Source organism: Rhodonellum psychrophilum GCM71 = DSM 17998, from assembly GCF_000381545.1.
GTDB lineage: Bacteria > Bacteroidota > Bacteroidia > Cytophagales > Cyclobacteriaceae > Rhodonellum > Rhodonellum psychrophilum.
This window is the reverse complement of sequence record NZ_KB906694.1, coordinates 1-57671: the sequence shown is the minus strand read 5'-3', so window position 1 is coordinate 57671 and position 57671 is coordinate 1. Positions and strand designations below refer to the sequence as shown.

The 57671-nt window shown below is 40.1% G+C and carries 42 protein-coding genes and 2 pseudogenes (1 of these 44 running past the window's edge); 24 read left to right on the top strand and 20 right to left on the bottom strand.

The features are described from left to right. Positions 1–312, bottom strand: the 5' end (the start) of a protein-coding gene (locus F824_RS0122630) for an ArnT family glycosyltransferase (protein ID WP_019600228.1). The gene continues 1257 nt to the left of window position 1, outside the view; 312 of the gene's 1569 nt are visible here — the first part of the coding sequence; it begins with the start codon at positions 310–312; the stop codon falls past the left edge of the window. Between the two features lie 174 nt (positions 313–486). Here F824_RS0122630 and F824_RS0122625 point away from each other — a divergent pair, with 174 nt between their 5' ends. Next, the gene (locus F824_RS0122625) at positions 487–1398 is read left to right on the top strand and encodes a helix-turn-helix transcriptional regulator (RefSeq protein ID WP_019600227.1); all 912 of its coding nucleotides are present in this window, start codon (positions 487–489) and stop codon (positions 1396–1398) included. A gap of 1 nt (position 1399) precedes the next feature. After that, the gene (locus F824_RS0122620; protein ID WP_019600226.1) at positions 1400–2767 is read left to right on the top strand and encodes an ATP-binding protein; all 1368 of its coding nucleotides are present in this window, start codon (positions 1400–1402) and stop codon (positions 2765–2767) included. On the opposite strand, the gene F824_RS0122615 is transcribed toward F824_RS0122620, so the two are convergent. Continuing rightward, positions 2764–3138 (bottom strand): hypothetical protein, encoded by a 375-nt coding sequence (locus tag F824_RS0122615; protein ID WP_139189913.1) that lies wholly within the window; start codon positions 3136–3138, stop codon positions 2764–2766. The two genes, F824_RS0122620 and F824_RS0122615, sit on opposite strands and share 4 nt — an antisense overlap. Positions 3139–3351: 213 nt before the next feature. Between F824_RS0122615 and F824_RS0122610 the strand changes: the two genes are divergently transcribed. The 15 genes from F824_RS0122610 to F824_RS0122540 are packed head-to-tail and all read left to right on the top strand — an operon-like array spanning position 3352 to position 25221. Beyond that, positions 3352–3927 (top strand): DUF4255 domain-containing protein, encoded by a 576-nt coding sequence (locus tag F824_RS0122610; protein ID WP_019600224.1) that lies wholly within the window; start codon positions 3352–3354, stop codon positions 3925–3927. Continuing rightward, on the top strand, positions 3928–4920 hold the full coding sequence (locus F824_RS0122605) for a hypothetical protein (protein WP_019600223.1): 993 nt from the start codon (positions 3928–3930) through the stop codon (positions 4918–4920). It abuts the gene before it with no gap. Between the two features lie 26 nt (positions 4921–4946). After that, positions 4947–6593: a phage tail sheath family protein gene (locus F824_RS0122600; protein WP_019600222.1), complete on the top strand. Its 1647-nt coding sequence runs from the start codon at positions 4947–4949 to the stop codon at positions 6591–6593. Between the two features lie 43 nt (positions 6594–6636). Further along, on the top strand, positions 6637–7089 hold the full coding sequence (locus tag F824_RS0122595; protein ID WP_019600221.1) for a phage tail protein: 453 nt from the start codon (positions 6637–6639) through the stop codon (positions 7087–7089). A gap of 5 nt (positions 7090–7094) precedes the next feature. Then, complete coding sequence (locus F824_RS0122590) at positions 7095–7553, top strand: phage tail protein (protein WP_019600220.1); 459 nt, start codon at positions 7095–7097, stop codon at positions 7551–7553. Between the two features lie 4 nt (positions 7554–7557). Continuing rightward, positions 7558–7740 (top strand): DUF5908 family protein, encoded by a 183-nt coding sequence (locus tag F824_RS0122585; protein ID WP_019600219.1) that lies wholly within the window; start codon positions 7558–7560, stop codon positions 7738–7740. Positions 7741–7747: 7 nt separating this feature from the next. After that, the gene (locus tag F824_RS0122580) at positions 7748–8410 is read left to right on the top strand and encodes a CIS tube protein (RefSeq protein WP_019600218.1); all 663 of its coding nucleotides are present in this window, start codon (positions 7748–7750) and stop codon (positions 8408–8410) included. A gap of 4 nt (positions 8411–8414) precedes the next feature. Next, positions 8415–10211: a type VI secretion system tip protein VgrG gene (gene vgrG / locus F824_RS0122575; protein WP_019600217.1), complete on the top strand. Its 1797-nt coding sequence runs from the start codon at positions 8415–8417 to the stop codon at positions 10209–10211. A 12-nt stretch (positions 10212–10223) separates the two neighbouring features. Further along, positions 10224–10523 (top strand): PAAR domain-containing protein, encoded by a 300-nt coding sequence (locus tag F824_RS27365; protein WP_026333869.1) that lies wholly within the window; start codon positions 10224–10226, stop codon positions 10521–10523. 1 nt (position 10524) lies between these two features. Further along, positions 10525–10938, top strand: coding sequence for a GPW/gp25 family protein (locus F824_RS0122565; protein WP_031327240.1), 414 nt, complete (start codon positions 10525–10527; stop codon positions 10936–10938). 18 nt (positions 10939–10956) lie between these two features. Then, on the top strand, positions 10957–14616 hold the full coding sequence (locus F824_RS0122560; protein ID WP_019600214.1) for a hypothetical protein: 3660 nt from the start codon (positions 10957–10959) through the stop codon (positions 14614–14616). A 36-nt stretch (positions 14617–14652) separates the two neighbouring features. Continuing rightward, on the top strand, positions 14653–15414 hold the full coding sequence (locus F824_RS26450; protein ID WP_019600213.1) for a hypothetical protein: 762 nt from the start codon (positions 14653–14655) through the stop codon (positions 15412–15414). After that, positions 15411–18317, top strand: a complete 2907-nt coding sequence (locus tag F824_RS0122550) for a hypothetical protein (protein ID WP_019600212.1) — start codon at positions 15411–15413, stop codon at positions 18315–18317. The genes F824_RS26450 and F824_RS0122550 overlap by 4 nt, the downstream gene beginning before the upstream one ends. Further along, positions 18314–22714: a contractile injection system tape measure protein gene (locus tag F824_RS27030; RefSeq protein ID WP_019600211.1), complete on the top strand. Its 4401-nt coding sequence runs from the start codon at positions 18314–18316 to the stop codon at positions 22712–22714. Before F824_RS0122550 ends, F824_RS27030 begins: the two co-directional genes overlap by 4 nt. A gap of 35 nt (positions 22715–22749) precedes the next feature. After that, positions 22750–25221, top strand: a complete 2472-nt coding sequence (locus F824_RS0122540; protein ID WP_211218925.1) for a glycosyl hydrolase family 18 protein — start codon at positions 22750–22752, stop codon at positions 25219–25221. A gap of 110 nt (positions 25222–25331) precedes the next feature. Here F824_RS0122540 and F824_RS27360 read toward each other — a convergent pair whose 3' ends face one another. After that, positions 25332–26672, bottom strand: coding sequence for an eCIS core domain-containing protein (locus F824_RS27360; RefSeq protein WP_019600208.1), 1341 nt, complete (start codon positions 26670–26672; stop codon positions 25332–25334). A gap of 328 nt (positions 26673–27000) precedes the next feature. Between F824_RS27360 and F824_RS0122530 the strand changes: the two genes are divergently transcribed. Next, the gene (locus F824_RS0122530) at positions 27001–27591 is read left to right on the top strand and encodes a porin family protein (protein ID WP_019600207.1); all 591 of its coding nucleotides are present in this window, start codon (positions 27001–27003) and stop codon (positions 27589–27591) included. A gap of 54 nt (positions 27592–27645) precedes the next feature. Here the strand turns inward: F824_RS0122530 and F824_RS0122525 are convergent, their stop codons facing one another. The 4 genes from F824_RS0122525 to F824_RS0122505 all read right to left on the bottom strand — a co-directional run bounded on the left by F824_RS0122525 (position 27646) and on the right by F824_RS0122505 (position 31729). After that, positions 27646–29157: a DUF4301 family protein gene (locus tag F824_RS0122525; RefSeq protein WP_022582346.1), complete on the bottom strand. Its 1512-nt coding sequence runs from the start codon at positions 29155–29157 to the stop codon at positions 27646–27648. A 273-nt stretch (positions 29158–29430) separates the two neighbouring features. After that, the gene (locus tag F824_RS0122515; protein WP_019600204.1) at positions 29431–30294 is read right to left on the bottom strand and encodes a 5-oxoprolinase subunit C family protein; all 864 of its coding nucleotides are present in this window, start codon (positions 30292–30294) and stop codon (positions 29431–29433) included. After that, the gene (pxpB, locus tag F824_RS0122510) at positions 30287–30997 is read right to left on the bottom strand and encodes a 5-oxoprolinase subunit PxpB (protein ID WP_019600203.1); all 711 of its coding nucleotides are present in this window, start codon (positions 30995–30997) and stop codon (positions 30287–30289) included. Before pxpB ends, F824_RS0122515 begins: the two co-directional genes overlap by 8 nt. 3 nt (positions 30998–31000) lie before the next feature. Further along, positions 31001–31729 carry a LamB/YcsF family protein gene (locus F824_RS0122505; RefSeq protein ID WP_019600202.1) on the bottom strand — a complete coding sequence of 243 codons (729 nt, stop codon included), beginning with the start codon at positions 31727–31729 and terminating at the stop codon, positions 31001–31003. 621 nt (positions 31730–32350) lie between these two features. Here F824_RS0122505 and F824_RS0122500 point away from each other — a divergent pair. Continuing rightward, the gene (locus tag F824_RS0122500; protein WP_031327275.1) at positions 32351–33397 is read left to right on the top strand and encodes a LacI family DNA-binding transcriptional regulator; all 1047 of its coding nucleotides are present in this window, start codon (positions 32351–32353) and stop codon (positions 33395–33397) included. Between the two features lie 413 nt (positions 33398–33810). Next, positions 33811–35820, top strand: coding sequence for an alpha-amylase family glycosyl hydrolase (locus tag F824_RS0122490; RefSeq protein ID WP_019600199.1), 2010 nt, complete (start codon positions 33811–33813; stop codon positions 35818–35820). 608 nt (positions 35821–36428) lie between these two features. Here F824_RS0122490 and F824_RS0122485 read toward each other — a convergent pair. Beyond that, on the bottom strand, positions 36429–37301 hold the full coding sequence (locus tag F824_RS0122485; RefSeq protein WP_019600198.1) for a sugar phosphate isomerase/epimerase family protein: 873 nt from the start codon (positions 37299–37301) through the stop codon (positions 36429–36431). 492 nt (positions 37302–37793) lie between these two features. Here F824_RS0122485 and F824_RS0122480 point away from each other — a divergent pair, with 492 nt between their 5' ends. From F824_RS0122480 to F824_RS0122470, 3 genes are read left to right on the top strand one after another with little or no spacing between them, the layout of a single operon-like run. After that, positions 37794–37991 (top strand): hypothetical protein, encoded by a 198-nt coding sequence (locus tag F824_RS0122480; RefSeq protein WP_019600197.1) that lies wholly within the window; start codon positions 37794–37796, stop codon positions 37989–37991. A gap of 14 nt (positions 37992–38005) precedes the next feature. Beyond that, positions 38006–38320 (top strand): hypothetical protein, encoded by a 315-nt coding sequence (locus F824_RS0122475; protein WP_019600196.1) that lies wholly within the window; start codon positions 38006–38008, stop codon positions 38318–38320. 36 nt (positions 38321–38356) lie between these two features. Then, complete coding sequence (locus tag F824_RS0122470) at positions 38357–39658, top strand: hypothetical protein (protein ID WP_019600195.1); 1302 nt, start codon at positions 38357–38359, stop codon at positions 39656–39658. Positions 39659–40177: 519 nt separating this feature from the next. Here F824_RS0122470 and F824_RS26740 read toward each other — a convergent pair. The 11 genes and pseudogenes from F824_RS26740 to uxaC form a co-directional block, all read right to left on the bottom strand. Beyond that, positions 40178–40873 (bottom strand): annotated as a pseudogene (locus F824_RS26740) (Nmad2 family putative nucleotide modification protein). A 443-nt stretch (positions 40874–41316) separates the two neighbouring features. Next, positions 41317–44421, bottom strand: a complete 3105-nt coding sequence (locus tag F824_RS27025; RefSeq protein WP_019600192.1) for a GAP1-N1 domain-containing protein — start codon at positions 44419–44421, stop codon at positions 41317–41319. Beyond that, positions 44414–45271 (bottom strand): TRAFAC clade GTPase domain-containing protein, encoded by an 858-nt coding sequence (locus F824_RS0122445; protein ID WP_019600191.1) that lies wholly within the window; start codon positions 45269–45271, stop codon positions 44414–44416. The genes F824_RS27025 and F824_RS0122445 overlap by 8 nt, the downstream gene beginning before the upstream one ends. After that, positions 45264–46235 (bottom strand): TRAFAC clade GTPase domain-containing protein, encoded by a 972-nt coding sequence (locus tag F824_RS27020; protein ID WP_019600190.1) that lies wholly within the window; start codon positions 46233–46235, stop codon positions 45264–45266. The genes F824_RS0122445 and F824_RS27020 overlap by 8 nt, the downstream gene beginning before the upstream one ends. Position 46236: 1 nt before the next feature. Further along, positions 46237–47502 (bottom strand): GTPase-associated system all-helical protein GASH, encoded by a 1266-nt coding sequence (locus F824_RS0122435; RefSeq protein ID WP_019600189.1) that lies wholly within the window; start codon positions 47500–47502, stop codon positions 46237–46239. 437 nt (positions 47503–47939) lie between these two features. Next, on the bottom strand, positions 47940–49577 hold the full coding sequence (locus tag F824_RS0122425; protein ID WP_081625039.1) for a phospholipase D-like domain-containing protein: 1638 nt from the start codon (positions 49575–49577) through the stop codon (positions 47940–47942). Positions 49578–49747: 170 nt separating this feature from the next. Beyond that, the gene (locus F824_RS0122420) at positions 49748–51007 is read right to left on the bottom strand and encodes an adenylate/guanylate cyclase domain-containing protein (protein ID WP_019600186.1); all 1260 of its coding nucleotides are present in this window, start codon (positions 51005–51007) and stop codon (positions 49748–49750) included. 114 nt (positions 51008–51121) lie between these two features. Beyond that, complete coding sequence (gene xerA, locus F824_RS0122415) at positions 51122–52228, bottom strand: site-specific tyrosine recombinase/integron integrase (protein ID WP_019600185.1); 1107 nt, start codon at positions 52226–52228, stop codon at positions 51122–51124. Between the two features lie 107 nt (positions 52229–52335). Then, on the bottom strand, positions 52336–53514 hold the full coding sequence (uxuA, locus tag F824_RS0122410; protein WP_019600184.1) for a mannonate dehydratase: 1179 nt from the start codon (positions 53512–53514) through the stop codon (positions 52336–52338). A gap of 183 nt (positions 53515–53697) precedes the next feature. Continuing rightward, positions 53698–54510: an SDR family oxidoreductase gene (locus tag F824_RS0122405; RefSeq protein WP_019600183.1), complete on the bottom strand. Its 813-nt coding sequence runs from the start codon at positions 54508–54510 to the stop codon at positions 53698–53700. Positions 54511–54522: 12 nt separating this feature from the next. Further along, positions 54523–55956: a glucuronate isomerase gene (uxaC, locus tag F824_RS0122400; RefSeq protein WP_019600182.1), complete on the bottom strand. Its 1434-nt coding sequence runs from the start codon at positions 55954–55956 to the stop codon at positions 54523–54525. A 342-nt stretch (positions 55957–56298) separates the two neighbouring features. Here uxaC and F824_RS0122395 point away from each other — a divergent pair, with 342 nt between their 5' ends. Then, positions 56299–57315, top strand: a complete 1017-nt coding sequence (locus F824_RS0122395) for a LacI family DNA-binding transcriptional regulator (RefSeq protein WP_026333866.1) — start codon at positions 56299–56301, stop codon at positions 57313–57315. A 196-nt stretch (positions 57316–57511) separates the two neighbouring features. Here F824_RS0122395 and F824_RS27355 read toward each other — a convergent pair. Beyond that, positions 57512–57671: pseudogene (locus F824_RS27355) on the bottom strand (IS5/IS1182 family transposase); the annotation flags it as partial.

Below are 57671 nucleotides of genomic sequence, written 5' to 3'. Positions count from 1 at the left end.
AGTATTTTGCTTGGACAAACGCCACAGCAGGTAAAACGAAATCAAGTAGCTAAAAAGAGAAGCCAGTGCTGCCAAATGATCGTTGAGACCAAATAAATGGCTGAAAAACCCAGAAAAAACATAAGCCCCAAAACGGGAACTGAAGTGATAGTCATCGGAAATCGGAATGCCCTCCCAAAATTTTTTGCCCGTCAATAAATAATAGACATCGTCACTAAAAGTGATCCCATCATACCCCAACCAAAAATAAAGGGATAGAAAAAGAAACCCTACAAAAAGGCTGAGATATTGTCGGGGAAGCTTTAAGGGCATGAATTCATTTGAAAGATAAACTTAAATTGAAATAAGGTAATTTAAACTAGAATCCAGCTTTTCTTCCTTAGATTTTCAGAAATACGACTTCATTCAATCACTGAAACTGACAATATGTGTCAATGAGCGTTTTATTTTACTTTTAAGCATTATCTTTCTTTTTTAAACAATGTCATGGCAAAATCTAACCAAATAGAGCAACAGAAAATTCTCAGGATCTTTAAGCTAATCAATTTGCTCAGGGGCAATATCGGGAAGCCTGTCCATAAATTGGCCGAAACGCTGGGGACCGATCCAAGGACCATCTACCGGTATTTCAAGCTCCTCGAGGCTTTGGGCTTTGAAATCGAAAAAGAACATTCCAAATTCAAAATCCTGGACAGGGTTGAGCATCCCAACGACCATTCCTTTGGGACTTTTTCGGATGATGAAATCCTGTTTTTGAATGACTTGATCAGCGGGAGCAGCAAAAAAAACCTCTTGAAAGATTCCATTCTCCAAAAGATCAGCATCCGTTCGGATTTTAAACAAAGCGTGACCAAGCTTTTCAACGCCAATTTGGGAATTTTTGTGGATCTTGTTTCCCAAGCCATCAAGGACAAAAACCAGGTGATTCTTCGGGATTATTATTCTGTCAGCAGCGATTCGGTGGCTGACAGACTGTTGGAACCGGTGGTTTTTTCAAAAAATTTCGATTCCATTTATGCTTTGGAGGTCGAAAGCAAGAAAATGAAAATTTTCAAAATAGAGAGAATTGGTGAGGTTTTGGTCACATCCAAACCTTTTAAATTCCAAGAATTGCATGAGCCTTTAGAGCAAGGTTTATTTGGTTTTTCTGGTAAAAACCAATTTCTTGTCCATCTCAAAATGACCAAGAAAGCCTTTCAACTGATGATAGAGGAGCATCCGGATACCAAACCATTCACTTACACCAAAAACAGAAACCAATATTATTTCAAGGCTGAACTCCCACATTTGCATGGAATAGCAAGATTTATCTTGGGGCTTCCAGGCGAAATTAAGGTGCTGGAAGGAGAAGAACTGATTGTCAATCTTAGGGAACAATTGAATAAAATGAGTATTTAGGATGAAGGAAGAAACCAAAAAAGAGCTAACATCAAATGCAGCCTGCTTGGAGATGGAATTGCAGTGGTTCCAATCCATTATGGTCCTCAGGGGAAAAATAACCTTTGAGGAGTCGGTTCCAGAAAGTGAAATGGGAAGAACCGCACTGCCTGATTTCAGCGGACAGGAATCCAATTATGCAAAGCTTGTCCAAAAACACAATATGGGTTTAGAGGAAAGATTGGTTTTGATTCTTTCCTTGATCCCGGATATCCGACCCTCCTTACTTGATTTGTTGCATGTGAAAAACCAAAATTTTGATACCCCATTCGCTGAGTTTGGTGGGCTCAAAGCCGAAAAACACAAAGGTTTTCTTCCAACGGGCGAAACGGCCATTTTTTTGTTGGCGGGAAGCAATATCAAAAGGCGGTTTGAGCTGATGGCACTTTTCAGTCAAAACCATTTTTTTGCAAAGGAAAAAATCATATTCCTGGACAAATCCTTACCAGGAGAGCCTCTTCTGAGTGGTCAGTTGAGGATCAGTAAAGAATATCTTTTGTATTTAACCACCGGTGAACCTTATAAACCGGATGCAGATATTGATTTCCCAGCCCAAAGAATCATCACCGAACAAAAATGGGAGGATCTGATCCTTTCCGATCCAATCTTGGATGGGATTTCTGAAATAAAAAACTGGTTGAAACACGGCAAGGAACTGAAGGAACAATTTGATTTTGGGAGGAGGATAAAAAAAGGGTTCAAAGTCTTGTTTACGGGACCTCCGGGGACTGGGAAAACCTTCACGGCAAGCGTCCTTGGCCAATCCTGCAATATGGATGTCTATAGAATCGATCTTTCCATGGTGGTTTCCAAGTATATCGGGGAGACCGAAAAAAACCTATCCAAAATTTTTGACCTCGGGGAAAATAAAGGGTGGATTTTGTTTTTTGATGAGGCGGATGCATTGTTTGGGAAGAGAAGTCAGACTTCAGATTCGCACGACAGGTATGCCAATCAGGAAGTTTCTTATTTGCTCCAAAGAATCGAGGATTTTGACGGCTTGGTAATTCTCAGCTCCAATTTCAAAAACAACATCGATGAGGCATTTTTCAGGCGCTTTCAGTTGGTCTTGGATTTTGAGCTACCCGACTTTTCACAACGGATGCAATTTTGGGAAAATTCAGTATCGGATCAATTTCACTACCATCCGGAGGTTTCCGTGGAAAAACTCGCCGAAAGACATGAGTTGTCAGGTTCATCCATCATCAATGTCCTGCATTTTTGCCTTTTGAAATGTTTGGAAAGAGGCGATAGGGAGATCATCAACGTGGATATTCTATCTGGGATTAGGATTGAAAAAATAAAGCAGGGAAAGAGTATCCTGCATTAATCCTGTTTCTTTTTCACAAAGTATTCAATGGTGACATCATCGTCAATCTTGGCGTTTTTGTTTTTGAGTTCATCGATAAGGATCAGCAGATTTTTGTTCTCCCTGATTTGCGCCAAAAGCTTCTCTTTTTTTTCACGGAATTTGATCTCCATTTTTTGATTCTCCTCCGTCATTCTCCCTACTTTTTTCTCAAGTGCTTCAATGGATTCTTCATTTCTTTTCAATTGGTATTCGTTTTTCTTCAATTCCTCGAGGAGGAAGATGTTTTGCATCTTATTTCTCAAATACATGATATACAATGCAATGGAAAAGAGTACAACCAAAGCCACGATAATATAAATATATTGAGATGTATATATTGAAGTGTTCAAAATAAATTGCCTATTTATAGTATTAAATACTTTTTTAATTTTAATTTTTTTATAATTATAAACGCTAATTAAATCGTGAATTGGATTTAAAAGTAGCACATCTTTCTTTAAAATATTTTTTTACCTCAATAATATTTTTAAATTTGGATAATCACAAAAGTAAATATCATTTTTGTGTTTTTGCCTAAAGCGTAAATAACAATAGTTTTAAGAATGATTGATATTACTTTAGTTTACATAAGAGACTTGCTTAATCAACATTTTAAGAATCATTTCTCCATTTCTGACAATAAGGTTGTTCTTTCAAATTTGGTTGAAAGCGATGGTTCTTTTGCCAAAGAGGTAGACGATAAAGTAGTTTTTTTTCTTTTGGGATTTGAAGAAGAATCTTCCTTAAAAAATACAAACAGTCGGGGAGGCAGTATCGCCAATGGTTCCTTTTCGGATAAGCATCCTCCGCTTTACTTAAACTTGAATTTGTTTTTTTGCGCAAATTTCAGAAATCAAAATTATACCGAAGGCCTCCATTACCTTTCATTCATTATCAGTTATTTCCAGCAACACAAAACGCTGGTGCCCATCAATTCCCTGGGATTGTCAAAAAGGGTCCAAAAGCTGAGTTTTGAACTGTGTAAGTTGGATTACGATCAACTCAGCCATATTTGGTCGTCGATAGGGTCAAAACTTCTCCCCTCGGCACTTTATAAGGTGGGTATTGTCGTGTTTGACGAATCGCCGATAACAAAGATCACTCCAGTCATTACCCGCAGCGAAGAAGACCGGAACTAGATGCAATTTTCATTCACCCATATCGCAACTTTAACTTTTAAACACGGATATTTTTCTCAGGGAGAATGCAATACCTTCCAATTGGGGCTTTCAGAGGAAACCAAGAAATGCCTTTTGGATTTAAATCTTTTGATCAAACCATTTGATTCAGGCTTTCACCTTTTGAGTGGAGCACCGGAATTGTTGGAAGGAGAGTGGAGATCTTTGTCCATTCAATTGAACCTGAAAGATTCATTTTTTTTGAATTTTACCGATTTACCCGATTTCAATCCAAGTAACTCCCTTTTGTATTTTAACAACATAACGGTCAGTAAATCTAATAATTCCGATGTTTGTTATTTACATCCTTCCCCGACTGTGGATCGGGGATCTCTCGTCAGGCTTTGTACAGATGTTTTTCCATTAGAGGGTTTTGGTTCGGAGGAAAAAATTTCCATCGTTGATGCTTTGGGAAATACCATTCGAAAAGGATTGAAAGCCGATATTCAAGGCCCCAGTGAACTCGGATATTGTGCTATTCATGGTGAAACCGAAAAATTTGGATGTTATTTTTTTCCAAATAGCGTGTTCAAGAAACCCATCGGGATCATTGAGCTTTTTCCAGCCAGGTTATTTGAAGAAATGGATCATACTAGAACCCTGTCTTTCAATATTTCATTTCAAAGCCAAAAAACAAAGTGGCGTTACCTTCTTACCGATTCACTATTTTGGAAATTTGACAAGCTTTCGATCATAGATTCAAAGAAAAAAGAGGTGTTTTTCACTGAAAAGGAAATTTTCCTAAACGGAGTTGGTGCCATTAGGTGTTTTGAGTCCTTGGAAAAAATCCAGATGCAGGACAGTCATTTTGGTGATTTCCAGATGGTGGAAAATTATGGGGGAGATCGAAGGACCGGAAAAATCATCATCAAAAACCTTCCTCGGGCCTCTCCCGAAATGCTTTACCACGACCCATCATTCAAAGATGCCTTGTACTCACATATTTTCATTTAAACAATCCACTTAAAATCAAAACAACTATGGCTCAAAATCTAATGACACCGGGAGTTTACATTGAAGAGAAAAACGCCTTCCCTGGGTCCGTCGTCGAAGTTGCCACTGCCATACCCGCATTTATTGGGTACACAGAAACGGCTTCCCGAAACGGGAAATCTCTTGTCAACCAACCCACAAGGATTACCTCCTTTGCGGATTATCTCGCCCTATTTGGCGGGCCTTTTCTTGCTAAATTCGATGTTCAGGGTCCCGAACCGATACCGGCAGCTCAGGAAGGCGCGACAGTGGAGCCGGAGGCGGAAGCTGCAACCGCTGATGGCAGCGTTACAGAGCCGAAAGGGGAACCCTTTTCCATCGGAACTAAAGAATTTAACATCATCTATCCCGACAACAATAAACTTCTTTTTTATAACAGCATCCGGTTGTTTTATTCCAATGGCGGTGGGACTTGTTACATTGTTTCGGTTGGGACCTATAAGGGAAAAGATTCCATTGAAGTCGACAAGGACGAACTCGAGGGAGGATTACTCAAGCTGATCAAGGTACAGGAACCCACCATCATCGTCATGCCGGAAGCTGTAATTTTAAAGAAGGTTTCCTATGATATTTATGCCACTATCCTCAGACATTGTAGAAAAATGCAGAGCAGGGTGGGGATTTTTGATATTTATGATGGATATGAAGAAAGAAAGGAAGGTGACGAGGATGACATCATTACAGTTTTCAGGGAGAAAATCGGCACTGAAAACCTAAGTTATGGAGCTGCATACTACCCTTGGCTCAATACCAGCATTGTCCAAAAAGGAGATGTTACTTATAAAAATGTCAAAGAATGGGACAAATTGATTCCTCAGCTTTCGGAGAAGGACATCATTGAAAAATTCAAAGCCGGCTTTGTGAAGAAACACCTCAGTGACAAACTTGCCGAAATAAAACCCGAAGAAGGGACTGAAGCTGTACTCACTGATGCCCAAAAAAAGCAATTCACCGACGAATACATTGAGGCCAACTCAAAGAATTACCATTTGGGATTGATAGCGGTAAGTCCAAGCTATGCATCGCTAATGGATGAATTGCGGGCAAAACTTAATTTGTTGCCAGCTTCGGCGGCTATGGCGGGCATCTACACGATGGTTGATAATGGGCGGGGCGTCTGGAAAGCACCTGCCAATGTAGGATTGAATTCAGTCGTGCAGCCAGCCGTAAATATCACCCATGACCAACAGGAGGACTTGAATGTCAATGCTATATCGGGTAAATCAGTCAATGCCATCAGAACCTTTCAAGGTGTAGGCACTTTGGTTTGGGGGGCGCGGACCTTGGACGGCAATAGCTTGGACTGGAAATACATCAATGTAAGAAGAACCATGATCATGTTGGAGCAATCCATCAAATTGGCGCTTCGTGCCTATGTTTTTGAACCCAACGATGCCAATACCTGGATCACGGTGAAAAGTCTCATTGTCAATTTCCTCACCGAAAAATGGAAGCAAGGGGCATTGGCAGGATCTTCTCCGGAGGATGCATTCGATGTTCAGATTGGTTTGGGAGCCACCATGACGGCTTTGGATATACTAGAAGGCAAAATGCTTATTTCCGTCAAACTGGCGATTGTCAGACCAGCAGAATTCATTGTGGTCACATTTGAGCAACAAATGCAAAAATCATAAGCAAACCAAAAAACCATTCAAAATCATTTAAAATAGCAATATCATGGCAGGAGAAGCACAAGACAGTAATTGGCCATTACCAAAATTTTATTTCAAAGTGGATTGGGGAAGTACCACTGATATTCCTTTTCAGGAAGTGAGTGGCTTGGAGGTTCAGGCACAACAAATTGAGTACAGACATGGAAACAGTCCCGTGTTTTCTACCATAAACATGCCCGGAATCATCAAAAACAACAACATCACCATGAAAAAGGGGGTGTTTGCCAAGGACAATAAATTCTGGGATTGGTATACCAAGATCAAAATGAATACCATTGAAAGGCAAAATGTGGTTATCAAGCTTTGCGATGAGGGAGGCAATCCCACGATGACTTGGACGCTGAACAACGCCTGGCCAACCAAAATCAGTTCGACGGATATGAAGTCGGATGCCAATGAGGTGGCCGTAGAAAGTATCGAAATTGCCCACGAGGGCCTTACGATTAGCAATGGTTAATTGATATGGAAACAGTTAGTTTCTTCCAACCCGGCTACGTCCCGCCAACCGCTTTCTATTTTGCTGTAAAATTTCCAAGAAGCAAACCATTGGATAGCAGTTTTCAGGAGGTGTCCGGGTTAAAAGTTACCGTTGAAACCATGGAAATGAAGGAGGGAGGGGACAATCTCTTCGTCCATCATTTGCCACAATCCATCAAATATGAAAATTTGGTTTTGAAAAGATGTTTACTTCCCGGATCAGACCTGGAAAAGTGGTGCAGGAATGCCATTGAGAATTTCAAGTTTGAACCAAAGGACATCTTCTTGCACCTTTTGGCTCCCAAATCCAATATTTTGGCATCATGGTCGATTGTGCAAGCATTCCCAGTTTCTTGGGAACTGGGTAGTCTCAGCAGTACAAAAAATGAATTGGCCATAGAAACGCTTACTTTAAAATACCGGTATTTCAAAAAACTCAGATAAGCATATGACATTGATTATTAAAGAGCTTGTGATCAAAGGGGAGGTAATGGACCGGAATTTCCCGTTTTCCGAATCCCAAGTGGATGAGAAGGTACTGATGGAGTATTTGGCACAGATGAAGAAGGAAATCGAACAAGACTGTTTCGAAAAGTTGCTGGAAAAATTGGAAAACCGCAGCAGGAGGTAGAAATTTCATGTCAGAAGGGAAAATAAACAAAGTAAAGATTGTTGCTTATAGTGATCCTGATTACAGCGATCAGTTGGGGGATTATGAAGTCTTGGTTAATCCAAGTAAAACCTCAAAGAAAGGTCAACTGGAGTACACCAATAATTCCTCTCCAATTGGAGGAAGTGCAGAAACTATAAAATTCAAAGGTGCGGGCCCCGAAAAGTATGAGTTCAATTTTTTTTTCGACGGCACAGGCATCATTACCAGCAAAAAAGTCGACGATCAGGTTGAGGAACTTATAAAATTGATGTATTCCTATAATGGAGATATCCATGAACCGAATTACATCAAGATTTATTGGGGTACCCAATCCGAATTCCAAGGTCGGTTGACCTCATTTGAGCAAGTCAATACGATGATGGATACGGACGGAACCCCGCTTCGTGCCGAGATCAAAGCCTCATTTATTGGATCCAAATCACCTGAGAAAAAGGCATTGGAAGCTGGTAAAAACTCTGCTGATCTCACGCATATCCGGACTGTATTTGCCGGAGATACGCTCCCCTTGATGTGTTTTCGGATCTATGGTGACAGTGGATTTTACATGAAGGTTGCCGAGTTTAACCAGCTGGATAATTTCAGGGACATTTCTCCAGGTGATCAAATAATATTCCCCCCAGTAATCTAAAAGTATGGCCACACTTATTCAAGAGAATCCTCTACCGATATCTTTTTCCATTGCTATAAATGGATCCCCCATAAACGATAGCATAGAGGTTGTCTCCATCCGGATTTCCCAAGAAATCAATAGGATTGCCACTGCCAACATCCGGATTTTGGATGGCGGTGCTTTTGGGGTGGGTAATGAGGATTTTGATAACAGCAATGGTCCCGATTTTATTCCCGGAAACCAAATCGATATTTCTCTGGGTTATGGGGATGATAGAAACAAGGTCTATTCCGGTATTGTCCTTTCCCAGAAGATGGTCGTTAAAAGGAACAATTCCTTCATTGAGGTCGAGTGTCGTGACAAAGCCTTTAAGCTGACCAAGGGCAGGTTCAACGGAATTTATGTAGATAGTAAAGACAGTGATGTTTTCAAGAAAATCCTGAATGACAATGGTTTGGCAAATGAGGTGGCCCCCACCGATCAGATGTATGGACAATTGGTACAACACAGTTCCTCATATTGGGATTATATCCTGATCCGGGCAGAGGTCAACAATATGTTTGTATTGACAGAGAACAACACCCTGAAAATAAAGCTTTTTGATTTAAGTGTGTCACCTGACTTCAAAATCGGAGCAGATACTTTGGCTCTCGATGTGGACTTGGAGCTGAGCGCCGAAAATATCCATAAAAATTTCACAACCGTATCTTGGGATGAAGATTCACAAGCCATAAATGAAAGTACTGCAAGTTTAAGTGATTCTCTGAATCTTGGAAATCTCTCAGCGGTCAAGCTTTCGGGAGTCAATGAAGAAGTAGTGATCAGCAGGGCAAGTGCTGCATCTCTGGAAAAAACTGAGCTTGAAAATTTTGCAAAGAGTGCAGTGAGTCGGAGTGTGCTCAGCAAAATTAAGGGGAGAATCCAAATCCCCGGAACAGCCGAAATAAAAGCTGGCGATCTCCTAGAACTTTCAGGTTTTGGTGACCGGTTCAGTGGAAATGCTTTTGTTTCTAAAGTGAACCATGATTTGGAAGAAGGGAATTGGATTACCTCTATTTTCATTGGGCTTTCATCAAGATGGCATTCGTCCCTTCCCGAAGTGGAGGAGCATGAAGCTTCGGGTTTATTGCCTGCGGCAAAGGGCATGTATATAGGTATAGTCAAAGCCATTCATGAGGATCCAGACGATAATTTCAGGGTGAAAATATCCCTTCCGAGTTTAAAAAGTGAAACCCCAGATACTTTCTTATGGGCCAGGATTTCCTTTAACTATGCTTCCGCAAATTGTGGGATGTTTTTCTTTCCTGAAATAGACGATGAAGTCTTGGTGAGTTTCGTCAATAATGATCCAAGGTTTCCCGTGGTGGTGGGTGGTCTTTACAGCAAAAAGAACAGTCCAAAAGAGGTTCCCGATGAAAAAAATCAATTTAAATCCATCATCACCAAATCGGGCATTTCCATCAGATTTGATGATGAAGAAAAAATTCTCACCATTTCGACTCCCGGGGGAAACACCTTTGTTTTGGATGATAAAAATAAGCAAATCCTTGTCCAAGATCTCAATAACAACAAGTTGACGATGAATGACAAAGGGATTTCTTTGGATAGCCCAAAGGATATTGTCCTCAGCGCCAAAGGGAAAATCACTTTGGATGCAATGGATGAGATTGGGATATCTTCCAAAGCGGACCTGAAATCAAAGGCCCTCAACATCGCAATGGAGGCACAAGTGGGCTTCAAAGCAGCAGGAAATGCCTCTGCAGAAATATCCGCTTCCGGGCAAACCACCGTCAAAGGAGCGATGGTGATGATCAATTAAACTTAAAAAAAGATGCCACTAGCAGCCAGATTGACCGATATGCACGTTTGTCCCATGCAAACACCCGGTTTGCCCCCCATTCCTCACGTGGGTGGACCTATAGTAGGTCCGGGAACTCCCACTGTATTGATAGGAAAACTACCCGCAGCAGTTTTAGGAGATTCATTGGTATGTGTTGGCCCACCGGATTCCATCGTCAAAGGCTCTGCTACGGTCATGATCGGTGGAAAACCCGCTGCCAGAATGGGAGATTCCACTGCCCATGGAGGCTCGATCGTGCTGGGATGTCCTACAGTCATGATCGGTGGTTGATATGGAGGGTTCTGATAAATCATTTTTGGGAAAAGGATGGTCATTCCCTCCGGCATTTGACATAGAGTCAAAGAAGGTCAATATGGTGACAGAGGAAGAAGATATCGAACAAAGCATCCGCATTGTTTTGGGTACCGTGCCTGGTGAAAGGATCATGAACCCAAAGTTTGGCTGCAATATCATCAAGCATGTCTTTGAGACCTCTGATGCCACGCATTTGACTATGCTCAAGGATCTGGTTTATGATGCCATCCTTTATTTCGAACCAAGGGTGAAGATTCAAAAGATCAGCATTATCACTGACCGGATAGGAGATGGGGTTCTTTTGATCCACCTTTCTTATACGGTAATCATTACCAATACGCGAAGCAATATGGTCTTCCCTTTCTATTTCAGGGAAGGAACCAGTCTTTGATAAAATAAAATTCCGAAAATGAATAAAGGAATCAGTCAGAATGGACGCTTACCCAAAGCCCTGGAAAGTTCTTATTTTTCAGTGGATGAGCATACCATTTTGGATATGGTCCAATTTACCCTGAAGTTCTCGGAGAGTATCCATTATTTTTCCTTTGACAACAAGCCTAGCGCCAATTGGAAACCGTTTTTTCTCAATGACCCGGTTTTTGTCATCGGATTGATTGCGGGTGCTGAAATCCAGCATTTTAAATCAACAATAGACTCCATCCAATACAAGCTTGACCAGGGCAACGGCTATCAAAAAAAGGAACTGGAAGAAGAAGTCTGCACCCATATTCTGAGCTTGGCTGCCCATATCGTCAGGTGGAGCGATTTATTGGAGGAATCAAATTTCTCGGGTCCTTTGCTTCAAGAAATCAATAACATTCTTAAATTCCTCGAAGGCGAGATTGTTGCTGTTTTGCCTCTCCAGAAAAAATTCAGTGCTGGGTTTTTTGGGTTTGAGGAATCGATTGTACCCGAAAAGAGAACGAATATTGTCTTTTCAGAAACCTTTAAAACAGTCTATAAAAATATTTTATTTATCAAGGAAAAAGCAGCAATCAAGTTTGAAACCGAACTGTTTGATTCAAAAAACCACCATCCCCATATCGGGCTTCTGATTGCATTTTTCAAACTCTTCCAAGAAATCCAAAACGATACCAACAATTTCACCAAGAAACATCTCGATTTCTATTACAAAAAGCTCCTGTCCCAAAATGAAAAACCAGTTTCTTCCAGTTTTGCCCTTATAGGTATCCACCCAAACACTTCTTCCCCACAAGACTCTTTTATCCCAGCAGGCCAAAAAGTGAGGTTTACTTTTTCCAACAAATTGGAGGTGGATTTTGAAACCCTTTTTGACACCCAACTCAGTCAGGCAAACATTTCGGAAATAAGGACTTTATACCAAAGTGTTTATGATCCTTTTTCAGGGTCCAAAATGGGAGATGGGACTTTTCTGAATGTGGTTTATGATTCCTTGCTATACAAGGATGTGAAAACCAAACAAGTCAGTTTTCCCAATAAATTTTCCTCGAATCTCCCCGTCATTTTGGGTGAGGGACAATCCGATAAAGGATTCTCCGAAAGGACCATGTGGGAGAGTTCTCTTGGCTTGGCGGTCAGTTCACCGGTTTTGATAGTGGAGCAGGGAGGCCTGCGAGTGGTGGTTTCCTTGAGTTTTTCAGCCAATTCCCTATTAAAATTCAAAAGTGAATTGCTCAATCTCCAAATCCTAAAGGAAAGTGGAACCAGTGGCAAAAACCAAGGAGCAGCCATCAGTGAAAGAGAACGCATTGCCTATATCAAGACCTTTCTGAGGGAAGCTTTTCAAATTTCCTTTACGGGACAAAGTGGATGGAAAGATTTGGACTCATTTTATCCAAATTACCTGGATACGGAAAAGGTTTTGGAATTTTCCTTTGAACTGGATCGGGAGGAGGAAAAGCCAGTTCCCTACCAAAAAGAAATACATGGAGAGGATTTTGACACGGAATGGCCTTTGCTGAAAATTGTACTCAACAATCAAGCGCAATTGCATCCTTACAAGCCTCTTCGGTTGCTGGAAATCGAGGAGGTTTCCATTGAGGCCCAGGTCACAGGAGTGGAAAAAATGAATCTTTCCAATCAATTTGGAGATCTTGACCAAAGCAATCCCTTCCAAGCCTTTGGCCCCTTGCCAAGCCAAGGATCTTATTTGCGAATGCGGAACCCATTGATTTTCCAAAAATTCCTTTCGGAGCTGGTCATAAACTATAAATGGAGCGCACTGCCCCAAGACCGTTTGGGATTCAAATCCTATTACAGTTCCTACCCCTATGGGATTGACAATGCCTCTTTTGTCGCGGACATCACCCTTCAAAAAGGGAAAAAGCAAGTGGTGAATTCTGTCAACAATCAAAAATTCCAACTTTTTGAGTCGGAGGAAAGAGAGGATGGCACCTATCTAAATCCCTATACGACCCGGGAGGTAAACCTGATTTGTTTTGATTTGGCGGAAGGGACGGGCTTAACGGAAGCAGAGCGAAACAGAAATGAACTTTCCATGCTGATCACGCTGATAGAACCGTCCCAAGCTTTTGGGCATCACGCCTTTCCCGAGCTCTATGCGAATGCCTCCATCGAAAACAGCCGTTTCAAAAGAAAGAATATTGACTTGCCAAAGCAGCCCTATACTCCAGTTTTGGAACATCTCCTGGTAGATTACAAGAACCAAGCAAAAGAAAATCTCTCGAGGGAAAATGCCGGTAAAAATCAATCGATAAAGCTTTTCCATCTTCACCCATTTGGCCATGTTTTGGTCTATCCAGCATCTCTGGAGTCATTTTCCTTTCTCTTGCCACAACTGGATCCGGAGGAAAAAAAACCAAGGGATATGGCCAATAAATTCGGATTGAAAGGTAATTTATTTATTGGATTGGAGGATGTGAGGCCGAATGAAAACATCAATTTGGGCTTTGAACTTGAGTCAGCCGTCTTCCAGATTACCGCCATTCATGCACCTAAAATGCAATGGGCCTATTTGGATAAAAACAAATGGCTACCCATGGGGAATTTGCTGATGGAGGACAGTACGGTGGGATTTTTACAATCGGGAGTGGTCAAAATCAAAATCCCAAATGTCTTGACCACAGACAATACCCGCTTGCCGAAGGGGAAATTTTGGTTGCGGATATTTTATGAAGGTGAGACGGATTTGAAATCCAGAATCAAGAATATCCTGATCAATGCCCTGATTGTAAGGAGTGTAATCCCAACCCAATCCATAAAAACCGGAGAGGTTCCCCCAATCCGTGTGGAAAAAACCGCCATTCTCCATACCAATTCCAGCCTGCTTTCCTTTGGACCGTTTCATTTGGACATCGGTCAGGATGCGGAGAATGAAGATCAGTTTTATCTTCGGACAAGTGAATTGCTCAGACACAAAAACAGGGCGTCTTCGACTTGGGATTTTGAGCGATTGGTCTTGGAAAAATTTCCTGAAATCGGGACTATACTGGTTTACGGAAGGAGTTCCTTTCCCAACCAAATGATAAAGGGGACCAAAGTACAGGTGTTGGTGACACCCAAAACCCTGGGTCCCAAAAATGAAAGTGAGGGCCCCCAAATGGTTCCTTTTGTCACCTTGCTAAAGATCAAGGACTATCTCTCCAGCAAAGTATCTCCTTATGCGCGGTTCGAAGTTTCGAATCCCGTATTTGAAAAACTGAAAGTGAGATGCAGTGTCAAATTCAATATGGAACAGCAATCCGGATACTTCAGGGATCTTTTGGTGAAGGAGTTGATTGATTTTCTTTCCTCGGACTCGGCAAACAAGCAGGGGCAATCAGGATTCCTTCAATCCATTTACAAATCCGAGATCCTGAATTTTATGGAAGCCAGGAATTATGTGGCTTTCGTGAGGCAGTTTTCAGTATTGCAAATCGTCGAAGCCCAGGGCGCTTACAATGTCATCGATACGGCCGTTCAGCATCAAGGCAGGGAAATCGAATTGTTGAGAACAATTTCACCTTACGCCATTCTCACCTCTGCCAAAGACCACCACATCGAAGTCATTTATGATGATGTTTCCAGAAGCCCTGTAATGTCCAGCATTGGAGATTTATCCATTGATTCCGACTTCGTGTTGAAATAAACCATTTAGAAATAAAATTATTCCAAAACATCCAATATGGAAGAAATTGACCGTCAAAACAAAATCATCATCAATAATAGGGAGCAACTGAAAAAGTTCTTCAAAAAGGGGATGCTTCCCACGGAGAATCATTTTGCGATCTTAATTGATTCCATGTTCAACAAAGCAGAGGACGGAATCAACAAAAATGAAACCGATGGATTGATGGTGTTCCCCGCTGGTGATGAACAGAAATTGCTGAGTTTTTATGATTACATCAAGGATAAAAAGGCTTCTTGGGTCATTGTCAGCAAGACCGGGGAAAGCAAAGGCTTAATCATCAAGGAAGATAAAAACGAATGGCCCACCATTTTCTTTGAACAAGGAGGGAAGGTTGGGATAGGGACCTTGCTGCCAAAACAGAAACTCGAAGTCCAAGGCATCATCGCCTCCCAGGGAAGGATGGGGACATTTAAAGAGGGTAATATACCCGCAGACGGGCAGTGGCACGACATTCTCGTAAATCTTAAAGGTTGCAATGCATTCGAAATAATGGCATTGGCAGGCCAAAAAAATAAAGGGAAATATGCCCTGATGCACGCCACTGCCATCAGTACTTTTGGAAAATCCCATTCCAAAATCTCGAAAACCTGTGCCTATTATGGTTTTTGGTGGAATAGAATCACTTGTCGCTGGCAGGGGGATACTTTTGAATACAAACTCCAAATGAAGACATGGAGCAATTATGGCAAAGAGGCAAAGATCAATTACAAGATTTCAAAGTTATGGGACAATAGCTTTAACCTGGAAGAGGGATGATGGCTGACAGTACAAAAGGGTTTTCCAAAAATGAGCCGTTGAAAGGCACTATGGATTTCAATTATTTGAAAAACAAAGGGCTGCATTACGTGCAACAACTCAGTGGTGGGATTTGGACAGATTATAATGCCCATGATCCCGGACTGACAATCTTGGAGCAACTCTGCTTTGCGCTTACCGATTTGGCTTACCGCTCGGCCTATGATGTGGAGGAGCTGCTGACGACCTCTAAGGATAATCCCATTGATGCCAAAAACAACGGGTTTTCTTCACCACGTATGGTATTCAGCAGGCATCCCGTCACTTCCAATGACTTCAGGAAATTGCTGATCGATGGCTTCTGGCAAATCCAGAATGTATGGATCAATCCGGTCATGCCATACGACAGGGAGGAGGGACTCTGTGGTCTGAACAATCTTGAAATTCTTCCTTCACTGGCTTTTCAAAAACAACTTCGGAAGGATCCAAATCTGGAAAATGATTTCCTAAAAAGCTTGCGTACTTTCCTCAATCGTCACAGGAATTTAGGCGAATATTTTGGTGAAATTACGCTTCTGAAATCACAACCATTCAAGTTGGAAGCCAATATCAATATCCATCGCGACGAAGATCCTGACCAAATCCTGGCAGCGATCCTCTTTGGTCTCGAGAAATTTCTTTACCATCCGGTTGCTTTTTCGAGTTTTGAGGAATTGAAGGGGGAGAAAATGGACATGAGCGATATCTTTTCCGGTCCAAGGTTAAACTCTGGTTTTATCAAGGATTCGGCTCTCAAAGACAGAAAATACGAATTGCATTTGGAGCATTTTCAGAAGATTTTTACCAGTGTTTCCGGAGTGGAAAAGTGTTGGGAAATCAAAATTGATTCCCAGCCTGAAAGGAAATTTTTAAAGATCAAGCCAGGTACCTATGTCAATTTGAACATTGACGATTCGGAGGATGGGGTTTTTAGGACCATCAGGATTTTTTCCAACGGAAACCCAATGAGGACAGACAAAAACAAGGTGAACAACCTGCTGCTTGAATTGTGGTCAAAAAACTTCCGGAGCTACCAATTGGATCATTATCAAGAAGACTATTTTGAAAAAAACTTAAAAGGAAATTTTCGAAATCCAGGAAAATACAGTTCCATCCAGCATCAGTTTCCCTTGATTTATGGGATTGGTAAAGAGGGAATTTCAACACGGGAAACCGATGGTAGAAAGGCGATGGTGATGCAACTTCGTGCCTATTTGGTATTTTTCGAACAGCACATGGCCAATCACCTGGCCCAGCTCGCCAATCTCAACAATATTTTCAGTATCTCTTATCAAGAAAAGTCAACCACTTACCATTCCCAAAGACTGACCTCTGTGGTCGGATATGAGGATTTGGAAATAAAAACAAAAAGCGATTCCGGATATGTTGATGTCAATATAGGTTTTGATTCCAATCCATACACCAGTGAAAGCGAATCTGAATTTCTTGACCGAAAAAACAGGCTATTTGATCATCTTCTGGCCAGGTTTGGAGAAAAAATCGATGATCTGCCTTTTTTAATTGCCTTGAAGCTGAATTTGATCCCAAATGAAACAGAGTTCCGAAAGGTATTGCTCAAGCGGAAATCCTCTTTTCTGATCGCGCTGGAAAACATCAATTATTACCAAAACAAAGGTGAATTTTTTGACCAAGAGAAGAATTCATTTGAGTGGCTTTCGGGCATTGAGCAGATTCTGCTTGTCAAAACAGGCATTCAGAAGAAAAACAGCTCTTTGGTTTCAAAGATGATCACCAAAAGGGAAGGGGAGATCTTCACAGATACTGACTATGACTACCAAAATCCCAAAGTGAAACAGCAAGATTTTTTGGAAGGATTTAGATTGATCACGGAATCTGAAAAAAAATGGGCCATCAACCAAAAGATAGAAGGGGGGATTCCGAATATCCATTTTGGTCCAATTGGCTTGAAAAGACTGATGAAAAATGCAGTGGATTTCAGAAAGTATATGCTTTCCAAGATAAAATCCAAAACCGATTCTGTGGAGGTGATTTTCCAAAAAGAACCCAATACATGGGTCGGTCTGTTGAAAGCACCCAATGAATCGGAAGCCATCCGAAAAATCTCAGAAACCATCCACTATTTCCGGCAATCCAACTTGGATGCGGAGGGGTTTTACTTGATCGATCATATTCTCTTGAAGGATTTTTTGGATAAATGTCTGTTGGGTTTTTATGTCGTGGACCATGAAGGGAAAAAAACCTTTCAGTCCGAATGGGCAAAAACCGAAGAGGAAAGACGTACCCTGCTGGCAGAATTTTACCACTTTGGAAAGGAAAGAGCATTCTATTTCCGTGAAGAAAAGTCAGTGGTGTTGAAAAATAGTTTACGACAGGTTTTGGCCATTTATACATTGGAGGAAGGAGAGACTTTCAATGAGCAAGAATTTGAATCCCTTGTCCAAAGCAATAGGGAGCTGTCCATGTTGATGGTCGGGACCGACGAGGAAAAAGGGAATCTTGGCTTGTCGGAGGTCGAAATGATCCGATTGAAAGGCACAATTCAAGGAAAGAATTTTCGACAAAGGAGGGTAGTCCTCAACAGAAAACAGAGTACAGGGACTGTTTTTTCAGAAGATTTTTTTGACCAAAAAATCAGTATTTGTCTTCCGGATTGGCCTGCCAGATTTCAGGACAACAATTTCAGGGACTATTTTGAAAGTTTGGTCAGGGAGCGCATTCCCGCTCACCTTCGGGTAGAATTATATTGGTTGGGATTTCAGGAAATGGAGGTTTTCGAAGCAGCGTATTCTGATTGGTTGGAGCTCAAAAAAGTTGGATCAAAGGCCAATGAAGAAGAATTTGTCAAATCTTCCTTGGCAATACACAATTTGATTGTTGGCTGGAAGGGGGGAGCAAGAAAATGAGTATGCGATCCAATATCATCCAAAAATCAACTATACAGTTTCGCTATCAGGGCAAAGCCCAAGCCAACCGCTGTAACAATGTTTTGGAGCAAATCTTTGGCCTTCATCTGTTGCCGGAAATGGACAAAGCCATCACGGCTGTCTCCCCGGAAGCCGTTTCCATAGAGATGGAGCGTTTGGAGATTGATTTGGGTCAGATAAATGAGGAGGATCTTTTGACAAGATTGGGTCCCATGATTAGGGAAGCGATGGAAAAAGCACTCTCCAAAGCGATGGAAGATCAATTTGATTTCTTGAAACAAAGAAAATCCAACGATATGAGTCGAGATCAAGATCTTGATCTTGATCTTGAAGCCTTGACTTTTTATTTTCTTAAAGGCTATTTTCCTTATTGGTACGAAAAGAAATTGGAACTGATCGATTCCATGGAAAAACTATTGCTCTCCAATCCACTTGGGATATCCAGGATGATGATCCAAAATGCAAGAAATTTGGAGTTTACAAAAAGAATTGCTTTTGGATTGCCTTTGGAGAATTTTGACAATCTGTTGGGTGTATTGAGACCTAATGAGGCCACTTGGATTTTGGAGTACCGTGGTGAAATGCTAAATGCACTTCAGGAGGAAAAAGTGTTCAAATCAAAACCATTTGGGCTCGAAAAATCCATTAATTTATTCATTCTCCGGTTTAACTTGGAGGATACCGGTGGCAGTTTTAACAAACTAAAATTTTCCGAAAGAATACTCAAACAGACTGCCGCACATTATAATATGGATTTTGGATCTTTGATCAACCAGATGGTGAAGGCTTTGGAAATCCTAGAAAAAGACACGTTATCCTCTAGACATTTGGGAAATGTGCTGAAAGCAATCCAAAACCAGAATCAGATGGTAAGGGATGATTTTGAAGTTCCCACACCAGCACCGAAAATCAGCTGGCTGAAATTGCTCAACAACAATACCTGGGAGGCTTTTAAATATCAGGTTTCCCCAGTGGAAAGAGAAAAAATCAGTTTGTTTTTTATTCGGGAAAGCGGTGGTACCAATATCCTTGATAACCTGAAAATCAAAGGTCTTTACAATTTGATCCAATTGTTATCCGGCCAGACATCTGCTCAGATAAAGGAGATGATTCAGCGATTTTTTACCTCGGAAAGGATTGGTCTAAGTGGCTTCTCGGAAGAAAATGAGTTGCGGGTCCTGCTAAAGGAAGGCGTTTGGGCCATCACGGAGTCAGGATCAAAAGCCAATCCGATGGGATTTTGGTTTGGACTCCTGGTAAGATCTGCGCTGAAGGTTAAACCCGCGACGGGTACACTTATCAAAGCGCTTGAAGAATTTGGCGAAAATGAAATAGTCGGACATTCAAAAGCCATTCTTTCGAAAGAAATCACTCAAAGTGCAATTGATTCAGACGTCAGATGGCAGGACGGGAAGTTTGAAATGAAATCAACCGGTGGACTTGGCATTGATGAAAAACAGATAAAAAACAAAATCATCCGCCATTATCTTGTGTCAGGTATTTTATCCCCATCCCAGCAGGACTTGGGAAAGCAAGACATCAGGCGTATTTTTGAAGATTTGTTGCAAGAAGGGGAGGTTTTGATCTCAAAACTGATTGAGGATGCGGTCGACCCATCTGAGTTGTTGTACAGGTTGAATCAACTGATAAACAGAAAAAACCAAGCGCTATTTTTGAACTATCTGAACAAACAATTTGAGCATTTGATTTTTGATTTTTTGGAGGTGGATGACCATTCGGTTCCCGCAACCCAATCGGTTTTGGCAACTGTTGCATTTAGAAAGAACCTTTTGTCTGCATTGATTTTGGGAAAGGGAAACCGAAAATCATCAGTTTTCAAGTTTTATCAAGCCAAATATCATTTGTCATGGATTGCCAATGTTGGGGATTCGCCGGATAAAAGCAAGAGGGACTTCGCCACTTTGGATGCTCATCTTTCAGAATTCATCGGATTTCTGGATTCCTTGGATCCTAGCTTGGGTCTCAAAATAGGGAAATTGTCTAGGGATTTGTTTTGGTACAAGAAGATATGGGAACAGCCTTTCCCTTTATTTGCAGGCCAAATAACCAAAATAAAGAAAAAAAACTTTTCCTTCGAGACAAGGGACGAAAGGAGCGGAATCCGCAAAGCTTTGCTTCAATCAAAGTATGTTTTGGAAAGACTTTTTAAAGTTGCAAAAAACTCAGAGGAAGATTTCGCTGCCGTAAAATCTTCCATGCATGAGATTCAAAGAAGGGAACTGAGACAATTTGCCGATTACCTAAGGACAGATGTTACCTATAGAACGGGGCAAACCTACCCTATGGAAATTTCCGTAAAAAAGATATTTGCCCAACATTTGGTACATCCTGAACCTTTGATTGATTTTATAAGGAATAACAAGGGGATCGCCCATAAAATAGTTTTTCATTTCAAAAAGTACTTATCCAAGAAAGAGTGGGCCGAAATCTCAAAATATATTCCGGAATTTGAGGGAGTTGATGGTTTCCCGAAAAATACGATCACGGATCATCACACAGTTCTGAATAACAGCTTTGATGTGTTGGTTAGTATTTTCCTGACCAATAAACCGGATCCTAAACGACTTCGCTTTTACTTGGCAAAGATTGAGTTAGGTGAAAAGGAATTGGATAAATTGAGTAGGATGTTCTCCCCTCAAGAAATCACTTCCATTTTTTACGGCAACGATATCAAGCGAATTGACAATGTGAACCGCCTTCTTGAATTGCCGGGTAAATTGCTCAAGTCATCCAGGTTTGACAGCAATTGGCTGAAGGCTGTTTTTGAGGCCAGTATTCATTCCTTTCTCAAATTCGGTGTTTTGGATACGATCTCTGACTTTCCCAAAGGGTTGTTTGACTTATTAAAGGATTCCAAAATTGGGAAACCGGTTTTGATGGCTTTGAAGATTGAGATTTCAGATTTTCCTATGTTGGAGAAACCATTGGAAGAATCCGAGCAGTGGATGATAAGGGAACTGGACGCAGACGGATCCATGCAAAAGAGAGGATTCAATGTTTTCCAGAAAGAAAAAATCCAGAGTTACCATCCGATTTCAGCCCTTCATTTTTGGGCATCAAAAGGGTATTTACCCTGGTGGTCCAGATTTAAAACCATACGCAATATTTTATTGGATTTGGGACAAAACAAGCTGACAATCAGCCAATCCCAAGAGGAAAGTCTAGCTTTGTTGTTCATGGATACTGGATTCTTGGATAAGGTTAGCGAGGTGTTTTCCCTATCCGAAATGGGAGAAATTGTGACTGAATTGAGTAAAAAGGATGCATTTCATCCAATTCATAAATTCTTTGTTCAATTTACCTCCAAGCTTTCACACCACTCAAAGTCAGAGATGAAAATTGAATCCAAGTCCGGATTCCTATCGCCAAAACTGGATGTTTCCACGGTTTCACTTTTCAAGAATATAGATAAAGAGACTTGGATTTTTTCCTACCAAACAGACAAAAGCCTGTTGGATACTACCATTTATCACCAAGAAGATAAGGTACTTAGCCAAAAATTCTTCAAGGAAGATCCGAGAATCAAAAAGCAAGTCCTTGGATTACTGATGCTTTCTAAATTCATGTATTTTGGCAATTTGAATGCTGTCAAATGGAGGAAAATGGTTTTTGAATTTTCCCTTCAATATTATAGCATTGGATCAATAAGCTACACAGAGAAATTCCATGTGGCATTTTTGATTTTTATCAAAAGGAAATATGCGATTTATAATTGGAAGGGTGTTTTTCAGGCGATTTATCTCCGATCCGAGAAAAAAGAACCCGATGCTGTCCTTCCGCCAGCATTTGTTTTGGAATTTGGTTTAGACAGAAAGACGTTGGCAGTTCAACCTGAAAATAAAGGTGAAGTAGGTGATCAGGTAAGGATTGGCAATGCCGGATTGATATTGGCTTGGCCCTTTCTTACGATGCTCTTTGGAAGGCTTGGCTTATTGGATAAGAATCAATTTGTAGATGAAAAAGCCCAAAACAAGGCAGTTTATCTGCTTCAGTACATGGCTTTTGGACACATGGAATTTCCCGAATATGAGCTTGTCTTGAACAAATTATTGGTGGGCCTTCCTGCCAATGTCCATTTGGAGCAGGAAAGTATGCTGACAGAGGAAGAATCAACGCTGATCAATAGTCTGCTCAATGGCATGCTTAATAACTGGGAAAAGCTCAAAAATTCCTCCATTCAAGCCATGCAAGAGACTTTCATCCAGAGAGAAGGGGTCTTGAAATTTGAAAATACCCAAACAAGCTTGAAGGTAGATTCAAAAGGGGTGGACGTTTTGTTGGATTCCATTTCATGGAATTTCAAAATGGTAAAACTGCCATGGATGGAAAAACCACTTCAAATCACCTGGCGCTAAACAATATGGAGATCCAAAAATCATTATTACGGAACGTGAAAAAAATAGGAAAAAGTAAGCCTTTGATCATCCAAATCGTCCTTTTGGGGTTTTTTTGGTTTTCCCCGTACGTGGCATTTGGTCAGGTTGGTCCCACGCGTATCGTCGTGGTTGGGGATTCTATTGAAAAATCAACAAAGACGAGAGAAGGGTTTTTGAATCAATTGGTTCAACCCTTCAGATTGAGGGAGAATAAGAAGGAAAGAATACTGAAATTGATTCGTCAGATTGCCAATTACGGAGACTTGCGCGTGGACTCGACTACAGTCAACAACATCACGAAAGAACTATTGGATCTCACCACAAATTATGAGCTCACCAAGAAAGAGAACCAGGACATTCAGGAAAATATCAAAGGGATATTGAGTGATTTGAAATCAAAAGCACCTAGGCAAGTGATCGATTCCATTCAAAATCAGATTGGTCTGGTTTTGCAAAGCTTGGCGGACGAATCCAAAAAAGAAAGCATTGAACAGCGGAATGAAATTCTAAAAAAACTAAAAGAAATAAAAAATATCGAATTCAAGTGTGGGATAGGGAGTTCTTTTCCCCAGGAGTACCAAATCAACGACAGTACTTTCGTCACCTACCAAAAATGTTTGACCGCAAAAACAAGGGTTTTTGGCTGGTTCAATTCATGGGTAAAGGATGCTTATGAAAACTTTAATTATAATTATCTAACCGATATTATTTATCATGGGTATGCATTGGGTCCAAATGGGGAAAACCAAAAACCTGAAGATCTTGAAATTTTAAGAAAGGGGAGTTTTTTCAAGCGGGCTGCGGGAGGCAATGTAGCTTTCTCTTTGTCTGTTTACAGCAAATCCAAGGTCGAAATCCAAACTTTCCTCCGAAGTCAATCCGCTCAGGATGTGCTGATCAATCGGATAAAGGAATTGCAAAAATCAATTCCCATCATGGGCATCAATGTTTATTTCGAAGACTTGTCACCGGGTGAAAAGGATCGGTTTTCTGCTTTTATTGCCAATTTGAAGAGTTCCTTCACCAAGGAGGAAGAGCCTTTTTTGGTTACAGTGACGCTTCCGGCGATTGGCGAGCCAATGGATAGGAATAGGGCCAATGCCTATGATTTCGATCAGCTGAACAAATACGTTGATTTCTTTATGGTTCAGACCAATGAATTGACGGTCTCGCACAGTCTCTTCCCGAGGGCTCCGAGCCCTTTGTTTTCTCCGGAGGGACAGTCTACTGGTTCCATCTCTTCCACCTTGGATTTTTATACCAATGGAAAAGTGATTCCATCTAAACTGGTTTTGACCCTGACCTATTTGGGGATCAGCTGGCGGGTACCGGATTTTTTTGGTGACAGTCCAGCGATCGGGAAGGGGAAATACCATAAGTTTATGGATATTCAAAAGAATTTTCAGAAGTCTGGAGATTTTTTTGAGGGGTCAGTGTATGGGTTTGATCCCGAACAGGTTTCCCCTTATTATAATTATTACGAAGATGGCCAAATGCGAAAAATTTGGTTTGAGGACGGAAACAGCCTTTACCAAAAGTACAACTATGCCCTCGAGCAATCCCTAGGTGGAGTCGCTATTTGGGATTTGGGTTGCGATGACGGTTATTTCGATCTTTGGGATGCTTTGGGTGCTGCGCTTATTGACGTGGATTCCGTGAAGATTTCAGAAAGGAAAGTGACTGAAAGTGAAAAGAAAAAGAGAGCATCATTTTTCGATTATTTGTTGGTTTATTTAAGTGATTTGATGTGGGCAGCACCAAATGATATTTATTTGGGAGATCCTTACAGGGAGGATTGGGATTCTATCAAGGATAGTGAAAAATATTGTCTGATAGATGCGTTCAAGATTTTATCGGGCCGGTATGATCAGTACAAAAGAGATTCTACTCTTCTTACCGATGATCAACGAAAATCCATCCAGCCCATGCTTGATTTGCATACTTCAAATATTTTTGATCGCAACAATAAAGAATATTTCAAGCCATTTATAGTTAAATTATCGGATTTGTTCGAAAGTGATGATAGGGATTCTACTTTTGGAAATACATCTGGAGTGAACCAAGGGAAATATAGGGATATCGAAATAGACCGAGGAAAGTATAAGTATTTGGAATCCGAAACCCAATGCTTGTGCATCTATACCCGTTGGAATGCTTATGCGGAATTTCATGGGATTGCGACTTTGGTATTGTTCTCCCTCTTTATTTTGCTCATTGGATTTACTTTTTGGAAAATAATGAAAAATGGATCGGATTGGTCATGGAAGGGACGTCTCCAAATCCTCAACTTCATCACCTTTATATTGACTTTGCTGATGTTTTTGGCCTATCTGTATTTCAAAATCGATTTCCCATATTTTGGGGCAGGAAGCGATGAAGTTCCTATTTTGGTTTTGTTCTTGATCATTATCTTTGGTTTTATTTTTGGGATGGTCTATCAAAAAATCAAAATGAGTAAAGAATATGAGGTCAGGGATTTGCCTTGAAGAAAAAATGGCTAGTGTAGAAATTGAGAACGATCCTTGTCGAAAAAAAAAGCCCTTGGGGGATTTGTCCTGCCAAGGGCCTTTTTCTTACTTTAAAATGGATCATGCAATCACCAGGATTTCGGTGTCTGTTTCTTATCCCCAATCATATCAATGATATTATCAGGGGTTTGAGTGCCTGTCATCTTGCCGTCTCTCATAACTTCACCGGCGATTGGTCTTTGGCCTTGGAATTTTGGGGGATGAACGTGGAAACTGAAGGTGATATCATAGCTTGGGATTTTCACCAACAATTCGAAGTCGTCCTTCTCCCTGCCCGGTATCGCCTGCCAAGTGCCATTTTCAATGTCAAATTCCGTAATAAAGACACCATTACCATAATTTTTAAGTATGTTGGAGGCCTCTCTTTCTTTTGACTTTGCACTCGCAAGTTCCTTCTTTACATTGGCAGCTCCCATCAAATTGGCGACGGTTGGATCTTCGTGGACCTTCTCTACGATTTTATCCACAGAATCGAAATCAATTCCAGATTCCTTTAATTGCTCGAGAACAACAACAGCTTCTTTAAATGCCCCATTAAAGTATCTCGCTGCAATAAAAATGATTCCAGCACCATCCCCACCAACCTTTACCCGCTGAAACACGATGTTCTTTATCCCTTCTCCTTTTGCTGTCGCCATCGAATTTGGATTCTCGGATTTCAGCTGAATGGACTTTGCACCCATGACATCCGCTTCTTTCTCCAATCCTGCATCGTCGTTTATGTTGATTCCTTCTTTCAGTTGAAGAGTGGGCTTCACCCTACCTTGTTTCTGTTGTACGACATGCCAAGCTTCATGCGGCAAATGCTTTTCCTGACCGGGAGCCAAATGGATATCTGTGCCTTTTGCATAGGCATGGGCTTTCAATTCAGCTGGTTCAGAGGAGTTATAATGCACTTTCACATCATCAAGGGAGTGACCGGAAAGATTTTCAACCCCATTTTTTAAATTGTCGGGGAGACCAGTTTCGTTCTCTTTTTTCTGTATTGAGATGGATTTCATTTGATGTTCCTCTTCCTCCAGCTCCATTCTTTGTGCGGTTTCAAACTTTCCCTGCAATGGTTCTTCTTCCTCCAGATCCATCCTTTGTGCATTCTCGAACTTTTCCTGCAAGGGTTCTTCTTCCTCCAGATCCATCCTTTGTGCATTCTCGAACTTTCCCTGCAAGGGTTCTTCTTCCTCCAGGACACTCGCTTTTTGGACGGATGTGTTAGGATTGAGCAAATCCCCAAATCCTTTCATTTGGAGCGATTGGGCTCCCATGTTTGCCATTTGACCAATCCCTGAAAACACATTGGATTCACTGCGTTTGTCATTGAAGGATTTTCCGATAGGCGGACTATTTTTGTCTGAATTGGATGGGGAAGGTATCGAGGTCTTTTTGTTGGATAAAATGGACTTGGATTTCATGACAAAATCGTTTTAGGAGGGTGGCAAAGCGAAAGAATACTTTTAAATATAGTATAAAATATAGGTAGATCCATGTATTTATCCTTTAATAAGAATGAAATTACCTCAAATTGGTTTTTATCTAGGGGTCAGTAAATTCGGTACAATAGGCTTTTCAACAAGTTTTGAGGAAAAGTAAAAATCTTCCCAAATGTTAAAATATGTGAATTATGTAACTATTAATTTTTTTTATGTAAAGTTTTTAGGGGACAGAATCTAGACCTTTGCACGCTCTTAAAAGTGTCGAATTGTTAACGGCAAAAACAAATTATCTAACTTAATATTTATTATGAAATTTTATTTAATCGTATTGATGTCATTGGTTTTGATGACTGAAACTGTAAGTGCACAAAATACTCCCCATGCCAATATCGGTATCAAGGGTGGCTTGAATCTTTCCAATTTGGATTTGGGCAATGGTCCTAGTTATGATTACAAAGCAGGTCTTCATCTTGGCCTTTTGGGTCATATTCACTTGACTAACCAATTTGCATTGCAGCCAGAAATCATGTACTCAGGTCAGGGTGCTAAATTCACGAACGGTGGTGTAGAAACAAAAATTAACTTGGATTATATCAATGTTCCAGTTCTTTTGCAATACATGTTTGACAACGGATTCAGATTGCAAGCTGGTCCTCAAGTTGGATTCTTGTTGGGTGCAAAATACAAGACCAACAACAATTCTTTAGACTTCAAAGACGATTACAAGTCAATCGATTTTGGTTTGGGTTTTGGTGGTAGTTATGTACATACGCCATCAGGTTTTGGTGTTGATGCAAGATACAATCTTGGTTTGAGCAACATCAATGAAAACACCAACACAACTTCTAAAAACAGAGGTTTCCAATTGGGAGTGTTTTACCTTTTGGGACACAAATAATCAACACAACATTTTTTAAAAAAGGGGACAACTGATTCAGTTGTCCCCTTTTTTTTACTGATGCTCGTCTCTTAAGAGATCATTCACCGTTTTCACTGGATTGAAGGTGATCAAGGGTACTTCCACAAAAACCGTATTCCAGCCAGCCATTGCCCCGTTCCAAAGTCCAGGGAGCTCCTGTGCTTTAAGATCTCGGCCACTTTTTGACTTTTCAGTGATGAAACCTGTCCTCATGTCCCTAAACTTGAGCAAATCAAATTTATTTCCCCGGTAATCTTTTGTTGCACACACCAAATCCACTGGATTGAAATGTGTTGAGGATTGAAAAATTTCTTTTTGATTGGGTTCGTCTGTATTGATTTGCGCAGTTTCGGCGATTTGAAGGGAGAGAGAGCCGTCATCCTCTTGGATCCAAAAAGGACCACCACCGGGTTCACCTGTATTTTTCACCATGCCACATACCCTAATCGGCCTGTCAAGTTTGTTCTGGAGATATCGTCCTTTTTCTTCGACTGGCATGGCAGAATAATGTGAAGGGATTTTCCCACCCATCATATCGCCAAATACATTTTCCGCAAAAGACACTGATTCTTGGTCTATGGCGTCTTCCAGTTTTGTCAAGGCTTCAAAAACCTCCCCCTGGATTTCCATCAATAGTCCGCCAATGGCAATTTTATAATCTTTGGTAGTACCTTTCAAGCGATCAGGCACGACATTGTCAATGTTTTTGATGAAAATCAAGTCCCCATCTATTTCGTTGAGGTTTTCAAGTAAGGCTCCATGACCTGCGGGTCGAAAAAGTATGCTTCCATCTTCTTCCAAAAATGGGCTATTGTCCATGTTGACGGCGATGGTATCTGTTGATTTTTTTTGCTGGGAGTATTTGACTTCGAATTTCACTCCGTATTCCTTTTCCAGTTTGGGTTGGATTTCGGCCACTTCAGCCTTGAATTTTTCTTCGTGTTCTGGAGAAACGGTAAAATGTAAACGGACCGTATTGTCTTTTCCCAGACCATACAGGACACCTTCCACAAAATGCTCATAAGTTGGGCTGCGATCATGATCTGGATAATGATGGAATTTCAGGAGTCCTTTGGGAAGGTTTCCATATCCCAAACCTTCGTCATTGAGCAAGTGCGCGACGATCTGTTTGTAATCCTTTAGGGACAAAGCCTTTTTGATGCTTGAATCTGATTTTTGGAGGCTCAGGTCCAAGTCTCTGAAAAAGGCAAATTTTTGGATGTTGTCAATGAACTTCTGCGTGAAAGGGCTTTTGGAAAGATCTCCATCGCCTTCCAGAAATGAAAACAGGTCCTTAAACATTCTTGATGCTGCACCACTTGCAGGTACAAATTTCACAATCGCTTTTCCAGCAGCTTTGGTCGGATAGCGATCTTGGAAATGCTTAATTTCAGAATCTGTCAAGGATTTGATGCCATTTCCAATCGTCGCGGCCGAGACAATGGGTAAAAATGGAAAACCTTCCTCAAAATTTTTGATTTGTGCTTTGACTTCATTGATGGGCATTCCTTGATTCTGTATCTGCTGCTCTAAAGATGTGTTCATGTTTTTAGGTTTATTGAAATTGAAAACCTTAATATAGAGATTGAGGCTGGTGTTTTAAAACATACACCAAGATATTTGCTCAGATTTCTGCTCTCATTTGAATGTGCTTGAGGGCTTCACTTTAGGCTTTCTTTTGCCCTTACCATGGCAAAAGGATTTTTTGCAATGGACAGGGTTCCCTCGCGGTGCAATTCATCGAAATTCGGCGCATGAAAAATTGGATTTTCATTCAGGTAGGGGAGTGTAAAGGAGCCCAAACACACTTGGTTTTTTTTATATTAGGGAAAATACGATTTTTTCTCCGGGTCTTTTTTGGGACAAAACATTGAGCGAACTGTCGCAGACATGAAGAATCCGCGGATAGCCTCCCGTCACCTGGGCATCCCGCATCAAGACAATGGGTTTTCCAGAAGGAGTGAGTTGGACTGTTCCGGGGTAAACAGGAGCGGTAAGAATTTCTGAAAGTGTGTTGATGACCGCTTCATTGAGGTGAATACCCATCCTGTTTTGCAATTTGGACAAGGTAAAGGGCTTTTGGGTCAGAATCTCCTGCTGACTCTTGGTCAAGAATCTCCATTCCGGTCCCTTGAAAACCTGTATCGTGTCGGTCCCAAACCAATCGGCTTTGATTTTGGCATAGGAATTAACGGGAACAAAGGGTTTTGGATCACTGAGGTAAAAAAGTTTGTCTCCTTTGGAAATTTTAGACTTTCTGGTAATTCCATCATAAAAGCTTCTGCTACCACCGATCAATTCTGATTCAATCCCCCCTTTGATCCCCATATAGAGCCATTGGCCTTTTTCAAATCTGATCACTTTGACTCGGTCTCCAGCCTTGATTTGAAGGATTTTACCCATGGGCACTTCCACGCCATTTTGTGTAATCACCGCAGTAGCACCTGTGAATACGATTTGAGTTTCCGATTCAAATCCCATTTCCGGACCCATCAGCGTCATTTCCAAACAAGCGGATCCTTCTTGATTCGAAAGGATTTGATTGGCTTTGAAATAGGAAAATTGATCCATGGCACCGGCGTAAGGGATGCCAAAATGGGACATCTTCTTCCGTCCCTGATCTTGGACGGTAGTCAAAATCCCTGGTTGGAAAAAAGTTATTTGTCCGGGTTCCTTAATCATGCTGCCATTCGTAATGTGGATTTGGAACTTGCTCTTGCAAAAATTTAAATTTTTCGACCGAAATGGGCTCAAATTTCACCTCATCTCCGATCTGGGGTTTGGTGGGGATTTTCTGTCCAATATCAAAAAAAGACAAGGGGCTTCTTCCGATAACTTGCCAGCCACCGGGGCTTTCGCAGGGATAAATCCCGGTTTGCTCGCCTCCGATGGCGACGGATCCTGCCTTGATCATCCTGTCAGGACTGGATTTTCTAGGCGTGTAAAGCCCTTCATTAAGTCCGCCCAGATACATAAATCCTGGCAAAAAACCATAAAAATGCAGCAAATAGGGTCTTTCAGAATGCAATTGAATGACTTGGTTTTCCGTCATATTATGGTTTTCGGCCACAAATGACAGATCCTTTGCAAATGGTTTTTCATAACAAACCGGTACAATCCAACAACTGCCTTGGTAAGTATTATCATCAGCCTTGATGGAAAGCAGGTGGTGAAATACAATATCCCACTCGTATAGGTGGGTTTTGTCTAGAAATGCTAAGGACAGGGTGTTGAAACCCAATCTTGCCTCTTCCAGTTTTTTGCCATAATGCTTCTCCAAAAAATCCTTCCATGCCAGTTGCTCGAACAATATATCCTTGGAAATTTTGGCGGGCCAGGAGATCTCTATAAGTTTTGGATGAACAATGAAAAAAGTTTTTTCCATAGCTTAGCTGTCAAATTCTTCGGTGATGCTTTTTAAAATTTCAAGGGCATTTGGATTGTCTCCATGAATGCACAAAGTATCTCCTTGAGCGGGGATGAATTTCCCTGTGTTGCTTCTAACTTTCCCTAAATTGACGATGTTTTTTACCTGATTCAATACCTCTTTCGGATTTGTCAGCAATGCATTTGGCAAGGATCTGGGCAATAAGGAAAAATCCTCTTGATAAGTCCTATCCGCAAACAATTCCACTTTGATGTTGAGGTTCTCTTTTACGGCCCTTGCAAAAATCTCGGATTTAGGCGGACAGTATAAATAGGAATCAGGGAAATTGTCCTTTATCAAACGGACAATAAGGGCAGCGGTTTTTGGATCTTTTGCAGCATGGTTATACAATGCTCCGTGGGCTTTGATATGGTACATTTTCATTTTCAGCCCATCACAAATAAATTTGAATTCTTTGATTTGATCCAGCAAGGATTGGTATAATTCCTCTTCCTCGATCTGGATCAGAACCCTTCCAAAATTGATTTTGTCGGGAAAGGAGGGATGTGCACCTACTTTTACACCAAGTTCCTTTGCCAACAAAAGGCTTTGCAGCATGTTCTCTCCATTTCCGACGTGGCCTCCGCAAGCGATGCTGCAGCTGCCTAGAAAAGGCATCAACAATGCATCATTTCCCATGCCTTCCCCAAGGTCACAGTTCAGGTCAGGAATCAGTTTGTTTTGTGACATTGCTTTTGCGTTAGATCAAAAATAACAATTCTCAACTTTAAAATTCACTTGGGAAATAATGAAGAAATGACCAATTGTTTTCTGGCAACAATGAAATTTAAAAAAGCAAGATAACAGCTGAAGCGCAATATTTGGGCTTTTTATGGATAACAATTTGAAAATAAAGAGAACAGAACGTTTTATTTTGGCTGAAAAAGGGCTTGGATCTTGTTGGCTTTGGATTAAACCCGTTTTAAGCAATACCAAATCAATATTGTAATTGACAGAAAATCAATTCGTTTTGACTATTAATGACTCCGTCTTTTAGGTGTGATAAATTAATATCTCAAGTATTTGATTTTCTTTCAGTTTCAATCCCATTTGGAAACCAATTGCATATTACGGGTTAAAAATTCCAAAAACAGCCAAACTACTGCGTTCCGTTTTTGTTTTTCCCAAGAAAGGAAATTTAAAAACAGGTCTAAAACCCCTGTTTTGGAAAATGATCAAAATTGGGTTAATATTATATAAATGATATCCGAATAACCCTTTCTGTCCTAAAAAGCCCTTACATAGGACCTTTCTTTTAAAAGGGACACATTTAAGGGTGGGTGAAGTAGATTGCAAAATAGACCAGCAGAAATGGAAAAACGAAAATTGACCTTGAAGGATATTGCCACATCCCTTGGCATTTCTATCTCTACAGTTTCTCGTGCCTTAAAAGAACATCCCGACATTGCACAGGAAACCATTGATAGAGTCAAGGAATATGCGCAAGAACACCATTATGTACCCAATTATTTGGCTGTTAATTTTCGCAAAAGCAGGACTTTCAATATTGGATTGATTGTTCCGGAACTGGTCCATCATTTCTTTGCCAACGTCATCAGTGGAGCAATAGCCGTAGCCAACAAGCATGGCTACAATGTGATGGTCAGTCAATCAAACGACAGGTTGGCAGATGAAGTCATGGTCTCCCGGGCAATGCTCAATAGCAGCGTGGATGGCCTATTGATTTCCATCTCCAACGAAACGATAGAAGGCCTACATATTCAGGAATTTATGGATGCCGGGAAGCCTGTCATTCAATTTGATAAAATCACCGATCTGTTGGATACACCTAAGGTCATTGTGGATGACTTTGACGGAGCATATCAAGCCGTCAAGCACTTGATCCATCGTGGGTACAAAAAGATCGCCCACGTCAAGGGACGGGATTTGGTGAAAAATGCTTCGGAAAGATGCCAAGGTTATGTCAAGGCCTTGGAAAATCATGGTATGGAAAGTTCTCCAGATTGGATCAAAGGATGTACCGATATCAGTGAGCAAGAAGGATTTGATTTTGCCAAGGAACTGATGGAAAGCAATAACCCACCCGATGCTTTTTTTTGTATCACGGACTTGGTTGCCTTGGGGGTGATCCGGTATTTGAAACAAGCGGGGTACCAAATTCCCAAAAACGTAGGTGTCATGGGATTTAGCAATTGGCATCTGGCAGAGGTCGTGTCACCATCCCTGAGTTCAGTCGATCAGCATGGATACGAAATGGGGAAGATGGCTACGGAAATCATATTGGAAATGATCCAAAAACATTCTTTGGACAATCACGAAACCTATGAACTGAAAACCAAATTGGTCATCAGGGAATCAACGGGTTCTGTTCAATCAAATTTAGTAACACAAGGATAATACTTAGTTAAAAATTACTTCATATTCTTTTGGGTTTTTTTTCGAAAATCCAATTCTTGGTGGTAATTTTATCAGTATGCAAATCTTTTCAGCTTTGATAATCATGACCGTGGCTTATGGATTGTTGATTTTGTCTGTATTTCCTGATAAGTATTTAAGGAAAATCAGCCATTTCAATCACCACGGGCGTGCTCCTGAACACCTTAAAATTTCGCTTTCAACCCCTCTCTTTTTGTCATTCCTCGGAGGTTATTCGCTTGCTTCCTTCATGTTGTATTTTTTTGTAGTATAGTAGGGCCCACTCACTCGTTTATTTTCGTGTTTCCTTCCTTTTTTGAAATTTTAGAAGTGTATTTTTCTTGTGCCCAAACCAATTTTATCTAAATTGTGATTGAACTTAAAGATCATTTTTTGTGAAAAAATCGGAAACACTGCTTATTGTTAAAGAAGAACCTTGGTTGGAAGCTTACGCTCAGGATATTGAAGACCGTTACTTGAGGTATCAAATAGCCTTAAAGGAAATCGAACTTCAATTTGGAAGCATTCTGGAATTTGCATCGGCCCATCAATATTATGGTTTTCACTACGACTCTTTTCGCAAAGGATGGATTTACAGAGAATGGGCACCAAAGGCCTACCAATTGTTTTTGATGGGTGATTTCAACTATTGGAACAGAGGCAGCCATCCCATGAAAAAAAACCACCATGGGGATTGGGAAATATTTTTGCCATTCGAGGAATATAAGCTTTCATTCGTTCATGAAAGTAAAGTAAAGGTATTGGTGATTGGAGAAAACGGCTCCCTGGACAGGATTCCTGCATATATCCGAAGAGTTGTCCAAGATACTGAAAACCATGATTTTTCGGGACAACTTTGGTTTCCTCCTCAGCCCTTCAAATGGACCGATTCGGGTTTTTCCCCGGTGGAAAATATCAAACAACCCTTGATTTACGAGTGCCATCCCGGAATGGCACAGGAAAAAGAAGGCGTTGGAACGTATCTGGAATTTGCCGATAATATTTTGCCTAGGATCAAAGAGGGTGGATACAATACCATCCAGATGATGGCGATCATGGAACATCCTTATTATGGATCTTTTGGGTACCATGTCAGTAATTTTTTCTGCCCGACTTCTAGATTTGGAACGCCAGAGGAACTTAAATATCTCCTCAACAAGGCACATGAAATGGGGATTTCGGTGATTATGGACATTGTCCATTCTCATGCGGTCAAGAATGTCAACGAAGGCCTTAATGAATTCGATGGTTCGGATCACCATTATTTTCATCCAGGAGGAAAAGGCTATCATGAAGGATGGGATTCAAAATTGTTTGACTACGGAAAATCCAAAGTCCAACAGTTCCTGCTTTCCAACATCAGGTATTGGATGGAAGAATTTCACTTTGACGGATTTCGATTTGACGGGGCCACCTCCATTCTGTATCTGCACCATGGCAATACCGATTTTGACAACCCCGAAAAATATTTCAGAGATGGGGTAGATTGGGACGCGGTTCTTTATATGCAATTGGCCAATACAGTCATCCATAAATTCAAACAGAATTGCCTTTCCATTGCGGAAGAGGTAAGTGGAATGCCGGGTTTGTGCCGGCCATTGGAAGAAGGGGGATTGGGCTTTGACTTCAGGTTGGCCATGGGGATCCCCGATTTTTGGATCAAAACCCTCAAACACAAAACGGATGAGGAGTGGGACCTTTTTGAAATGTGGCATGAATTGACCAACAGGCCCAAAAAGGAAAAATCCATCGCCTACGCGGAATCCCACGATCAAGCACTGGTCGGGGACAAATCCATCGCTTTTTGGCTCATGGACAAGGAAATGTATTTCCACATGGGCGTAGAAGATCCCAATCTGGTCATCGATAGGGGCATTGCCCTCCATAAATTGATTCGGCTTTTCACCATTAGTTTGGGTGGTGAGGGTTATCTGAACTTTATGGGGAATGAATTTGGGCACCCTGAATGGGTGGATTTCCCTAGGGAGGGGAATGATTGGAGTTATCAATATGCGAGAAGGCAATGGTCCTTGGTGGAAAATGCAAACCTGAAATATCAATTTTTGGGCAATTGGGACAAGGCCATGGTGAGCTTGATCAAGGACTTCAATGTACTTCCATCGGCCCCGGCCAATCAGCTCTATATGGATCCTAAAAACAAAATCATCGTCTTTGAAAGAGGGGGACTTATTTTTATTTTCAGTTTCAATATCAGTGAGTCCTTTTTTGGCTATGCTTTCAAAGTACCACATTCAGGCAATTATCGAATCGTCCTGAATTCGGATGACAAAAAATACGGCGGATTTGAAAGGATCAATGCCGCTTTGGATTATCCAACCGATGAGGAACTCACCCTTCGGATATATGTGCCGAACAGGACAGCTTTGGTGTTGAAAAAACTATAGGCTGTAAAATTGGGATTCCTTAAGGCGAAAAAATCGATATTGAGCCGAACTCCCATCTTCATTTTGGTTTTAGAAAAAAAAATGGGCCGAGAAGGCCCATTTTAATTACAATGACACGTTTCATCAACTAAACTAAAAGAGAAAAGCTTTACTCTCCTTGTGAGCAGTATCTTAGTCTCCCTGCCATTGCAATGTGTTTTTACTCCTTATTTACTCAACGACTTCAATTCGATTAGGTTTTTGCAACTTTTAATCTGACTTAGATCATGTTTTTTCGATTTTTGGATCTTTGCCCTACTGTTGATGAATTACAAAAAGTAAACCGTTTTTATAAATAATTGATGATCAAGGTAATAAATAGATTTCTTTAGGATGTAGCGTACATTTTTGGACACAAATGTCCAGGTTAGTCCGTTTTCGTGATCTTTATTCAGAGTCAAAAAATGCCTGAATCTTTTATGAGCGGTCAATTTGAAAGGATGTTGTCAGATGCGCTCAACTCCAAAAAGATGTAGTTTATCCTATAGAAATCAGTACTTCTATTGGTTTTGCCAATTATCGGGAGACAAATACAAGGATTGCGTTTTTTGGAAAATTCCCTTCGAATATTATTTTTTGGAAACAGTCCTTAAAAGGTTTTCCAAATAGCGAATGCTTTGGGGCACCTGTGTTTTGATGTTTGGACTTTCATCTTCGATGAAATAATACTTGATCGAGGAGTTTTTGGCAGCGTCAATTATCGCCGGTAAATCAAGTTGACCAGTACCCAAAGCCACATCATTTTCCACTGGAGTGCTGCCGGAATAATCTCCCTTTATTCCTTTCTTCAAATCCTTCACATGCATCATCTTGAACCTGTTCCCGTATTTTCTCAATAATTCCACTGGATCTGCTCCTGGATGAAACACCCATAAAACATCCATTTCAAAGCTCACATAGGAAGGATGTGTCTGCGCTACGATATAGTCGAAATAAGTCCCATTTTTGAAGGCTTGGAATTCATATCCATGATTGTGATAGCAAAATTCCAAATCATGTTTTTCCTTGAGGATTTTTCCGGCATGGTTGAAATCCGCAATGGCCTTATCCGCATGAATCTTGGTAAATGGCGCTGTATGCGGGATGTATGCCACCCTTACGAAGCTGGCCCCGAGATTTTTGGCATCGGCAGCCACTGCATCGGGATCTTTTACAAGGGCCTCATAACTGACCCCAAAGGAGGTGCAAATCATGTCTCTGTCATTAAGCATTTTCCGGATCGACTTGGAATCACTTCCAAAAAGGTTGGAAAATTCCATGTTTCGGATGCCCAAAGCCTGAATGGTATCCAAGGTCTTGGCAATGTCTTTTTCAAAACTGTGGCGATAGGTGTAGGAAACCATCCCAATTGCATCAGGCATTTGGGTTTTTGGTTTTTGTGCAAAGACGCCAATGGTGCCTGAGCAAATGAAGAGGAGAATAAACAGAGCGCTTTTGATCATGGTTGGGTTATGTAGTGTTATAATATAAATTTCAGGAGTTGTTTTCAAGGCATTTTTTAAAATCTGGTTGATTTTTTCAACAATCAGTCGCTTCTAGAAACCCGATTTATTCAGGTTTTTTTCGGTAGGAATGTTTTGGACTTTCGATTGAAAGCGATTCATTAAGGGGTGTTTAGGTAATTGTAATGCCGATTTTTTGAACCCATTGGAAAAGAAATAAATATTTCTTCGTTTTCCATTAATGCAAAATATAATTCGGTTTTTTATCTGAATTATATTTTTAAATTATACACTTGCTTGTCTTATCGAAAAAAACAATATAACTTCAATAACATAATTTATTAACAGGATAAGGATGTTTTTTTCTTTTTTGAATTTTTAAATCAGAATTTAAGAATGCAGCCAAGTCTTTTGATCCATATTTTTCTAAATGGTTTTTGCAATAAATCACTTTCGCAATTGGTTTCGCCAGAAAAAGTCAGCCCATGAGAATTGGAAAAGTTGGAATACCTGGCAGGTCCGGCATTGTATCCTTCGCATGCTTGGATTTGGAAGGAGTGCATCCGATTACTGGCTTTGGGTGGATTCAAGATAGGTATTGGGAAAGGGGATTTGCATGCGCTGTACAAGCAACAGGAAAATTGGATGACAAAATTGGGATTCACGGTGGAAATGAATTTAACCTTATAAAACGATAAAATAAAATGGAAGAAAGAAAATTAGATCTCGAAAAGCAAATAGAGCGGTTGGCTAATTCGATTGGTTGGATTGATTCGGAATGTGCCAAAATAGAAAAAGACAAAAATCCCGATGTAATGAAATACCCGGAACTGCTAAAAAAGAGAATGGATACAGAAGAGTTGTTGCGTAGGTACGAGAAGGAATTGGAATTCGAAAGGGCAAGGGAGGCTTCGGGGCCATTCAATCAGCAGGAGCAGGAAATTCAAAATGTGTACACAAAAGGCAATGATATTTATATCTCTGTGCGAGTAAGTTATATTCGGCTTAAAGACAATTGATTTTATTCCTGTTTAACCATTTAAATTCAGAACATTATGGATGTCATCGATCATTTGATATATACCGCTTGTACAGATAAGGTAAGGCCAGGCAGTCCAATAATAACCAGCGATTTTATCGGGGCGCCTTTCTCAAGTGGTATCGAGGTACTTCCCGGGGAACCTAGGCCTGAATTGCCTAAACTAAGCAATCAAAATGAAACTTATTCAAATCAATTCCGGCAGGATTTCGTCTCCTACGAAGATTCGGTGGTGCTTGAAAAGGCCATCCAAAAACATTGGTATGATATGATCCATGGGCCAATCAGTGCTTTTGAAATGTTCAAGCCTAAGGATGCACCACCTTATCATTTGATTTATGCCTACCTGATTGAAAACTCTCGCTTGTCACAGATCATGGAAAGGCTGATCTATCTTTACCGCCATGATGAGGAATTGGGAATCGCAAGTGCACAGGATCCTTCCCATAACCAAGCTTTTCTTTGGATACAGAACACAGAGAATTTGTTTTTCAAAACCCTTTCCAACACCAACTACCGAAACATAACGGGAAATCTTCGCCCGAATCCCGAGGGAAGCCGTAGAAATGTCTATTTCAGGATGTTTGGGATGGATCTGGCCTTTGGTGAACCGACTGAAGGTAGCAATATAGATTATAGTTATATCAAGGCCAAATCCGCAAATAAGGATTTTATCTTCCTTTTCGAGCAGTTTCTTTCCGAACTCTGGCAGGGGTATATCAATGCACAAAATACAAGTGTCGCCAATTCCACGGATTACCAAAGGATCATCGACATGGCCACTAAACTCAGGCAGATGCTGATGGCCAGAAGAGGAAGTACCGGCAATATCCAGCTGTCTACCTATCAATACATGAATCTGTCCAGGGAGGAATATGCATCTGTGGTGATGATGTCCTGGATGTTTTACATTATTTCATACGACAGTCCCTTGGTTTCTTTTTTGGGTTGTCAGGCGAATACTTCGTCCGAAAGACTGGCCAATATCGGTAAAAAAGTAGGGATAGGTTCACACAAAAAGACCCAATCGCTGTTTGATATGGCCGCTCCAATGGCCACGATTCTGAGAAATATAGAGTTTGGGACTTTCGAAATTTCCGCCCCGGATCTTTGGATAAGAAGGGTAATCGAAAGCTCAACGGCCAGTGGATCACTAGCAGCTGATCCTGCGCAAAAAGTCGCTTTGGTAGACATCTTGATGGTGGTCAACAATTGGGAGAAATCCACAGGCCATAGAATAAAAAATCCTGAGACAAATATCACGGGAAGTGTCAAAATCCTGCCCAATGGAACTAAAAAACAGATGGGAATGAATTAAATTCGAAATATGCATTAGATTTTCTAATAGGATTGAAACTACAAGAAAATCAGGGTTTTGAGAGAATAAGAATAATACCTATACAATGAAGTCAAAAATAACACACAAATCACTGATCATTAAGAAATTATACCCGTGTCATGAATTGGGAATTCATGACACGGGTTAAATAGCCTGGTATCTTGATTTGGAAAAAGGGTGTCAAAATCTCTCGGTTTTGATGCTCCTATCCATGATGTGGACAATACCTGCAAGAGCAGATAAATCCGAAATCCAGCTTTGTATCCACACGGGTTGGGAAACAAAGCTGGATTGTATGAATTGACATTCTTCCATTCTTGATTTGAGGAAGATCTTAATTTCAACGGATGATATTTGATTGGCTTTCTTCAATGAAGCACGGGATTATGAAACCGAATCTTTGTCCGTCAGATCGAATGTTGTTTTGTTTCTATAGCTTCATTGTTCGTACTGCGTACGCAACAAAAGCCTAGTTGTTAGTGGCTGTTGTTCTTTCTTTCAGCATAGCGTTTCTTCGTTTTCGTCTTCGTCATTTGCCAACTTCTCTTTGATACAAGAAGATAATTCTCCGTCTGATAAATCCCTGTCAAAAAGCCATCTCATTTGTGGGTCTGCATACAATTTATTTTTCTCAAATTGTTCAATCCATTTTTCAAATTTTTGAATGAGGTCGGGCTTTTCTAATTTCTTGTGTCCTTGGTTTTTCTTTATCAGTTCCTTTAATTCTGTTGGAAGAGGTCTTGCTTCAACGCCAAAATAATAAAAGTGGCCAGATAGTAACGAATTATATCCACCCAAATCTCTTTGTCTGTTACCTTCATTGTGAACCCCTTTTCTAATTGTTGGTTCGCTGTTTGCCGAGTAATCGTAAATGCAGTCCCCAACACGAAGTCTCCAATCTTTTGTATTCCCTTTGGGAATTTTTTTGGTTAAGTCGTTTTTACAAAACGCGTCATATTCACTCAATAATTTCTTATCTGTAATTTTCATCGCATACACTATGCTGTCTGAAAAGTCATAAGTTCTATTGTCTTTAAGTTTTGTGTTTTTTGAACCTGTCCCAATAACCCAATCACCTATTTGAGCATTTCTTCTTATTGCAGGTTTACAAATTGTCTATATGCATAGTCCCCAAAATGGATTTGGAGCCGCTCCATCGTCTATTCGTAATATGTATGAGTAAATTCTCGTCATTTTTTCTTTTTAAATGCACCTGCAAGAATGAGTGTCATAAAAGTAATTCCCACTCCAAATAAAATCCACCAAGTCATAATTTTCTGTTTTAAATGTTAATTGTTTATTTCTATGTCGTCAGTTACACTTGCCACTAACGGTTTGCGTGTATGTGCAGTAGCGGATTAGAAGCACTTTCCTGTCCGTTTAGCACAAAGTTTCTTAGAAGCACAGACTTTCGATTTACCCCTTCACCCGCTATTGCCACATACACGCTGTTAGGCAATCGTGCTTCTTCTTCTCTCGATAATTCAGTCTTACTTTTCATCATTTAATTTCTTTCGCGTGTGGGGCATTTTTTATTATTTCTCTTTTCTCAGGCAGGGACTTGGAAGCTCTTTTGCTGGTTTTGGACGAGCGAAGGCTTTGTGGGACCTGCAAATGTGCTTACAGGTATGCGTTGATTATTGGAACGCTTTAAATATCAACCAATAAGCAAATGCAGCTGCTGTATCTGACGCTAACTTTTTTGCATTATCTGGCCTTACATCTGTAGAGGATTCATTTTTCTTTTTACCAGGTTGCTTAATTATATCAGAAATACCTCTCACAACACCAATCATCATATTCCCAGAACTCCTTCCTTGCCTAAGGGCTGCTTTGGCAAATCCAAAGCCTTCCATTTCGACTGCTGAGGTATCATTATAATGTTCGGTGAGAATTTTTCCGACTTCCGATTCATAATCTTCAATAAGTTGTTCTCCAGATGCAATTATGCCTAAATTTGCTTTCACTTCTGTATTCCAACCATTCTTTATTAATGTCTTCCATTCATCTTTTCTTCTTTCTTTTTTTGCAATTTCTGCAAGTGCATAAGTTGAAGATGCCAAGTCTGGTCGAGCCATAAACCGGTCTTTTTCAGCTTTACCTGCTTCGTAAGAGTAAATTTCTTTCGGGAAAATAACATCTCCAATTGAAAAGTCACTGGGTTTACGTGATCCTGCGATTCCCACGAAAAAGATTGCATCAGGTTTGAAATTACTAATGGCTCTTTCTGTTTCTTGAGCAGCAATTGTGTTTTTAGCTCCGCATTCTCGTATGATGACCTTGGCAATATCTTTATCATACATTGTGAATATTCCGGCTTCATATGTTGTGTCATTTTGATCAACCTCAACTACTTCTTTTAAGAATTGTCTAACAGCATCATATTCTTCCTGTATAGCGGTTAATATGACGATAGTTGGAAGCGATTCAATATGGTTTTCTGCAGTGTTTTTAGGTTGTTCCATAGGATAATATTGTTGCATTGATTTTTGGAATGGGTTTAACCATGAGGATTCCCACCAATTTAATTTTACCAGAGATTTACAAACTTCATATGCCAAGGTGAATGATTTGTAGTAACGAGATTTATCATAAACTGCCCTTGCAGAAGCCGCGTAATTCCTTGATATAATAAGTGCTCCAAGTCGGTTAGATTGATTTTTAGTGATTTGTAATTGATAGTGGACTATATAATCACTAAGAAACTTATCGGAATGGGTTGTAAAGCTCTCAAATATCTTTAATACAGGCTCTATTTCACTTCTGTTTTTACTTAGAAATGACGTCATGAAGGGTTTTGAGGTGATATGATCAGCTAATATTTTTTCAATTGACAAACCATCAATTCCCTCATTCACTATCTTTTCTACTAATGATTCTGCTGTTGATTCAATGTACTTAGCTTGATAACTAGCAGGAATATAGACCCAGATTTTTTGACGGTTTTTATATTCTGAAATATTGGAGTAGATTGTTTCGGAAGTTCTTTCAAAAACTACGTCATCAATTTTCTTACCCTTTAACGCTAAATCAAATACACTGAAAACTAGAGCTTGTTCTTTGCCTTTAATCCCGTAACTAAAAGATTTTTCTTCATTTAGTAAGCCTGTCCAGATAGTCAGCCAACAGGAAACTTGAAGATCAATCGAACTAAAAATGGATTCATTTTTTATTGCTCTTTTTATTAATCCATGAATCAATTTGTCGTTACATAATTTTAAGGTTATTGCTAAGGCCTCATTATCTGAAAGTTTTTTGAGAATCAATTTCAACCCTATTGACTCGTCATAACTTAATGAATCCTCAAAAGACAATTGTTTTTCAACTGCTTCTATTGTTTTGTAGAGTTTTAACAATATTTCCGCATGCAACAAATACCATTTCCTTTTTTGTAGCTCAACTAAGACAGTCTTTCCAATTTCAGTTGGAACTTCTTTAGGCAAATGTTGAATTAGAAGTAATTCTGAACCTTTGCGAGAAGGGATTACTGAAAAGATGGATTTGGAGCAGTCCTTTGAAAAAAGTAATAGCTTCCAAATTGATTTTTGAATGATCTCTTCCGACTCAAATATGATTTTTTTAAATGAATCAACGATGGCTTTATGCCACCATGATTTGCTTGTTTCATTCACTGCAATTGAAGAAACTTCTGAAAGCATTTCAATATGCATAAACTTTGAATCTCTAATTGCCCTAACTAAAATGGCATTTACAAGGTTTTTACCTTTTTCTTCTCCATCAATATAGGCGTTCCAAGAGATGTTCCTTAGCCCTTTAACATTTGACTCTAAGCCACTATTGATTAGACCATTGTACTTCTCAATAAACTCTTCTTTAACGGAAGCACCTAGGCTCTTATTTGGTGAAAGTTTTGAAAGAATCCTTAAATCACGTCTTATAAGGTCTGGATCATCCAGGTTGTCCAAATCAACATAATCTTCAAACAATATATTGCCTTGTATATATGAATTTAGATCGTCAAGATTTGCACCAATTCTTTTAAGAAAATCATACAATGGGTTTTCTTTTTGTTTTCCAAGAAACAAGGCTTCTGTTGGGGATGAGATTTCAATTATGTCATTCTCTTCTCCACGGATCAGCTTATTGGTATTCCACTTTGGCAATAATTCACTTTGAATAAATACTAAGGTTAAATCATCCGAACCTTCTATGTCTGTTGGTGAAAAACTGGCTCTGTACTTAAGTTGTTCTCTAAAACCACTGATTGGAGAATTCCATAATTTTTGAAGAATTCCCTCAAAAGAGACTAAATCACCCGTAAACAGAATAGGTAAATCCCCTTTGATAAATGATGAAAGAGATTTTTGAATAAAAATTGGCTGTGTTAATTCATAGGAGTGGTCAGAATGCTTAACGTTAAGTTCAATAGGCTCCAAATTGGTTCTTTCAACTGGAACTTCTGAAATCAATAGTCTTAGGATGATTTGTAAGTCATTAATGTCTTCAAGTGTTGATATGTCCGCTATTAAAACATGTGTTACTACCATGCCAGAACGACTAGCTTGTGGGTCTGGAAAGGTTTTAGAGAATACGTAATAATTTTTAAAAGCAGAGCCTGATAAATATGGTTTGAGCAAAACTCCAGGAGGAAGTGGGCCTGGTCGATCTGTGAACTGTATTAAAAATGATGTCAATTCTGAATCATCAATAGTTTGATGAATTTTGGAGTGAGACTTATTGACTTCACCATAATATGCTTGATTGATGACAATTTTACTCATGCCCGATGAAATCCTTAATTGAAAGAGTTAAGTCTCGTTGAGAATCGCCCTTTTTATTTATGTAATACCCGAAATTGATAGGTTCTTTATCGATGAATTCATCATCAGGCTCATCGGTAAGAGATTTCTCTGTTGATGATAAGCCTATAACTGCAAGAGATTCATTTTGCCAGTTATTATTCAAGAAGTCAAATAACATAGGTAGCCTTTCTTGAAGTAAAGTTGAGGGAACTTGACCTTCAGGTATTTCTAGTTCATCCCAGCAGGATAAAACCACGGTTAAGTTAGGTTGACTAATTGGAGAGAATGTTGAAAGCCCTTTGATGTATGCTAACGTTTGAAGCAATTCTACATAGAAGGCCGCTTCTGATACCTTTACGGGAGGCGGCTGACTGTTCCTTTTTTGAATTTCTTCGGCACTTGGAATTCCCTTGTTTACAATATCCTCTAGTGGAGTTAGTTCATTTAGTCGAATGAACAATACCCATGATGTACTATTTTCAATGTAGTCCTTCCATAAATCATTGACCTTTCTATTATCTACAATTGAGGTGATTTGTTCACCTGCATAGTCTGGGAAGGCCAATTTGACTTCAGAGTTCTTTTCGTCCGTGATTATCAGTTCAATACTTCGATTAGCTCCTGCTTCGGTATGTGCAGCTCTTTGACCATTATAAATGTTTTTTAATCCGTCTTCAAAAATTGACAAATCAGAGGGTCGGTTTTTGGGATCGATTTTAAATTCGAACTGACGACTGTTTATACGTTCGTACAATTGAATACCAAAATGAGTTTTTCCTGTATTTGGACCTCCAATTATCAAAATATTATGTTTTTCCATATCATTCATTGATCGAGCGTTTTGAAAGAAACATATCCTCGGGTTTGGCTACTGAAATCTTCGGAAGAGAATTACAATTTTGGTTTAATACTTCAATAATCCAGTTAACTGATTCCAAAATTGCCTTATGAAATTTACCCTTAGCACCTTCTTGGACGCTAGTTTCAAATTGATTGAAGTGTTTAAATGGAGTAGCTTCTATATGTGTAATAATTTGTTGTTTAGTCTGATGGGGTAACTCTAAATCTGATTTAGACCATATTAGGCCAATTGGACGATCATTGATGCTTTCAATTAGCCGATCTGAAACTTGTTTGAGCTGTCGTTTAGCATTTCCTCTTTGGCTACCAGAAAGCATATCACTGTCTGCAAAAAGTAAAAAACCATCACAGTTTTCATATATCCATTGAGCACCAATAGCATTTTCGCTATTGATATTATTGCTCCAGTGATCAAACCATTCACCTGGTGCATCGGTGAGAATTAGGTCAATATTCTTACCTGCCTTATTTTTTAAAGTTAAATGGAGTAACCCTGGAACTCTCCCTGTGTTATTTGTGGTATGGTCTGGGAACTGAATTTCTGCATTGCTTTTCCAACTGAGATACCATGCAATATCTTCCCATCCGTTAAGAGTAAGTGAACCAGCAAAACTATACTCACCTATTTTAGCACCTTGTCTAATAAGACAATAAAGTGTAGCTAAAAACGTAGTTTTTCCAGCACTTGCCACTCCCGTAACTCCTATAAAAATTGGTTTTCTTGATGCTGTTAAGAAATTGAGGTCATAGAGCCCCATTGTATTTCCTGTCCAAGAGGTTCTATGTCCTTCATTTTCTAATTCTTGTTTGTCTTCCTTTTTGGGACTATCCTTTTTGCCATAGTATTTGCAATCTGAAAGATTTATGCATCCTTCGATATTGCATCCACTATCCTCGGGGTAACATTTAGGTTGTGAGCAATTTCCAGCCATATTACTTCGAGCTTAGTCTTTTGGTGAGTAAATCATGGAAAATAATGACAGATAAATCTTCAATAGAAACTTCATCATCTTGTTTAATTCCTGTTCTTTCAGTGAAGTCTTTGAGTTTAGCCTTATCATTTAAGAAAAGAATGATAAAATCAGTTATACTAATTCTTCCATCGGATTCATTTGTTTCGGTCAAAAGGTTGGTTAACTCAGATTTTGTTGAATCTTTTGATAAAGAGTTAAAGAAGTCTTTAAACTTTATTTTTTCACCTTTCTTTTCGTTCAGTATTAACAAGGTATCTCTTAATAGATAGTCTACACTTATTGGAGTTATTTCTGCAACCTGCTCGTTAAGATCACTTCCCATCAAAATAGGAAGAACAGGAATTGAAACTTCCCGGTAGCTTTTCTTTAATGATGGAGAATAAAGGGTTTCTTTCCACCAAAGCAATTTACTTCTTCGCTCAACAGCGACAATAGAAGCAAATGAGGACTTTAAGTTCTCATCTAAGGACTTTTTAAATGAAGTGAAAAACTTGTTTATAGGATCTTCTAAAGTCGCTGGGGAAAGAGATTTGTTTAATTCGGATAAAGCTGAATTAAAGGACTCGGCAATAGCTACACTGGATTTATTTGAAAAAGATTGTCCCCAACTTGATTGACCACCATGCTGTGGCCCATGCCCTTGAGGTGAATTGGCAAGAGCGGCAAATAGCTTTTCTTGAAGATCTTCTTTATCTAGTTCTACTTTGCCGAATTTTAAATCATTTATCTTTAGACTTCCAAGTTTCAGTTTTGGCTCTTCTTCAATAAGTGACCATTCTTTAACTGCATGGGTTTCTGAAATTTCTCCTAATTCAGTTAAGAGAGTAAAGACAATATCCTTTTCCTTGCCCAGTTTTGCGAAAGGAAAGAAATTAGAAGATGTTAAGTAGATAATTCTCGCAGCAACAGGATCTTCGCTTCCCAATTCCATCAATGCATTTAGAATAACACCTCTGTGAATATTTCTAGGCATATCAGGATATTTACCTCTAAGTGCCGTCCAATATTTGGTCACAATCTTTTCAACATCATTTAGAATTGGTTCTTTATCAGAGATATTGGGATCTAGTGCAACCAAAGAATACTTGGGCAAAAGGGAATAATCCTTTTTTAGAATTTTCACCAAGGCGGTTACTGATTGCTGTAACCATTTTAGTCTTTCTTCTTTATCACCAATATCGAAAAGGCCTGATTTAAGAGTTAACTGCAAGAAATTATCGTCCATAATTATATTCTTTTAATGTTGTTATCCTGTTTAATTTGTGGGCAAAAATTTGGCTCTTTTGTAAAGCTTTGGTTGTGCGTTGGCATGTCTGGCTTTGCAAATGTGCCAAATGCGGGTTGGCAGAGAAATTTTAAAAAGTGCGAAGCGAGGGAAATATTCACTTTACTCTTCCTTGTCGAAAGAGAAAAAATCTCCAGTCCTTTGAATTGGTCTATCATGTTGTCATTAAATTTCTTTATTTCTATCTCAGCTTATTTACGATACTGTCGTCTTTTAGCATGTTGCCTAACGTTTTGCAGCTACCCGAAGGTGGCGATTTCGAAGCACTTCACTGTCAACCAAGCACAAACTTTGATAGAAGCACAAAGCTTGATTTAACCACTGAACCGCCACTTTTGGGTAGGTGCTGTTGGTGGCTGGCATTCTTGTTTTAAGTGTCATTTTTGTTCATCTTTTTTAGGTAACTCCATTCCTGCATTAATCAATATCAGTCTTTTTGAGTCGTCCCATTTCTTACTTCTGTATCTTGCTTGTGATACTCTTTCTTGATACTTTTTTCTTTCGTCTTTACTAAGTTTTTCTAATTCTTTAGGGTCTTGATTTTTAATAAATTCTTCTGCTAAATTTTCTATGGCTTCTCTTTCTTTTTGCTTTTGCCATTCCCATTCAACTCCATTTTTTGAGAGAACTTCCCCTAATAATTCAGTCCTAAGTGGATTCAGAAATTTTTTGACTTTACCACGACTACCTGTCAATTTTAAAGTTATTTGTTCATTAAGCCACTTCCCAATTTTGGTGTGTTGATGCGGGATTGATTTATAGTTGTTTTTGTCTTTGTAGTAACTTTCTAATTCAAGTAATTTTTCATACCAACCTTCATCATCAGGCTCACTACCAAGGTTTGGAACTTCCCAAAGAAAGTTTACGGAATTCATTCTTTCTTCTTCGTAATCAGTCCATATAGGAGTTTGATTTCCTTTTCGTCTTTGTTTCTGTTGGGCACACCAAGAACCTATTGAATAATGTGGGTGACTTTTTTCTTTGAACTGTGGCACGTGAGTTATCTCACTATCAGGATTGAATTCTTGTTTATAAGCAAGCATTTCTTTGAAACGCTTTTCCCAAATCATCATACTGGTTTTTTCCCAACCATCACCAACAGGAAAGTCAACATCAATTAAACGTAAAAGAAGGTCGTCAGGCATTGCTTCGTTCCTAATAAGTTCTTTCATTCTAAAATACCACCGAAGTAATTCTTTGTCATCTGTTGTCTTAGTTACAACTCCCGATGTGCGAACATCTCTTTTATAAACAATATACCTATCTAAAAAGTAGTCAAAATTATCATAGTCGTTTTGTGTTGCTTTTACATTTTTATCATAACCTGGAGTGTCTTTTGGGTCAAAGCCATCTGTTAAATCAACTTCAGGGAGTTTGACTTTTTTTGTTTTCTTGTTACCATTTTCACCGTCAGTCGGTTGTGATTCTTCTTTTTTATTTGAGAAAAATTGCTTGTAGAGTAAATCGGCTTCTTCATATTCATCAATTAACTCTCTTGTAAGTTTTCGAGTATGTATATTGCTGAGTTCAATCAAGTCATTGTAGTATTCTTTAATTTCCCTTAGAAGTTTAATTCCTTGTTTATCTGTTTTCGTATTGAAGTCGAGCTGAATTGACGCTTCAATATTCGCAATGAAACCTGAACTTGTAAGGTTTGATGAACCAATTATTACTCTCGAAAATTTTTCACCTTCAAATAAAAATAGTTTCGGATGATAGGTTATATAATCTTCATCACGGTGATAAACGTACGTTTCAATTTCATTGTGTAGTAATTTTTCTAGAGCTTCTTTTGATGTTCCTTTATTGTCTACACCCACGTAAAATCTGAGATTTTTAAATTTGTCACGAGAGGATTTGATTGAAGGTAGGATTTTGTCAACTCCTGTTAATGCAACAAAAGCAACAAATCCATAGAAATTGTCAAAATACTTGTTCTCAAACGAATTCACTAATTGTTTTCCAACATTGAATTGGCTGCTCTCAAGTCCGTGTCCTAAAAATGTTACTTGCATTATCTGTCGTGTATGTTCTTTATGCTTGCCACCAACGTTTTGCCGCTTTGCGAAGGCGGGGATTTTTAGCACTAAACTTCATTAGATGCACAAAGCTTGAATTTAGCACTTCACTGTCATAGAAGCACGAAACCCCCGCTTTTGCAAAACGGCTGTTGGCAGCTGCCATTCTATCTTGTAACCGTAATTCCAACATACTTACTCCAAAATTCAGGGGATTTTAAACTATAGTCAAAAAGGTCGTTGTCGTTATCTTCTCTACATTCTGATTCAAACTTTTCTAGGTCAAATTCAATTTCATCCATCAATTCAATAGCTTTCTTGTTTCGTCTGTTTGAAGTGTCAAGTTTGTAATATTTTTCTCCTGTCACTCTAAGTAAGTTAGATTCAATTGAAGTATCAAAAGTGTCGCCTGTATATGAGTTGTATTCCCAATATTCATCTTGCATATGAAGAAACAAAAATCTCCCATATTCATATTGTGGTGATGGGCAATCATATATCATCTTTTTGAGTGCAGATATTTTGGATTTTATTCTATCCCAATTTTGTTCGCATTCATTGTCATCATCTTCGTTTTGAATAATCAAATCTTCAGGAACTTTTTCTCCTGCTTCCTTTAGTTTTTGAGCAAGCTCTCCATTTATTGATTCAGCTTCTTTGAATTGTAAAGTGATGTTTTCTAAATCTGATTGTTGCTTGTTTATTTTTTCTTTAAGTGTTGTTAAATCAGTAATTGGAATCTCGGTTGTTTCTTTTATTTCAATAGTGCTTTCTCCAAATTGATATATTCTTGTAGTTCCAATTCCTTTAAGTTCTGCTTCACCTACCAAAGACCAAAGACGAGTATTATCAGAGTTTTTAACCAATTCAAATGATGTTAATGCGGTTCCTGGACGACAATATTTGGAAATTCTTGCACATCTATCTATTGGTGTTCCTTGTGGGTCAGGTTCGTTATGTCCATCATATTCCAAGAAATAAACCTGACCAAAGTCAAGAGCAATTTTTATAGTTGTAGGTTCACCTGTTATTTCTGATAAATCCCTTTGTAAATCTTTGATACGATTAAGTAGATTAATAGCATCATTAATTTTACTCGCTCTTGGAAATACAGCCATTAATTCGTCACCGATGTATTTTACTACTCTTCCACCACATTCTGAAATGTATTCTCTGACGATTTCTGAAAATTGCCTTACTCTTAGTATCCATTTTTCAGGTGTCTCTACGTTCGCAGTCTTAAACTTAGTCGAGTCAACCATATCTATAAACATTACTACCGTCTCCTGAAAACCGGCTCTAATATTTTTTATAGTCTCAGTTTCTTGTGCGATAATTTCTTCCTTTCTCTGTCTGATTGCTTCCAAAGTGTCAAGTTGCTTGTCAACAGATTCTGGTTTCTTATTTTCAAAAAGTTTTTTAGCCATATTTAGTATCGTGTTTGTCTCGTTATGGTTGCTGCCAACTTGTTTATTCCTTCGGTTTTTCCATATAAACTTTCCACTATTGGATCGATAGATACGGTTTTGTTGGTTTTATTTTTAAAGATCGTCAAAAGGGCTTTTAATCTTTTGAAGACTTTTTTGGCTTACGTGAGTATATATTTCAGTTGTTTTACTGGAGTTGTGACCTAATAGTTCTTGGATAAACCGCAAATCTGTGCCTGATTCGAGCAAATGGGTCGCATACGAATGTCTTAACCAATGCAAAGTAACTGGCTTCTTAATTCCGGATTTTTTAACCGCAGATTTTAACACTTCTTGAAGACTTGTTGGACTGTAGGTCTGTCCCGAGGTAGCTCCTTCAAACAAATACTCTTTTGGCTTTCCGTAATGATAGTATTCCCTAAGCATCCCGATCACTTTGTCACTGATCGGTACCATACGGTCTTTGCCGCCTTTTCCCTGGTTGATGCGTACCATTCCTCTTTGCGAATCGATGTCAGTGAGTTTGAGATTCAGGAGTTCTCCTCGTCTAAGTCCGCATGCGTAGATCAGGCTCAGCATTGCCCGGTGCTTCATATTTTGGTGGGCTTGCAGGATGGTTTTCACTTCTCCTTTACTGAGCACATGGGGTAGGAGTCGGGGCTGTTTTGGTCGCTCAATCTCCATCGGCTCCAATTTTCTTTTTAGTCTGTTAGAAAAATAAAGCTTCACTGCATTGATCACCAGAGATTGGAAGGAGGCGGAGTATTTTTTTCTAATGATATAATTTTTATGAAAGGATTCCAAGTCCTCATTGGTAATCTGTTCAGGATTTTTATTTCCGACAAACCGGAAGAAGAGACCTAGCCCGCCTGTGTAGTTTTTGATGGTGGATTCCGAATATCGCCTGTTCCGCATCCAATCGGTAAAGTGTTGGATTTCCAGAGCCAACGCTGGAGCCAATGTCGGTAAAGCTTCCGGTGTGGCCTCGATTTCCACCTTTTTGAATCCGGAATAGTCCAACCAAGCCTTGCCTTTGAAAATAACCAGCAAATCGGGAAGGACAGCGTCCGAATAGGGGATTGTCCAAGCTTTCAGAGACGGTTTCCAGTCAGCACCTGCAAGGGTCTTTACCAATTCTTTCAATTCAAAATCAAAAGGGAACTCCAGTAGCACCAATTGCTTTTTTTGAAACGCAGCATTTTTGATAAAAATAGTTTTCATTGGCCCTCCAAAAAATTTATCTCAAAGTAAGTAAAAAAAGCTTAATTCTATGATTGGACTTTCTTTTATCCTTGATTTTTGGAGAGTTTTAATTCCAAACCCATATACTATTTTTTGTCCAACACAAAAAGCAATCCTTCTTCCACACCCCTGATTTCGGCCAATCCCTTTAACCTTCCGATAGCCGAATAGCCTGGGTTGGTGGTCTTCTTCAGATCATCCAGCATTTGGTGACCGTGATCGGGACGCATGGGAAGGGATTTTTGCCTTTTTTGCTGGATTTTGAGGATTTCCTGGATGACCTCCACCATCGGCACATCGCCTTCTAAGTGGTTGTCTTCGTGAAAATTTCCCTCGGCATCTCTTTTGGTACTTCGCAAATGGATAAAATGAATATGGTCGCCAAATTCATCCACCATCGCCGGCAGGTCATTGTCAGCCCTGACACCAAAAGAACCCGTGCAAAAGGTCAAGCCATTGTAGGGACTTGGATTGTCCTTCAGCAATCTTCTTACATCATTGGCGGTACTGAGCACCCTGGGCAAACCGAAAATATCAAATGGTGGATCATCTGGGTGTATCGCCATAAACACCCGGTTTTTTTCTGCGACTGGGATGATTTCATCCAAAAACAGGCGTAAGTTGTCGGCCAATTTTGCCCTATCAATCCCCTGATAGGTATTGAGTGCTTCTTGGAATTGCTCCACCGTATAGCCTTCCTCAGATCCCGGAAGTCCCTTGATCACGTTGGTGACGATCAGGTCTTTTTCGTCCTCTGACAAGCCTTCAAAATAGACTTTTGCTTTGGCGAATTCAGCAGGCGTATAATCTTTTTCTGCATTTGGCCTTTTGAGGATGAAAAGATCAAATGCCATAATCGCATTCTTTTCAAATCGAAGGGCTTTTGCACCATTCGGCAGGGTATAAGACAAATTGGTCCTGGTCCAGTCCAGAATCGGCATGAAATTATAACAAACCGTATGGATTCCCGCCGAAGCGAGGTTTTCCAAGGTGGTTTTATAGGCATTGATATAGGTTTGGAATTTTCCTGATCGGGTTTTGATCTGCTCGTGTACGGGCACAGATTCCACCACTGACCATACCAAGCCAGCCGCTTCAATCAGGGATTTCCTTTTTTGGATTTCCTCCTTTGTCCAGATTTCACCATTGGGAATGTGGTGGAGGGCATTGACGATCCCTGTGGCACCGGCTTGCCTGATATCCGCCAAGCTGACGGGATCATTGGGCCCATACCAGCGCATGGTTTGTTCCATTTTGTATGTCATGGGTTCATTGTTTTTTGATTGAAAATAGGAAAGAAGAAGGGCGAAATAGTCTCGAGATCATGCAGAAATAAGGTAGAATTGAATTTATTCTCTGGGTCCTCAAATCCGCTTTTTCTGTGACTCAAATTCAATTTTTGCCTAAGGCCTAGATCTCAAGTGTTTTTACTGTTTTACTTTATTCATCTAAACGCCGCTATACGCACTGAATCCACCGTCGATCGGGATGATGGTCCCAGTGACAAACAGAGAAGCATCGCTGCAAAGCCACTGGAGCACGCCGAGTAGATCCTCAGGATTTCCAAATCGGCCCATTGGGGTATGACTGATAATCTGGTTTCCCCGCTGTGTAAGACTTCCGTCTGTTTCAGTGAGGAGCGTTCGATTTTGTTCCGTCAGGAAAAAACCCGGCGCTATGGCATTGACCCTGAATCCTGCGCCATGTTTTTGGTTGAGTTCCACAGCCATCCACTTGGTCAGGTTGTCGATCGCTGCTTTGGCGGAGGCATAACCCAACACCCGTGTCATGGGGCGGGAAGCAGCCATGGAGGAGATGTTGATGATATTTCCTTTGTCATTGGGCAGCATCAGGGGAAGGAATGCTTTAATGGGGAGAAAAGTCCCAAGATAATTGAGGTCCATGACTTTTTTGACATCCTCTGCGGACAAGTCTGCCACGGTCTGATCAGGTCTGACGACTGCTCCGGGCATGTTTCCTCCGGCCACATTGATGAGAACATCAACGGTCCCGTGGGTGTCTTTGATTTTTTGTGCTGCATGTTGGAGATCGGATTCTTGGGTGACATCAGCGATAATGCCCAAGGCTTTTCCCCCAGAAGCTGTCAATTCACCGACAAATTCATTTACTTTTTCGGCGTTTCGGCCGAGTACGATGACATCTGCGCCTTCGGCTGCAAGATGCTGCGCCATTGCCTTTCCCAAGACACCAGTGGCTCCGGTTACGATGATTTTTTTGTTTTCAATTGAAAATAGAGGCATGAAAATATGTTTTTATCCTTTTGGAAAGTTAAAGTATGATTTTGCATTGTGGTAGCTAATATCTGAAATGATTTTGCCCAGCCATTTTTCGTCCGCCGGCAATTCTCCGTTCTCGACATCTTTTCCGAAAAGATTGCAAAGGATCCTGCGGAAATATTCGTGTCTTGGGAAAGACAAAAAGCTCCTGGAATCCGTCAGCATTCCCACAAAGCAACTGATCATTCCCATATTTGAAAGGGTATTCATTTGTCTTTCCATTCCGTCCTTTTGGTCAAGGTACCACCAACCCGATCCGAACTGTATTTTTCCTTTGAAAGCACTGCTGCTGAAATTCCCAGCCATGGTTGCAAAGATCTCGTTGTCCTTGGGATTGAGGTTGTACAGGACGGTTTTGGCCAACTGATCTGTTTTGTCCAATTCATTCAGGAATTTGGCAAGGGGATAGGCTTGGTTAAAATCCCCGATGGAATCAAAACCCGAGTCGGGGCCCAGCAGCTGCAACATTCGGGAATTGGTATTTCTTAAGGCGCCCAAATGGTATTGCTGTGTCCAACCTTTTCCATGGTACATTTTTGCCAATTCCAACAGGGTTTTGAATTTGAAAAACTGGATTTCAATGTCTGAAAGGGGCAGTCCATCTTTGGCTTTTTTAAATAAATCCTCGATGCCAAAGGTGTTTTTCTCAAAATAATATAGTCTTTCCAATCCATGATCGGCTAGTCTTCCCCCATGGAGATGGAAATAATCCACCCGCTGCTGTAGCGCTTCCAGTAAGTCTTGATAGGTATTGATTTTGACTTTTGATGCGGAAGCCAGTTTGTCGAGGTAAAGGACATATTGATCCGGATTCTCGACCGCAAAAGACTTATCGGGTCTAAAGGCCGGGAACATCCCAAGGGCATTTCCTGATTTTTTGAAATCCTGATGCGCCTGCAGGTCATCCGCCGGATCGTCTGTGGTGCAGACAATCTCCACATTCATTTTCTTCAGCAACATCTGGCTGCTGCTTTCCGGGCTGGCGATGATTTTGGAAGTGTAGTCATAAATTTCCTTGGCATTGTCAGGGTTCAGGGATTCGGTAATGCCGAAATACCGCTTTAACTCCAGGTGGGTCCAATGGTAAAGCGGATTTCTTAAAGTATAGGGTAGGGTATAGGCCCACTTTTCGAATTTTTCTTCATCAGAGGCATTTCCGGTGATGAAATGCTCGGGAATGCCCAAGGTTCTCATGGCCCTCCATTTGTAATGATCTCCCGCCAACCAAATTTGAGAAATGTTGTCAAATACTCGGTTTTGGTGTATGTCTATGGGCGATAAGTGGTTGTGGTAGTCTATGATCGGTTGGTCTTTGGCGTATTCGTGGTACAGGATTTTGGAAAATTCACTTTCCAACAAGAAATCTTCATCCATGAAGCCCTTTTGGGTGCGGCTATTTGAAATCCTCATAGGTTATAAAGGTTTGTTAAGGTATAATTTTAACGAATTTACGCTGCTTTTCCCGCCAAAGGGCTGTAATTTATCATGCAATCGATTCCGTAAACTAGTACTTCTCTTGTTTATGATTCTTTCAGATTTCAGGGGACACCTAGGTCCTTGACTTTAAAATCGTCAGGTATTCGGGTATGCTCAATCATATGAATAAAAGGTTTCCACCGATTGTTTTTGACATCGTTTACAACCTTGTGCAGCGATAGATTTGATTTTTAGCTTTAATTTCACAAGATTTAAAGAAGATATTCCAGAAAAGGATGTCCACTATCAGTGATTTTGGGCAAAGAAAAACACAGAATGAACGAAATCAACATCAAATATTTAGCTGAAAGATTAAAAATGTCACCCTCGACCGTTTCGAGGGCGCTCAATGACAGTTATGAAATCAGCGAACCCACCAAAATCAAGGTGAAAGCCCTTGCGAAAGAACTCAATTACCAGCCCAATCCCTACGCGAGAAGTCTGAGGAATCACAAAAGCAAAACCATTGCAGTGATCATTCCAGAAAGGATCAACAACTTCTTCAGCCAGGTAATCGACGGAATCGAGGACATCACACAAGAATTGGGATATCATCTTTTGGTGTACAATTCGCATGAGGATGTTGAAAAAGAGCGAAAGATCATTTCTTTTTTATTGAATGGGAGGGTAGATGCCATCGTGATGTCGGTATCCAGCCAGACCTCCACGATCGACCATTTGGAGATGTTGCATCAAAAAGACATTCCACTGATATTTTTTGACCGAATATGCCAAGAAATCCCAACGACAAAATTCATTACCAATGATTATGAAACCGGCTATCAGGCAGCCGTTCACTTGATCGAAGGGGGATGCAAAAAAATATTTTTCTTATTGTTGTCCAAAGAAATCTCGATAGGTAGAGAGCGCCTGAAAGGATACCGTCAAGCTTTGATGGACCATAATTTGCCTTTTGCCGAAGATTGGGTCATCCAGTGTTCACAATCCGAGGAAGCAAATATCCAGCAGATGACGGCGCTCTTGTACAGTATGGAGCGGCCGGACGGAATTTTGGCCTCCGTCGAAAAGCTGGCCATTGCCACGTATCATGCCATCCGAAAAACAAAGTTAAGAATCCCACAGGACCTCAAAATGGTCAGCTTTTCCAATATGCGGATTGCCGAATTGTTGAATCCTCCCTTGACCACCATCTCTCAGCCTGCTTACGAAATCGGTCTGGAATGTGCAAAATTGCTGATGAAAAAACTGACTCGGAAAAATCAACCCGATTTGGAAAACAAAGTAATTGTACTGCCCTCCAAAATCCATATCAGGGAATCCTCCAAAGGATAAAAAAAAAGGCCAATCTTTCGAGAGGCCACTGAAAAAGTAGCTAAAACTGAAGGTAAAATTTTGAAAGCGACTAAGTCATTGACAAGAGTGACTTAGCCGCTTTCTTTTTTTTCGCCACTAGCTTTTAAAATTTCTCTATTGAAGCCTATACCGAACTAATTTTGATGATTTTCAACGATTTTCTACCAGTTTTTGATTATACCCGGGCCAGTTTCAAGATCCTTTTAACATTTACGGTGAATAAAGCTATGGCAGCTTGCATTTCCATGTTATTTATCCCGTAAGATATTGCCCTTCCAAATCCATGTGCGTTTTTTAACTCTCCGTTTTTCGCTTCTATTTTATACCGTTCCTTT

What these genes read in the sequence shown, in the direction of transcription:
- F824_RS27020 (WP_019600190.1), bottom strand. Translation starts at nt 46,235, where the DNA reads ATGGCTGGAAATTGCTCACAACCTAAATGTTACCCCGAGGATAGTGGA.
- F824_RS26450 (WP_019600213.1), top strand. Translation starts at nt 14,653, where the DNA reads ATGGAAGAAATTGACCGTCAAAACAAAATCATCATCAATAATAGGGAG.
- F824_RS0122525 (WP_022582346.1), bottom strand. Translation starts at nt 29,157, where the DNA reads ATGAACACATCTTTAGAGCAGCAGATACAGAATCAAGGAATGCCCATC.
- F824_RS0122395 (WP_026333866.1), top strand. Translation starts at nt 56,299, where the DNA reads ATGAACGAAATCAACATCAAATATTTAGCTGAAAGATTAAAAATGTCA.
- F824_RS0122605 (WP_019600223.1), top strand. Translation starts at nt 3,928, where the DNA reads ATGCAATTTTCATTCACCCATATCGCAACTTTAACTTTTAAACACGGA.
- F824_RS0122485 (WP_019600198.1), bottom strand. Translation starts at nt 37,301, where the DNA reads ATGATCAAAAGCGCTCTGTTTATTCTCCTCTTCATTTGCTCAGGCACC.
- F824_RS0122420 (WP_019600186.1), bottom strand. Translation starts at nt 51,007, where the DNA reads ATGGCTAAAAAACTTTTTGAAAATAAGAAACCAGAATCTGTTGACAAG.
- uxuA (WP_019600184.1), bottom strand. Translation starts at nt 53,514, where the DNA reads ATGACATACAAAATGGAACAAACCATGCGCTGGTATGGGCCCAATGAT.
- F824_RS0122625 (WP_019600227.1), top strand. Translation starts at nt 487, where the DNA reads ATGGCAAAATCTAACCAAATAGAGCAACAGAAAATTCTCAGGATCTTT.
- F824_RS0122445 (WP_019600191.1), bottom strand. Translation starts at nt 45,271, where the DNA reads ATGAATGATATGGAAAAACATAATATTTTGATAATTGGAGGTCCAAAT.
- F824_RS0122515 (WP_019600204.1), bottom strand. Translation starts at nt 30,294, where the DNA reads ATGATTAAGGAACCCGGACAAATAACTTTTTTCCAACCAGGGATTTTG.
- vgrG (WP_019600217.1), top strand. Translation starts at nt 8,415, where the DNA reads ATGGCCACACTTATTCAAGAGAATCCTCTACCGATATCTTTTTCCATT.
- F824_RS0122425 (WP_081625039.1), bottom strand. Translation starts at nt 49,577, where the DNA reads ATGCAAGTAACATTTTTAGGACACGGACTTGAGAGCAGCCAATTCAAT.
- xerA (WP_019600185.1), bottom strand. Translation starts at nt 52,228, where the DNA reads ATGAAAACTATTTTTATCAAAAATGCTGCGTTTCAAAAAAAGCAATTG.
- F824_RS0122590 (WP_019600220.1), top strand. Translation starts at nt 7,095, where the DNA reads ATGGAAACAGTTAGTTTCTTCCAACCCGGCTACGTCCCGCCAACCGCT.
- F824_RS0122530 (WP_019600207.1), top strand. Translation starts at nt 27,001, where the DNA reads ATGAAATTTTATTTAATCGTATTGATGTCATTGGTTTTGATGACTGAA.
- F824_RS27030 (WP_019600211.1), top strand. Translation starts at nt 18,314, where the DNA reads ATGAGTATGCGATCCAATATCATCCAAAAATCAACTATACAGTTTCGC.
- uxaC (WP_019600182.1), bottom strand. Translation starts at nt 55,956, where the DNA reads ATGAGGATTTCAAATAGCCGCACCCAAAAGGGCTTCATGGATGAAGAT.
- F824_RS27360 (WP_019600208.1), bottom strand. Translation starts at nt 26,672, where the DNA reads ATGAAATCCAAGTCCATTTTATCCAACAAAAAGACCTCGATACCTTCC.
- F824_RS0122595 (WP_019600221.1), top strand. Translation starts at nt 6,637, where the DNA reads ATGGCAGGAGAAGCACAAGACAGTAATTGGCCATTACCAAAATTTTAT.
- F824_RS0122585 (WP_019600219.1), top strand. Translation starts at nt 7,558, where the DNA reads ATGACATTGATTATTAAAGAGCTTGTGATCAAAGGGGAGGTAATGGAC.
- F824_RS0122610 (WP_019600224.1), top strand. Translation starts at nt 3,352, where the DNA reads ATGATTGATATTACTTTAGTTTACATAAGAGACTTGCTTAATCAACAT.
- F824_RS0122565 (WP_031327240.1), top strand. Translation starts at nt 10,525, where the DNA reads ATGGAGGGTTCTGATAAATCATTTTTGGGAAAAGGATGGTCATTCCCT.
- F824_RS0122475 (WP_019600196.1), top strand. Translation starts at nt 38,006, where the DNA reads ATGGAAGAAAGAAAATTAGATCTCGAAAAGCAAATAGAGCGGTTGGCT.
- F824_RS0122435 (WP_019600189.1), bottom strand. Translation starts at nt 47,502, where the DNA reads ATGGACGATAATTTCTTGCAGTTAACTCTTAAATCAGGCCTTTTCGAT.
- F824_RS0122580 (WP_019600218.1), top strand. Translation starts at nt 7,748, where the DNA reads ATGTCAGAAGGGAAAATAAACAAAGTAAAGATTGTTGCTTATAGTGAT.
- pxpB (WP_019600203.1), bottom strand. Translation starts at nt 30,997, where the DNA reads ATGGAAAAAACTTTTTTCATTGTTCATCCAAAACTTATAGAGATCTCC.
- F824_RS0122505 (WP_019600202.1), bottom strand. Translation starts at nt 31,729, where the DNA reads ATGTCACAAAACAAACTGATTCCTGACCTGAACTGTGACCTTGGGGAA.
- F824_RS0122470 (WP_019600195.1), top strand. Translation starts at nt 38,357, where the DNA reads ATGGATGTCATCGATCATTTGATATATACCGCTTGTACAGATAAGGTA.
- F824_RS0122560 (WP_019600214.1), top strand. Translation starts at nt 10,957, where the DNA reads ATGAATAAAGGAATCAGTCAGAATGGACGCTTACCCAAAGCCCTGGAA.
- F824_RS27365 (WP_026333869.1), top strand. Translation starts at nt 10,224, where the DNA reads ATGCCACTAGCAGCCAGATTGACCGATATGCACGTTTGTCCCATGCAA.
- F824_RS27025 (WP_019600192.1), bottom strand. Translation starts at nt 44,421, where the DNA reads ATGAGTAAAATTGTCATCAATCAAGCATATTATGGTGAAGTCAATAAG.
- F824_RS0122620 (WP_019600226.1), top strand. Translation starts at nt 1,400, where the DNA reads ATGAAGGAAGAAACCAAAAAAGAGCTAACATCAAATGCAGCCTGCTTG.
- F824_RS0122550 (WP_019600212.1), top strand. Translation starts at nt 15,411, where the DNA reads ATGATGGCTGACAGTACAAAAGGGTTTTCCAAAAATGAGCCGTTGAAA.
- F824_RS0122405 (WP_019600183.1), bottom strand. Translation starts at nt 54,510, where the DNA reads ATGCCTCTATTTTCAATTGAAAACAAAAAAATCATCGTAACCGGAGCC.
- F824_RS0122500 (WP_031327275.1), top strand. Translation starts at nt 32,351, where the DNA reads ATGGAAAAACGAAAATTGACCTTGAAGGATATTGCCACATCCCTTGGC.
- F824_RS0122600 (WP_019600222.1), top strand. Translation starts at nt 4,947, where the DNA reads ATGGCTCAAAATCTAATGACACCGGGAGTTTACATTGAAGAGAAAAAC.